This is a genomic window from Erwinia sp. 198 (assembly GCF_003937915.1).
In the GTDB taxonomy this organism is placed as follows: Bacteria; Pseudomonadota; Gammaproteobacteria; order Enterobacterales; family Enterobacteriaceae; genus Erwinia; species Erwinia aeris.
The window spans coordinates 1-57,671 of the sequence record NZ_RHUM01000002.1 but is presented as its reverse complement, the minus strand read 5'-3'; the positions used below and the strand labels follow the sequence as shown (position 1 = coordinate 57,671).

General features: G+C 55.9%; 51 protein-coding genes and 4 pseudogenes (1 of these 55 running past the window's edge). 36 read left to right on the top strand and 19 right to left on the bottom strand.

The window, feature by feature from the left end; translation table 11 throughout:
- Positions 1-421, top strand: the final stretch of a protein-coding gene (locus EGK14_RS02785; RefSeq protein ID WP_125287550.1) for an MFS transporter. Its footprint begins 812 nt before the window's first position; only the last 421 of its 1,233 coding nucleotides appear in the window; its start codon lies beyond the left edge, outside the window; it ends in the stop codon at positions 419-421.
- A gap of 686 nt (positions 422-1,107) precedes the next feature.
- On the opposite strand, the gene EGK14_RS02780 is transcribed toward EGK14_RS02785, so the two are convergent.
- Positions 1,108-1,467, bottom strand: a complete 360-nt coding sequence (locus EGK14_RS02780; RefSeq protein WP_125287549.1) for a DUF6404 family protein — start codon at positions 1,465-1,467, stop codon at positions 1,108-1,110.
- A 587-nt stretch (positions 1,468-2,054) separates the two neighbouring features.
- On the opposite strand from EGK14_RS02780, the gene EGK14_RS21720 reads away from it, so the two are divergent.
- Together EGK14_RS21720 and EGK14_RS02775 are read left to right on the top strand one after the other, a co-directional pair.
- The gene (locus tag EGK14_RS21720) at positions 2,055-2,177 is read left to right on the top strand and encodes a hypothetical protein (protein WP_255416503.1); all 123 of its coding nucleotides are present in this window, start codon (positions 2,055-2,057) and stop codon (positions 2,175-2,177) included.
- A gap of 182 nt (positions 2,178-2,359) precedes the next feature.
- A complete protein-coding gene (locus EGK14_RS02775) occupies positions 2,360-3,211 on the top strand; it encodes an N-acetylmuramoyl-L-alanine amidase (protein ID WP_125287976.1) in 852 nt (283 codons plus the stop codon).
- Here EGK14_RS02775 and EGK14_RS02770 read toward each other — a convergent pair.
- From EGK14_RS02770 to EGK14_RS02760, 3 genes are all read right to left on the bottom strand, one after another.
- Positions 3,208-4,146, bottom strand: coding sequence for an ABC transporter substrate-binding protein (locus EGK14_RS02770; protein ID WP_125287548.1), 939 nt, complete (start codon positions 4,144-4,146; stop codon positions 3,208-3,210). The two genes, EGK14_RS02775 and EGK14_RS02770, sit on opposite strands and share 4 nt — an antisense overlap.
- Positions 4,147-6,060: 1,914 nt before the next feature.
- Positions 6,061-7,083: an LLM class flavin-dependent oxidoreductase gene (locus tag EGK14_RS02765; protein WP_125287547.1), complete on the bottom strand. Its 1,023-nt coding sequence runs from the start codon at positions 7,081-7,083 to the stop codon at positions 6,061-6,063.
- Between the two features lie 86 nt (positions 7,084-7,169).
- A complete protein-coding gene (locus tag EGK14_RS02760) occupies positions 7,170-7,562 on the bottom strand; it encodes a cupin domain-containing protein (protein WP_233598432.1) in 393 nt (130 codons plus the stop codon).
- Positions 7,563-7,800: 238 nt separating this feature from the next.
- On the opposite strand from EGK14_RS02760, the gene EGK14_RS02755 reads away from it, so the two are divergent.
- Positions 7,801-8,586 (top strand): OBAP family protein, encoded by a 786-nt coding sequence (locus tag EGK14_RS02755; protein ID WP_125287546.1) that lies wholly within the window; start codon positions 7,801-7,803, stop codon positions 8,584-8,586.
- Positions 8,587-8,636: 50 nt separating this feature from the next.
- On the opposite strand, the gene EGK14_RS02750 is transcribed toward EGK14_RS02755, so the two are convergent.
- On the bottom strand, positions 8,637-9,605 hold the full coding sequence (locus EGK14_RS02750) for a UV damage endonuclease UvsE (RefSeq protein ID WP_125287545.1): 969 nt from the start codon (positions 9,603-9,605) through the stop codon (positions 8,637-8,639).
- Positions 9,606-9,656: 51 nt separating this feature from the next.
- On the opposite strand from EGK14_RS02750, the gene EGK14_RS02745 reads away from it, so the two are divergent.
- The 4 genes from EGK14_RS02745 to EGK14_RS02730 all read left to right on the top strand — a co-directional run bounded on the left by EGK14_RS02745 (position 9,657) and on the right by EGK14_RS02730 (position 13,931).
- Positions 9,657-9,869, top strand: a complete 213-nt coding sequence (locus EGK14_RS02745) for a hypothetical protein (RefSeq protein WP_125287544.1) — start codon at positions 9,657-9,659, stop codon at positions 9,867-9,869.
- Positions 9,870-10,023: 154 nt separating this feature from the next.
- Complete coding sequence (locus tag EGK14_RS02740) at positions 10,024-10,251, top strand: helix-turn-helix domain-containing protein (RefSeq protein ID WP_199746345.1); 228 nt, start codon at positions 10,024-10,026, stop codon at positions 10,249-10,251.
- Positions 10,252-10,461: 210 nt separating this feature from the next.
- On the top strand, positions 10,462-12,282 hold the full coding sequence (locus tag EGK14_RS02735) for a glycoside hydrolase family 15 protein (RefSeq protein ID WP_125287542.1): 1,821 nt from the start codon (positions 10,462-10,464) through the stop codon (positions 12,280-12,282).
- A gap of 695 nt (positions 12,283-12,977) precedes the next feature.
- Positions 12,978-13,931 (top strand): sulfonate ABC transporter substrate-binding protein, encoded by a 954-nt coding sequence (locus EGK14_RS02730; RefSeq protein ID WP_125287541.1) that lies wholly within the window; start codon positions 12,978-12,980, stop codon positions 13,929-13,931.
- Between the two features lie 43 nt (positions 13,932-13,974).
- Here EGK14_RS02730 and EGK14_RS02725 read toward each other — a convergent pair.
- Positions 13,975-14,253, bottom strand: a pseudogene (locus EGK14_RS02725) (LLM class flavin-dependent oxidoreductase); the annotation flags it as partial.
- Here EGK14_RS02725 and EGK14_RS02720 point away from each other — a divergent pair.
- Positions 14,253-14,411 (top strand): annotated as a pseudogene (locus EGK14_RS02720) (ectoine/hydroxyectoine ABC transporter ATP-binding protein EhuA); the annotation flags it as partial. The pseudogenes EGK14_RS02725 and EGK14_RS02720 overlap by 1 nt on opposite strands.
- Before the next feature lie 26 nt (positions 14,412-14,437).
- On the opposite strand, the gene EGK14_RS02715 reads toward EGK14_RS02720, so the two are convergent.
- Positions 14,438-15,043 (bottom strand): helix-turn-helix domain-containing protein, encoded by a 606-nt coding sequence (locus EGK14_RS02715; RefSeq protein WP_125287540.1) that lies wholly within the window; start codon positions 15,041-15,043, stop codon positions 14,438-14,440.
- 43 nt (positions 15,044-15,086) lie between these two features.
- Between EGK14_RS02715 and EGK14_RS02710 the strand changes: the two genes are divergently transcribed.
- The 3 genes from EGK14_RS02710 to EGK14_RS02700 all read left to right on the top strand — a co-directional run bounded on the left by EGK14_RS02710 (position 15,087) and on the right by EGK14_RS02700 (position 16,951).
- Positions 15,087-15,794 carry a B3/4 domain-containing protein gene (locus EGK14_RS02710; protein ID WP_125287539.1) on the top strand — a complete coding sequence of 236 codons (708 nt, stop codon included), beginning with the start codon at positions 15,087-15,089 and terminating at the stop codon, positions 15,792-15,794.
- Positions 15,795-15,998: 204 nt separating this feature from the next.
- The gene (locus EGK14_RS02705; protein WP_125287538.1) at positions 15,999-16,538 is read left to right on the top strand and encodes a hypothetical protein; all 540 of its coding nucleotides are present in this window, start codon (positions 15,999-16,001) and stop codon (positions 16,536-16,538) included.
- Positions 16,535-16,951 carry a putative T6SS immunity periplasmic lipoprotein gene (locus EGK14_RS02700; RefSeq protein ID WP_125287537.1) on the top strand — a complete coding sequence of 139 codons (417 nt, stop codon included), beginning with the start codon at positions 16,535-16,537 and terminating at the stop codon, positions 16,949-16,951. The genes EGK14_RS02705 and EGK14_RS02700 overlap by 4 nt, the downstream gene beginning before the upstream one ends.
- A 126-nt stretch (positions 16,952-17,077) precedes the next feature.
- On the opposite strand, the gene EGK14_RS02695 is transcribed toward EGK14_RS02700, so the two are convergent.
- From EGK14_RS02695 to EGK14_RS02685, 3 genes are read right to left on the bottom strand one after another with little or no spacing between them, the layout of a single operon-like run.
- On the bottom strand, positions 17,078-17,890 hold the full coding sequence (locus EGK14_RS02695) for a MetQ/NlpA family ABC transporter substrate-binding protein (RefSeq protein WP_125287536.1): 813 nt from the start codon (positions 17,888-17,890) through the stop codon (positions 17,078-17,080).
- Positions 17,891-17,908: 18 nt separating this feature from the next.
- Positions 17,909-18,577, bottom strand: coding sequence for a methionine ABC transporter permease (locus EGK14_RS02690; RefSeq protein ID WP_125287535.1), 669 nt, complete (start codon positions 18,575-18,577; stop codon positions 17,909-17,911).
- Positions 18,570-19,592: a methionine ABC transporter ATP-binding protein gene (locus EGK14_RS02685; RefSeq protein WP_125287534.1), complete on the bottom strand. Its 1,023-nt coding sequence runs from the start codon at positions 19,590-19,592 to the stop codon at positions 18,570-18,572. The genes EGK14_RS02690 and EGK14_RS02685 overlap by 8 nt, the downstream gene beginning before the upstream one ends.
- Before the next feature lie 565 nt (positions 19,593-20,157).
- On the opposite strand from EGK14_RS02685, the gene EGK14_RS02680 reads away from it, so the two are divergent.
- Positions 20,158-22,554 (top strand): membrane-bound PQQ-dependent dehydrogenase, glucose/quinate/shikimate family, encoded by a 2,397-nt coding sequence (locus EGK14_RS02680; RefSeq protein ID WP_125287533.1) that lies wholly within the window; start codon positions 20,158-20,160, stop codon positions 22,552-22,554.
- A 158-nt stretch (positions 22,555-22,712) separates the two neighbouring features.
- On the opposite strand, the pseudogene EGK14_RS02675 reads toward EGK14_RS02680, so the two are convergent.
- A pseudogene (locus EGK14_RS02675) lies at positions 22,713-22,901 on the bottom strand (hypothetical protein); the annotation flags it as partial.
- 220 nt (positions 22,902-23,121) lie between these two features.
- A complete protein-coding gene (locus tag EGK14_RS02670; protein ID WP_125287532.1) occupies positions 23,122-23,298 on the bottom strand; it encodes a general stress protein in 177 nt (58 codons plus the stop codon).
- A 619-nt stretch (positions 23,299-23,917) separates the two neighbouring features.
- On the opposite strand from EGK14_RS02670, the gene EGK14_RS02665 reads away from it, so the two are divergent.
- The 3 genes from EGK14_RS02665 (at position 23,918) to EGK14_RS02655 (ending at position 26,124) form a co-directional block, all read left to right on the top strand.
- Positions 23,918-24,274: a hypothetical protein gene (locus EGK14_RS02665; protein WP_125287531.1), complete on the top strand. Its 357-nt coding sequence runs from the start codon at positions 23,918-23,920 to the stop codon at positions 24,272-24,274.
- 91 nt (positions 24,275-24,365) lie between these two features.
- Positions 24,366-25,580, top strand: coding sequence for a zinc-dependent alcohol dehydrogenase (locus tag EGK14_RS02660; protein WP_125287530.1), 1,215 nt, complete (start codon positions 24,366-24,368; stop codon positions 25,578-25,580).
- A 49-nt stretch (positions 25,581-25,629) separates the two neighbouring features.
- The gene (locus EGK14_RS02655; protein WP_125287529.1) at positions 25,630-26,124 is read left to right on the top strand and encodes a CinA family protein; all 495 of its coding nucleotides are present in this window, start codon (positions 25,630-25,632) and stop codon (positions 26,122-26,124) included.
- Between the two features lie 39 nt (positions 26,125-26,163).
- Here EGK14_RS02655 and EGK14_RS02650 read toward each other — a convergent pair whose 3' ends face one another.
- From EGK14_RS02650 to EGK14_RS02640, 3 genes are all read right to left on the bottom strand, one after another.
- On the bottom strand, positions 26,164-26,559 hold the full coding sequence (locus EGK14_RS02650) for a YgiW/YdeI family stress tolerance OB fold protein (protein ID WP_125287528.1): 396 nt from the start codon (positions 26,557-26,559) through the stop codon (positions 26,164-26,166).
- 99 nt (positions 26,560-26,658) lie between these two features.
- Positions 26,659-26,868, bottom strand: a complete 210-nt coding sequence (locus EGK14_RS02645) for a DUF2767 family protein (protein ID WP_125287527.1) — start codon at positions 26,866-26,868, stop codon at positions 26,659-26,661.
- 153 nt (positions 26,869-27,021) lie between these two features.
- A complete protein-coding gene (locus tag EGK14_RS02640; RefSeq protein WP_125287526.1) occupies positions 27,022-28,335 on the bottom strand; it encodes a CitMHS family transporter in 1,314 nt (437 codons plus the stop codon).
- 768 nt (positions 28,336-29,103) lie between these two features.
- Between EGK14_RS02640 and EGK14_RS02635 the strand changes: the two genes are divergently transcribed.
- From EGK14_RS02635 to EGK14_RS02595, 9 genes are all read left to right on the top strand, one after another.
- Positions 29,104-30,651 (top strand): methyl-accepting chemotaxis protein, encoded by a 1,548-nt coding sequence (locus tag EGK14_RS02635; protein WP_125287525.1) that lies wholly within the window; start codon positions 29,104-29,106, stop codon positions 30,649-30,651.
- A gap of 89 nt (positions 30,652-30,740) precedes the next feature.
- Positions 30,741-32,702: a methyl-accepting chemotaxis protein gene (locus EGK14_RS02630; RefSeq protein ID WP_148101245.1), complete on the top strand. Its 1,962-nt coding sequence runs from the start codon at positions 30,741-30,743 to the stop codon at positions 32,700-32,702.
- A gap of 136 nt (positions 32,703-32,838) precedes the next feature.
- Complete coding sequence (gene kdpF, locus EGK14_RS02625) at positions 32,839-32,928, top strand: K(+)-transporting ATPase subunit F (protein ID WP_125287524.1); 90 nt, start codon at positions 32,839-32,841, stop codon at positions 32,926-32,928.
- Positions 32,928-34,610, top strand: a complete 1,683-nt coding sequence (gene kdpA / locus EGK14_RS02620; protein ID WP_125287523.1) for a potassium-transporting ATPase subunit KdpA — start codon at positions 32,928-32,930, stop codon at positions 34,608-34,610. The genes kdpF and kdpA overlap by 1 nt, the downstream gene beginning before the upstream one ends.
- A complete protein-coding gene (kdpB, locus tag EGK14_RS02615; protein WP_125287522.1) occupies positions 34,607-36,640 on the top strand; it encodes a potassium-transporting ATPase subunit KdpB in 2,034 nt (677 codons plus the stop codon). The genes kdpA and kdpB overlap by 4 nt, the downstream gene beginning before the upstream one ends.
- Positions 36,641-36,650: 10 nt before the next feature.
- The gene (kdpC, locus tag EGK14_RS02610; RefSeq protein ID WP_125287521.1) at positions 36,651-37,226 is read left to right on the top strand and encodes a potassium-transporting ATPase subunit KdpC; all 576 of its coding nucleotides are present in this window, start codon (positions 36,651-36,653) and stop codon (positions 37,224-37,226) included.
- A 9-nt stretch (positions 37,227-37,235) separates the two neighbouring features.
- The gene (gene kdpD / locus EGK14_RS02605; RefSeq protein WP_125287520.1) at positions 37,236-39,899 is read left to right on the top strand and encodes a two-component system sensor histidine kinase KdpD; all 2,664 of its coding nucleotides are present in this window, start codon (positions 37,236-37,238) and stop codon (positions 39,897-39,899) included.
- On the top strand, positions 39,896-40,573 hold the full coding sequence (kdpE, locus tag EGK14_RS02600; RefSeq protein ID WP_125287519.1) for a two-component system response regulator KdpE: 678 nt from the start codon (positions 39,896-39,898) through the stop codon (positions 40,571-40,573). The genes kdpD and kdpE overlap by 4 nt, the downstream gene beginning before the upstream one ends.
- A 149-nt stretch (positions 40,574-40,722) precedes the next feature.
- Positions 40,723-41,025 (top strand): hypothetical protein, encoded by a 303-nt coding sequence (locus EGK14_RS02595; protein WP_125287518.1) that lies wholly within the window; start codon positions 40,723-40,725, stop codon positions 41,023-41,025.
- A gap of 1,114 nt (positions 41,026-42,139) precedes the next feature.
- On the opposite strand, the gene EGK14_RS02590 is transcribed toward EGK14_RS02595, so the two are convergent.
- Entirely contained in the window at positions 42,140-42,451 is a 312-nt protein-coding gene (locus EGK14_RS02590) for a hypothetical protein (protein ID WP_125287517.1), read from the bottom strand.
- A 290-nt stretch (positions 42,452-42,741) separates the two neighbouring features.
- On the opposite strand from EGK14_RS02590, the gene EGK14_RS02585 reads away from it, so the two are divergent.
- Positions 42,742-43,635, top strand: coding sequence for an SDR family oxidoreductase (locus EGK14_RS02585; protein ID WP_125287516.1), 894 nt, complete (start codon positions 42,742-42,744; stop codon positions 43,633-43,635).
- A 149-nt stretch (positions 43,636-43,784) separates the two neighbouring features.
- Here EGK14_RS02585 and otnK read toward each other — a convergent pair whose 3' ends face one another.
- Both otnK and EGK14_RS02575 read right to left on the bottom strand, forming a co-directional pair.
- Positions 43,785-45,053 (bottom strand): 3-oxo-tetronate kinase, encoded by a 1,269-nt coding sequence (gene otnK / locus EGK14_RS02580; RefSeq protein ID WP_125287515.1) that lies wholly within the window; start codon positions 45,051-45,053, stop codon positions 43,785-43,787.
- Positions 45,054-45,056: 3 nt separating this feature from the next.
- Positions 45,057-45,722, bottom strand: coding sequence for an aspartate/glutamate racemase family protein (locus tag EGK14_RS02575; RefSeq protein ID WP_125287514.1), 666 nt, complete (start codon positions 45,720-45,722; stop codon positions 45,057-45,059).
- A 224-nt stretch (positions 45,723-45,946) separates the two neighbouring features.
- On the opposite strand from EGK14_RS02575, the gene EGK14_RS02570 reads away from it, so the two are divergent.
- Both EGK14_RS02570 and EGK14_RS02565 read left to right on the top strand, forming a co-directional pair.
- Positions 45,947-47,185 carry an alpha-hydroxy acid oxidase gene (locus EGK14_RS02570; RefSeq protein WP_125287513.1) on the top strand — a complete coding sequence of 413 codons (1,239 nt, stop codon included), beginning with the start codon at positions 45,947-45,949 and terminating at the stop codon, positions 47,183-47,185.
- 10 nt (positions 47,186-47,195) lie between these two features.
- Positions 47,196-47,891 carry a substrate-binding domain-containing protein gene (locus EGK14_RS02565; RefSeq protein WP_125287512.1) on the top strand — a complete coding sequence of 232 codons (696 nt, stop codon included), beginning with the start codon at positions 47,196-47,198 and terminating at the stop codon, positions 47,889-47,891.
- A 109-nt stretch (positions 47,892-48,000) separates the two neighbouring features.
- Here EGK14_RS02565 and EGK14_RS02560 read toward each other — a convergent pair whose 3' ends face one another.
- Positions 48,001-49,038 carry a LacI family DNA-binding transcriptional regulator gene (locus EGK14_RS02560; protein ID WP_125287511.1) on the bottom strand — a complete coding sequence of 346 codons (1,038 nt, stop codon included), beginning with the start codon at positions 49,036-49,038 and terminating at the stop codon, positions 48,001-48,003.
- A 214-nt stretch (positions 49,039-49,252) separates the two neighbouring features.
- Between EGK14_RS02560 and EGK14_RS02555 the strand changes: the two genes are divergently transcribed.
- The 8 genes and pseudogenes from EGK14_RS02555 to EGK14_RS02520 form a co-directional block, all read left to right on the top strand.
- A complete protein-coding gene (locus EGK14_RS02555) occupies positions 49,253-50,566 on the top strand; it encodes an MFS transporter (RefSeq protein WP_125287510.1) in 1,314 nt (437 codons plus the stop codon).
- 20 nt (positions 50,567-50,586) lie between these two features.
- A complete protein-coding gene (locus EGK14_RS02550; protein ID WP_125287509.1) occupies positions 50,587-51,225 on the top strand; it encodes an aldolase in 639 nt (212 codons plus the stop codon).
- A gap of 27 nt (positions 51,226-51,252) precedes the next feature.
- A complete protein-coding gene (locus EGK14_RS02545) occupies positions 51,253-52,398 on the top strand; it encodes a beta-propeller fold lactonase family protein (RefSeq protein ID WP_125287508.1) in 1,146 nt (381 codons plus the stop codon).
- Positions 52,399-52,447: 49 nt separating this feature from the next.
- Entirely contained in the window at positions 52,448-53,155 is a 708-nt protein-coding gene (locus tag EGK14_RS02540) for a hypothetical protein (protein ID WP_125287507.1), read from the top strand.
- A gap of 126 nt (positions 53,156-53,281) precedes the next feature.
- A complete protein-coding gene (locus EGK14_RS02535) occupies positions 53,282-54,640 on the top strand; it encodes a c-type cytochrome (protein WP_125287973.1) in 1,359 nt (452 codons plus the stop codon).
- Entirely contained in the window at positions 54,627-55,145 is a 519-nt protein-coding gene (locus tag EGK14_RS02530; RefSeq protein ID WP_125287506.1) for a sugar dehydrogenase complex small subunit, read from the top strand. Before EGK14_RS02535 ends, EGK14_RS02530 begins: the two co-directional genes overlap by 14 nt.
- On the top strand, positions 55,142-56,776 hold the full coding sequence (locus tag EGK14_RS02525) for a GMC family oxidoreductase (RefSeq protein ID WP_125287505.1): 1,635 nt from the start codon (positions 55,142-55,144) through the stop codon (positions 56,774-56,776). The genes EGK14_RS02530 and EGK14_RS02525 overlap by 4 nt, the downstream gene beginning before the upstream one ends.
- Positions 56,777-57,171: 395 nt before the next feature.
- Positions 57,172-57,671: pseudogene (locus tag EGK14_RS02520) on the top strand (hypothetical protein); the annotation flags it as partial.

The following is a 57,671-nucleotide window of genomic DNA, read 5'->3' as shown; positions in this document are numbered from 1 at the left end:
TTTCACGCTAAGTCGACTTGCCAGCCGTGTATCTATTACGCAGCCGCTGCGTCTGGGTGCCTGGCCTGTTGTCTGCGGGTTAGTTATGGCGGCAATTGCCACAACCTTTAACCAGCACAGCTACCTGTGGTTGACTACCGGGCTAAGCATTTACGGTTTCGGGACCGGCCTGGTCAGCGCCGGGCTTTACCGTATGACGCTGTTTTCCAGCCGTGCCAGAAAAGGAAGCGTGGCGGCCATGGTTGGCATGGTCACTATCCTGGTCTTTGCTCTGGGTATTGAAGCCGCGAAGGCCTCTTACTTCAGCATCGGTAGCCGGGGATTCAGTCTGGTAAACCTTACCTGCGGCCTGCTGTGGCTGGCGCTGGTTCTGGCTTTTCTTCGCGAAAATCAGCGTCGACAGTCGGTGGCTCACCCGTAATAAATGCTGGCAACAGGGCGGCTTTCCCAATCCTACCGCCGGTTGCCAAAACGAAACGATCGGCGTTTTTTTCCGGATCGACCTGGGAAAAATCCCGATCGCTTTCATTCTGCTCAACATCGGCACAAATCACTTTTCACGTGCACCCAAAGCGTAGCGATATTCGTTTACGGCGTCATTCTGAACACGGGCGCCACGATCTTATCTTGCTAAGTTAATATAATGGGCATTATATGAATTCAGAAAAAGCGGACGATCCGCCTGGATGAGAATAATAAGATCTGTGGCGAGCTATTATATGTACTCAGGATCGACAAAAACGATCGCGCTACGTGAATTTTGCAGCACATTACCCCTGCGCATTCTACAGAATTCACGTAGCGCAATCATTCCGAAGTAGCCTAAAAAACGGACGGTTCAGAACAGAATTCGCCATCGAAGCGCCAGGCGTTTTGGATAACAAAGCTCCCCAGCCGGTATCGTCCGACCGGGGCGGCCGCACCGGCGAAACGGAAAGTATTTCCAGGAAGGTGGTTTTTCGACGAGCCGCTCGCGAGTACGACGTAACAGCGGAAAATAAATGAGGCTCAGCCCGATCAACATGTGGGGGAAACTTGATGCGCCCTGCTGCCTTCCCGTCTGGTATTTGGCAGAAGGGTGCAATCACGATTTCCTCCCCCACACAGCTATATCTGCTCCCATTCAGGCAGGTGATTAGCTTTCTTTCGCCACAGCTGAAAAACGGACATCACGAGGTTAAACATCGTGCCCGCGATGAGTATGGCTATCGAGGCAGAGAGTAAATACACGTACTGTGCTTTCCAGAACACAAACCACATTACGATCCCCCAGAATGGCGTGTAAACAACCGTAAAGCTAGAAAAGTTAGTCATAAAAGAGGATAACGGCGGCGGCACTACATTGAAGCCCAGGTTCCACAATAGACAATGGCATGGCGGAGCGTAAGTGCTATGCCACATCCCTTTCGCCCTCATCATTGCAAAGGCACGCCTTTTTTTTCCATCGAAAATCGGGGAGCTGTTCATAATAATTCCCTGGGTTTTATGTTGTTATTTGAGTGTAACAGTTTCCTTAAGGAATGATTTCTTATTGGCACCGTTTAACGGAAACAGACAGTTAAACCATGCTAAAAGGTATAATGCCGGAGGATATCGCGTACTCAGCGGGCTGGAAAGCAGGTTAAAATATATCCTTCTGCGTTAAAGCCGCCTGCTTTACTAATCATCACCCCGCTATTAGCCACCCCCTAAAGCAAATGGGTGTTAAAATATACAGAAAATAGCAATTTTTTATTTACATTTAATCAGAAATAAAGCCACACCTGTTACCTGAGGAGGGGACGCCAGCTGTTTTAATTGAGGTGAAATTAAATAATAAACTATTTATGTAAAAGCATAACGGCGATCACAGTTTTATTATTTAAACAGAATAGTATCCCATCCAGCAGGTAACAGGAATAAACCACCTCATTGTCAACAGAGCCCAATATGGCTATTGTATAAGCGTTTCCCCCTCACGGAAATTTATACCCCTGCCATTATTAAAATATTCATCCAGAGAAGGTAATAATAACCAGTTATTTTTTCAGGCATTTTGCGCTCAGGGTTAAAAGATGAACAATGCCGAAATAACTGCGTTAACAATAGTTACGGAAATTGACATAAAAATCACCGTTATTCCGCTGAAAGAAAATAAGGCTTCGGCCCTGCTATTCTACAACGCTATTGCCGGATAGCTTTGTTCAGCATTTTTCTCGACCATTCCGGCAGCAAAAAACCAAGAAAATACGAATTATGAAAGCTTATTGCACAACCTGAAACTTAGTTTTGTTAAAAAATTATTTAACGTAGCGGAACAAAAGCAGCTGATTTTTACATGGAGTTAATATTTATGCAGGGACTTGCTTCTTCAAATAAGATGTCGGCAACGCAAAAATGTCTGGCGTTGTTCACCCTGGCAGCTGTGCTGTCAGGCTGTGCCGCCCGACACGAGGAAACCGAGGCGCGCGAAGGGTATTTTGTTAACCACACCTTCAGCGCTTCAGCACAAAATGAAAGAGTCCGCTTTCTTATCCTGCACTATACGGCACTGGATGATAGCCGCTCATTAAAGACGTTAACCAAGGATCAGGTAAGCGCCCATTACTTAATCCCTGCAGTACCCGCCTTTAAAGAAGGTAAGCCTGTGGTTCTGCAGTTGGTTGATGAGAATAAGCGGGCATGGCACGCTGGCGTCAGCAACTGGAACGGCAGAAACAACCTGAACGACTCCTCTGTTGGTATCGAAATCGTCAATCCCGGCTACACGGAAAATATGCTGGGAAAACGTACCTGGTACCCTTATGGGGAAAAACAGATCGAAGCTATTGCCGTTCTGGCAAAAGACATTATTCATCGCTACCAGATTACCCCCGATAATGTCATTGGGCACAGCGACATAGCTCCTCTTCGCAAACAGGATCCAGGAAAGCTGTTTCCCTGGGCGCATCTGGCTGCGCTGGGCATTGGCGCCTGGCCTGACCAGCCGACGGTAATAAAATATCTTGCCGGGCGTTCCCCTTACACCCCGGTAGAAACAAGCATCGTACAGGCCTTGCTGAAACAGTACGGTTACGATCAAATCCCACAAACCGGCACGCTGGATGAAAATACGCAAAAAACTATTGCTGCATTCCAGATGCATTTTAGGCCAGCGGATATCCGGGGTCTGGCTGATGCAGAAACTGAGGCCATCGCGCGAGCGCTGATTGAAAAATATCGACAAACTTAACGCTGACCGATGTCGATAGTTATACCGCGATAAAAGGTCGGCTCAACCTGTAGCGGCCTGGCGATCAGCCCCTGCTGCTGATAAAAATCGGCCGTTGCCTGCTGCTGAGCCACCGTTTGTGGATCGATAGCCTGCCAGTGCGCTTTTCTGCGGCTGAACGAGAGTTTTACCGCCTGCTGAGGAAAACCGATAATGTTGGCCAGCGTTGCCGAATAGCCGTCAATATTGGCGTAGGCCAGCTGCTCAGCACGAGCCAGCAGGGTTACATAATGTTGTAGCGCCTGGCGTTTTTCTGCATTGCCGAGGGCGCTGTTGGTCGCAGCCAGAAAACTATTACCTGCGATCAATTGCTGGCCATTAACCAGAACGCGACCACTGCCGGAGGTTTCCGCCAGCGCGGTATAAGGATCCCACGTTGCCCAGGCATCTATTGCGCCGCTGGCCAGGGCGATCTTCGCGTCACCAGGCGTAAGATAGCGAAAATGAACGTCTTCTGCCTTAATCCCCGCCTGCGCCAGCGCTTTCAACGCCACGAAATGACCAATAGAACCTCGCCCCGTCCCGATACTCTTTCCTTTAAGATCGACCACGCCATGCAGCGTGGAATCCTTATTAACCACGATGGCTGTTCCTATTGGGTCAGATTTATCGACGGCGATAGCCTTCACCTGCGAGCCAGCCGCTATGGAAAATAACAGCGGCGCGTCGCCGATAATACCTGCATCAACCGCGCCGGCATTAAGCGCTTCAGCCAGCGGCGCGGCGGAGGGGAATTCCGCCCATTCAATATTAAAAGGCAGATTTTTAAGCAAGCCGGAGGCCTCAAGCTGCGCACGCATATTGCCTTTCTGATCGGCGATTCTTAATGTTGTTACACCATCAGCACAGGCCGACCCGCTTATGGCCAATGCCATCAATATTATTAAATTTTTCATGCCGCCCTCCCCTGTCAGAAATAATTCTAAGTATTTGCTTAAACCAAAATAAGACCCAACCAGCAGAGTGCCAGCACGCCGCCTAAAAATCTTATTTTTGCTGCCAACTCCAGATAAAAATATCTTATTGTTTTTTACCTGATAAGTCCGACCGGAACTTATAACAATACTTCCATTACATTACTGAATAATAACTTTTAACGAAACGGAACTACGATAAGGCGCCGCCATACGCTCATCCTGGGCGTATGCACAAGCCTCAATGACGTCAGCCATAGCTATTTTATCCATATGCAGAGCGCCTGGAGATAAAAGAGCGGCCTCAGGAAGGATTTAAAATAATTTATCTATTAAATTCATAAAGATACTATAAAAAAGGCTATACTTATCAACTGGTCGATTTTTCGACCAGGTCATGCGCTTTCTGGCTACGGTTATCCACAGAAAATGGGGATTACCTGTGCATAAAAAAGTATAAATCGCGCTAAAAAGCGTTACCGTTGCGGTGAAACCCCTTAATTATGTTGATGATTTGCGCGGAATGCGGCTTCAGGCGTAAAAAACGAGCGCAGCCAGGCGGTATAAGCTCAGAAAGAAAAAAAGCGGGCATGCAGACGCTGTGCCTGACGCTCTGGCGGTTTACCTACAGCAATAAAAACGCTAAAGGCAGTGACCATCTGCTGGTTCGCCTCAAAGTTGCTTTTTACTCAGCTGGATAATAAGCGCAGCGTACGGCGAAAAAGAAAACCTTTTGCCGCAGGCTATAAAAGCCGCTTAATCACAATAAAAACCTACCTTTTTACGGGGTATTTTCCTGAAGCGATTATCTTCAAAAAAACTTTAGGGGGCTAATTTTACCGGGACAGGTTAGTGAAAAATAAAATCAAAAAACGCTTATAAACTCAGGCGGGATACGTGCAAAAGGAAGATGTTCAGGATTTTAACCAGCTGTAATGCCGGTACATATTTGTCATCTGCCTGACGATTATCATGCAGCGCCTTTAAATGCTACCTCCTTTATTAGTCAGCATATTTATGCATCGGGTAATATTTTGCTCACAATCAAAGCATTACCTTAAGTCGGGATTGTTTTACGGCGGCCGGCGCTCTTTTTAAAGACATTATTTCCGATGAATGATGCTAAAAATTATTTCGATGATTCACTCTTTTCTTACAAACAGCCTATTTGCTGCATGGCACCCCTCGGGTCACCATCCCACACCAGATGGTCATCCTGCGGGCGTACGCGTTCTCTCCCCTGCCCTGTCCTTCAGGATCTTTCAGGCTGGTCAGGCAGCAAGCCTTACGGGTAAGCAAAGGATGCCCATTAAATCTCTGCCAGGCGCCTGCTGCTCGGGGTTTATGTGAGGCTATAAGTATCGCAGATAATTGTATGTTGTAACTATTTAAAGTCGCTCAGCCAGCTCAAAAACCATAAAATGAAGCGGAAAAGCAGAAAGTCCCGCTCTTTGTAGCGGCCAAAAGCCGTACGGCGGGGTTGCCAGCATTCAATGAAAAAAAGAGGCATGCTTTAGCAGGACTAATGGCGACTGGGATGAAAGGGATGTGGCACCGCACTTAGCAATAAGGTTGTATTTTAGAGAGGTGCCACACAGGCGAGACAAAAGGGAAAACGTTACGGCCGATTTTTTTCTGAGAAAGTCAGGCATCTGGTTGATTTTTATTTCGCCCGGTTCATGCGCCACCGGGCTATTTAGCCTTCAGGTACTTTTTTGATTGCGCCTTCCCTGAAAGATTTAAGCGAAAATTATCATACAGCCGTTGGCATGGCGGGAATACGTTTAACGGCGTTGCTGACCGTCGCTACAGTCAGCACCTTTTTGTGCTTAATAATATTACTTTCTCGTCGCTAACAGCTCTGTCTTTAACCGGAAAGGCTGCTCCGGCTCAGCGCTACCGCCAACCCAGCTCCGGGGCGACATATTTAAGGATGGCTTCCAGCATATGTGTGCAATATGCCACGCCAAGCTGATTAGGGATGGTCAACAGCAGCGTATCGGCCTCGGCAATCGCTTCATCCTTTGCCAACTGGGCAATCAGCTTCTCCGGTTCGGCGGCATAGCTACGCCCGAAAATGGCACGCGTCTTTTCGTCCAGGTAGCCAATCTGATCGCCACCCTGCCCGCTGCTGCCAAACCAGGCGCGATCCTGTTCGGTAACCAACGCAAAAATACTGCGGCTGACCGAAACGCGTGGCTCGCGCTGATGACCCGCTTCCCGCCAGGCGGTGCGATAGGCACGGATCTGATTTGCCTGCTGGATATGGAAAGGCTCGCCGGTCTCGTCATCTTTCAGCGTCGAGCTTTGCAAATTCATCCCCAGCTTCGCCGCCCAAACCGCCGTCGCGTCCGATCCTGACCCCCACCAGATCCGTTCACGCAGCCCGAAGGAAAAGGGTTCAGGCCGCAGCAGCCCAGGCGGATTAGGAAACATCGGTTGCGGATTAGGTTTTGCAAACCCTTCCCCCTTCAACACGTCCAGCAACGCTTCGGTATGGCGCCGTCCCATATCAGCATCGCTTTCGCCCTCCTGCGGGCCATAGCCAAAGTAGCGCCAGCCTTCAATGACCTGTTCCGGCGAGCCGCGACTAAGGCCTAACTGTAAGCGTCCACCGCTGATTATATCGGCCACGCCGGCGTCTTCCGCCATATAAAGCGGGTTCTCATAGCGCATATCAATGACGCCGGTACCGATTTCAATTTTATGGGTACGGGCCGCAACCGCCGCCAGCAGCGGAAACGGTGCGCTAAGCTGGCGGGCAAAGTGGTGCACGCGAAAATAGGCGCCGTCGGCACCCAGCTCTTCTGCGGCTACCGCCAGATCGATAGATTGCAGCAGCGCATCTGCCGCCGATCGGGTGGCCGACTGTGCAGAGGGCGTCCAGTGACCGAAAGAGAGAAACCCAATTTTTTTCATAGCATAATGACCTTTAGCGGCGCGCATCTGGCGCGTTGAAACCGTCATACTAACGCTGAAGCCTGAGCTTGTCTGCCGTCAACCGGTTAAAACTCCGCAGGCTCGCCGGGCAACGGCTCCGACAACGGCAAGCCTTCAGCACCCGCATAGAAGATGACCAGCTCAGCGGCTTCGTCAGTGGTATAGCCGCGATGAATATCGCCCGTTGCCTCGTTCAGCGCTTCGCCTGCTTTTACTTGATGCGTTCTGCCGCTCTCTTTATCTTCGATGGTCAGCTGACCAGAGAGCAAATAAGCCATATTTGGCATTGGATGCGAATGCCAGGGCAGCGACGTATGCGGCGGAATAGTCATCTTCATTACCGTAAGCTGGGGTTTGCCGGCGGGATAAGCGGTATAGGGCGTACCGTTCCAGGCTTCGCTGGTTTGAAGCAGTTCGGTAGTCTGGATTGTTTCCGGATCGTTCTTTTGGTCAGTCAAGGCGGTCTCCTTTATAAAATAGCGTCCTCATGTTTAACTTAGTAGAAGATCGGCCGCCGTGTCACAAAGGAGATGCCGCTCGCCTCTTCCAGGCAGAAAAACAGCGCCCGGCCTCCCCCTTAAGAAGAAAAAATGCCGGAACAACCACGTTGCGAAATGACCGTTACCTGCCAGGCTTTTACTGACATTTTGTATCAGCATTAAACAATTTCAGACACTTTCAGTTTACGGAGACAAAATGAAAGGAACCCTGCCTTTGATCGCCCTGCTGCTGTGCGGCTGCGGCGCGCACAATTCGCCCTCGCAAGTTACCAGCCCAGGCGCCCCGACCTCGACGGAAAAAAAACTGCTGGATACCGGTGCGGCAGCAATGCAGTCCCGCCCGCCCATTGACGCTATTAACGCCTATCTGGACGGCTTTCATTTCTATAACGGCGATCGCAATGGTCAGATGGAGGCGCATCATTACGTCACTATTCTTAACGACGACGTGATGCAGGCGGTAATATACGACGGCAACACGCGCGATGCGAAGCTGATGGGCGTGGAATATATTATCAGCGAAAGACTGTTTAAAACGCTGCCGCCGGAAGAGAAAAAGTATTGGCACAGCCATCAGTATGAGGTGAAATCCGGCACGCTGATCGCACCTGGCCTGCCGCCGCTGGCTGAAAAAGCGCTGATGTCGCGTATTGTTAATACCTATGGCAAAACCTGGCATACATGGCATACCGATCGTGATAAAACGCTGCCGTTGGGCATTCCGGCGCTGATGATGGGCTTTACCGCCGACGGCCAGATGGATCCGCGTTTGCTGATCGATCGCGATAAGAGATTTGATGTGGACACGAAGAAAATCAGAGCGTCACGCAAAGATATCATTGCGCATCCGGCAGCGGCAGGCGCGAACGCCTGGGAACAGGGTGATACCGTTCAGCTGAAAAGCGTCAAAGGCGGCGGTGATATCGCGCATGGTGAAACCCATTTTACCACCTCAGAGCAGACCCGCAGCGGCAAGCTCTGAGCAAGGCGGGGAAACGGAACATGTGCGCCATCGCGCATGTTCCGCGTGCGCTAATCCTGTTGTTTGCCCTGCCCGGCATAGTTAAACAGCCGATCCCTCGCCAGGTTCTTCATTTTCACTTCGCACATGATATCGAAATCTTTGAACGATAAAGCCCAGTCATTCAGCGTATCGTTAAAATAATAGTCGGAGTGCGCCCGCAGTTTGGTTCTTGCTACGCCTAATTCTTCCTGATTTGGCCAGCCGTGTGGCGGAATGATACCTTCCTGTGAAATCGAATAGTGCAGCACCGGCCTGACGCCGCGCCAGGAAGCTTTTATCTGCGGGATACGCGGATCGTCTGGCCGGATAAATTCGTTCTCTTTTACCCAATGGTGATGAATATCCAGCACGATGGGACAGAGTTCTTGCGCCTGAAGCACATCATCCAGCGAGCAGGAAATCTCATCGTTTTCCACCGTCAGCATGTTTTTCGCTTCCGGGCTAAGGCGGTTAAACGCGGTTTTAAATCCCTCAAAACCGCCCTTGCCGTTCATATGGATATTGATTTTAAAATCCTGGAAGGTTTTGCCGTAGCCCATCAGCTTCGCGCACAGCGTATGATACTCTACGTCTTCAATGGCTCGTTCCACCACCAGTGGATTATCTGACGCCAGCACGGAATATTGTCCCGGATGGAAAGAGAGGCGGATATGATGGGCTCGGGCGAAATCGCCGCATTTGGCCAGCGCCGAATACAGTTCCGGCAAATAGTCCTGATACAGCTCGTTCGCTTCCGGCACCGTAAATAAAGGCAGCAGATCGCTCCCCAAACGCATCATACGGAGCGCTTCCGGCTCTTTCGCCAGCGCTTCCAGCGTCAGGTAAAGATTGCTGAGGTTATGCTGCGATATGTCGCTGATTAGCGCCAGTCGCGCTGCTTTATCCAGGCTTAAAAATCGGGTGCGCGTGGTGGCTCTTAATGGAAAAGGCTGTTTTGCCTCGGTATTAAAATATTTACAAGCAAAGCCCAGTTTCATGATTACTCCTGTTGAGACACCAGAACTGAGTGTAACAACTCAGGAAGAATTGTGGGGCGTCAGGCTGCCGGTCGCGCGGTTTTTCAACAATATTGGGAAAACGGCGACGCCCGCGTGACCACGCCCCGGCAGTTTGCCCCCTTCCTCAGCAACAGGCGCGACGGCCCGATGGCGATCGTTTCTGACTATCCGGCCATCTGTGACGCTCCGAATACTGAAACCGACTGTCAGCCGGATCTCTACCGCAACAGAAAGCAGCGTTAAAAATTATCGTGGCGTAAAGGGAATGGCATCGGTCAGGTCAGTCAGGCAATGATTACCAGGAATAGTCTTAAATGATATTTAACGCTGTTAAATCAGAATGTTGTTATATAAATTCAGGGTGAATCCCAGCCTGTGTTTGCCGGAGAAAAATACTTTGCATGACGGTCTGTTAATTAGCGTCGGCGAACGGATACGTCTGTTCCGCAAACGCAAGCAGCTAAGTCAGATTGCCCTGAGCAAGCGTAGCGGCATCGATCGTACTTATCTTAGCGATATCGAAAACGGCAAGCGTAATATCAGCTTGCTGACCCTGAATAATCTGGCTCTGGCGCTCGACGTGCCGATTGAAGTGCTGGTTTCTCGCCCGCCAGCGACGCTTTAATAACCAACACGTCTGCACCATGCTATTCGCGGCCGCGCTTATTACGCTATTACCCCCTATGGTGCGGCCCGGGCGCCATCATGCCGGGCGCTTTACCTGCGCAAGCTGAAAACTTATCTATACTTTTCAATCCAGAGCCTGATGTCATTCGGTGAGCCATCATGGTTTTATGGCTCAGGCCGCCTATATATTCTGAACAAGGGACGTCGAGTGAAAAATAAAACCTACCGCTCTCCCGTGCGCAAAGAGGGTTTTGCCGGTCTCGGCGACTATGCGGCCATCGGCGAGGGGCGCTCCGTGGCCCTGATCGCGCCCGATGGCGCCATCGACTGGTGGTGCGCACCCAATCTGGACTCGCCGCCGCTGTTCGATCGCATTCTCGATCCCGGCATCGGCGGTTTTTTCCAGCTGGAGCCCGAAGGCAGCTACCGCGTCGAGCGGCGCTATCGCGAGGACAGCAACGTCCTGGAAACGCTATACAGCACAGAAAGCGGCTCGGTTCGCCTCACCGAATCGCTGAACAGCTCGCTGGCGGGCCGTCTGCCGTGGAGCGAGCTGGCGCGACGTGTGGAAGGCGTTGAAGGCGAAGTTGTGCTGAACCTGCGCCTTAAGCTGGGCACGATGGCGGAAAGCCGCTCGCCGTGGGTAGCGGATACCCATCACGGCGCGGTTTTTCATATCGGCGATCTGATGGCCATGCTGCGCACCAGCGAAGACGTAACGATTAGCTGGCTGTGCGATGAAGCGGTCGAAGGACGCCTGGTTACCTCCCCCGGTTCGCATTCGCTGATAGCGCTGCTGGCGAGTGAAAAAGAGCCGTTAGCCGTGCCGGATCTCACGGCGATCGACGACAGGATTGAAACCAGTCATACCGCCTGGCGCGACTGGGTCAACCATCTTTCTTATCAAGGGCTGTTCTCGCCGCACGTTAAGCGCTCCGCGCTGTCGCTAAAATTTCTCTGGTATTCGCCAACCGGCGCGCTGGCGGCTGCGGCGACGTCATCCTTACCCGAAGGCTTTGGCGGCGAGAAGAACTACGACTATCGCTACGCCTGGGTGCGCGACGCCTGCCTGATCATCAAATCCTTCGTCTACCTGGGGGCGCTGGAAGATTGTAAGGCCGCTTTCTCCTGGCTGACGCACACCATTATCCGCCACGGCGTGAAGCTGCGCGCCTGCTATACCCTGGACGGTAGTCTGGTGCCGGAAGAGCGTTACCTGCCGCTCCGAGGCTATGAGGATTCGCAGCCGGTGCGCGTGGGTAATAATGCGCGCGATCAGGTGCAGCTCAGCATGTATGGCGATATGCTTGCTACCGCCCGGCTGTTTATCCAGGCGGGCCACGTGCTGGATATTGCCACCTCACGAATGCTTGGCGAACTGGCCAACTGCTGCGCTGACAGCTGGCGGCAAAAAGATTCGGGGATCTGGGAGCTGCCCGACGAACAGCACTACACCCACTCCAAAATGGCCTGCTGGCTGGCGCTGGATCAGGCCGTCGCGATGGCCGAAGGCAAACATATCGAACCTACCTGGGTTGCCCGCTGGGAGCGCGAGCGCGATCGCATCCGCGACTGGATCGAAGAGCACTGCTGGTCGGAGAGCCGCCAGGCCTATCTGTTTTATGTCGGCTGCGAAGACAAGCTGGACGCCTCGCTGGCACTGATGCACCAGTATGGCAACAGCGTCAATCCCGAACGCATGCTGAAAACTTATGACGCCATCCGCCGTGAGCTGGGCCACAACAGCGCTATGCTGTATCGCTACAGCGGCGTGGAGCAGGAAGAAAGCACCTTTGTGGCCTGCTCTTTCTGGCTGGTGGAAGCCTGCGCTTCAATGGGGGATACAAAACGCGCGGAAGCGTCCATGCATGAAATTCTGGAAAGCCTGTGCGACAGAGGCAACGTGGAAATCTTTAACGAGATGTTTGACGTCAGAACCGCCAGCTGGCGCGGCAACCTGCCGCAGGGGCTTAGCCATCTGGCGCTGGTCTGCGCGGCCCAGGCGTTAACCGAAGCCAAAGGCGAATGAAAAAAGGTTAAGACAGGGATGGCTCTCGCGTGGCCATTCTTGCCGCCAGGCGCTGGCTTATTGACGCAGCGCTAAGGCTTTTCTTTATAGCCAGGCCGCTGCCCGCGCATCGGCAAGGTACGCCTGGCCAGGCAAAGCATGGGTAACGGCGGCATCCGGCAGGTTTTCAGGCTTGAGCGCACAGGCGGCTTTTGCTTTCGTTTGCGCTTTTCCTAATACGGCAGCCCTGTCCTTTACGCCTGCCTGATAAACAGCCTGAAACCGGGCCGTGTCATGCGGATGGAGCCGGCCAGCTGCATGCGCATATCAGGGTTGGAATTGGCCTTCGCAATTTATGTACGCCATGGATAGTATGGCGTTCTATGCTGCCCTGAGGCGCGCAGGCAGAAAGCAACAGCGCCAGCGCGCTGATTATCTTTACGTCCTCGTCATCCCTGCTTTAACTGATTGCTATTCCCCTGGGTATGGTCGGGCAAATTTTGCACAACTCGTATCCGGCAAGCAAGTCACCATGACCGAAAGCCGTGAGCTGTGAGCTGTGAGCTGTGAGCTGTGAGCTGTGAGCTGTTGCCATTTTTTACCTCAGCCGCCTTCAATGCCAATATGTTTTTTCATGCTAAGGACAGCAGATTTACTCGTTAAGCGTCGCGCAACCGATTTGTTATGGTGCGCTGAAGACTTTTACGGGGAAAACCATGAAAAATTATCTTGTTAGCAGCGTTGCCGCGCTGGTTATGGCGGCAGCTTCACAGCAGGTGCTGGCAGCAAGCCAGCCGGAAACGGTCAATATTGGCTATCAGAAAGCGAATATTTTCGCGCTGCTGAAATATCGCGGCACGCTGGACGATGAATTTAAAAAACAGGGCATTCAGGTACGCTGGGTGGAATTTCCGGCCGGGCCACAAATGCTGGAAGGGTTGAACGTTGGCAGCATCGATCTGGCGGCGACCGGCGACGCGCCGCCGGTTTTTGCCCAGGCCGCGCAGGCCGAACTGGTCTATCTGGGCCACTCGCCCGCTAATCCTGAAACCGAAGCCATCGTGGTGCCGCAGGCTTCTCCCATTAAAAACGTCGCCGATCTGAAAGGCAAGCGCGTGGCGCTGAACAAGGGCTCGGACGTTAACTATCTGCTGATTACCGCGCTGGAAAAAGCCGGGCTGAGCTATAAGGATATCAAGCCGGTTTATCTGCCGCCTGCCGATGCCCGCGCCGCCTTTCAGCGTGGCGCGGTGGACGCCTGGGTTATCTGGGATCCTTACCTGGCGGAAGTAGAAACTCACGCCAGCGCCAGAATAATGAAAAACGCGGAAGGACTGGTGCCGCACTACACCTTCTATCTGGCCAGCCGTAAATTTGCGGAAGCGCACCCGCAAACGGCGGAAAAGGTGCTGGGCGAATTGGGCAAGCTCAGCGACTGGGCTAACGGCCATCCCGAAGAAACGGCGAAAATCCTCTCGTCCTCAACCGGCCTGCCGCAGCCGATCTGGCAGAAAGCCCTCGCCAGAATGCCTTTTGGCGCGCAAAGGATGACCCCGGAAGTGTTCAGGCAGCAGCAGGCGCTGGCCGATAAATTCACGCAGACTGGCCTGCTGCCGGTAAAGGTGGAAGTCAGCAGCGCCACCTGGACACTGGATAAGCAACCACACTGAGCCTGACCCGGCCTTGCTACGGGCGGCACGGCGCTGTCCGTCATCAATCTTGCTGGATTTCAGTCAGTTCCGGCACCGGCTCAGCGTAACGATTGACTTTAAACGGCAGCCCCAGCCTGCCGCGCAGCGTGGTTTCGTCAGAAGGCCGTCAGTAGCCGCATGCCGCCAGTATCGGCAGTACATCACGCGTGATATCGCGTAGCGACTCCACCAGCACCGGGCCGCTGAGGATAAAACCGCTCGCGCCGCCCTTTTCCACCCATGCAATCAGCGCGTCGGCCACCTGCTGCGGGGTACCGAAGAATTCGCCGCGCGGCAGCGTGGGTAGTGGTCACGCATGAGATAGGCTTCGCGCGGCAGGTCGCCGATCGCGTGGTGTTTATGGTGGACGGCAAAATTATTGAAAGCGGCAGCGCCGAGCGGGTGCTGAATCGCCCTGTTCATCAGCGTACCCGCCGCTTTCTGGAAAAAGTGCTGTAGGCGAAAGGCAAATATTCTGTCTCTTTTTAGCCCCGGTACAGCTCGGCCACGGTCATTGTAAAGACCAGCCGGCTGTTGGTCTCGTTAGCATAGCGGTGCGCCATATCCGTTCTGGCGACGGCCGAGCAGCCCGCGTTGACCGTCAGCGCGGCGTTTTCGGTTTGCAGGTTCAGCGTGCCTTCTTCAACATGCAGCAGCTCCAGCGTGCCCGCCGGATGACCCGTCGAGGAAAAGCTTTCGCCCGGATGCATTTCCCAGCGCCACAGCTCAATCATATCCGGCCCGCGCGTGCCGGCCAGCAGGCGCGCGGAACCGCCCTTTTCGCCCTGCCATAGCGTAGGGATCTCCTCGCGGGTGATAAGCCATGCGGCAGGCGAATCAGTAACGTTAACGATATCCGCCACCGACAGGCCAAGCGCGGCGGCAATTTTACATAAAATACCGATACTGGGGTTCGCCGTACCCTTTTCGGTTTCCACCAGCATCCCTTTACTGACGCCCGCGCGGCGGGCCAGCTCGTCCAGCGAAAGCTTTTGCGCCTTGCGATGGGTTTTAATAGTGCGCGAGACGGCAGCGCTGACGCTGTCGATATCGGCTCCCGCATCGGTCGCTTTATTGACTTTTTTGGTCATTGGTCATTAGTATAGGATAAATTAGTCACCGAAGGATTATGGAATGATTACAGTCACCCCGTCAATCGCCCCGGCTATTGCCGACCTTGCACCGGGCTTTCGCGCCCTGAGTATCGCCGTTAAAGCCGCGCCGCTGGCTGACCCCTCGATTGCGCAAGCGTTTCTTGCACAGGCCTGCGAGGCGGTGCTTGCCGATTCGCCCGCCTGGGCGGCAGCGCACCTGGCCGACTGGGCGGAAACCTTTAAAAAGTTCGGCGCCAAACCCAGGCGCACACCCTGTTCAGCGGAAGCGCTGCGGAAACGCGTGCAGCGCGACGGTACGCTGCCGGGCATCGATCCGGTGGTCGATCTGTACAACGCTATCAGCCTTCGCTACGCCATTCCGGTCGGCGGCGAGAATATTGCCGCCTATGTGGGCCAGCCGCGCCTGGTGATAGCCGACGGCAGCGAGCTGTTTGATACGGTTAAAGAAGGCAGCGCGGCCGTGGAGTCACCGGAGGTCGGTGAAGTTATCTGGTGTGACGACCAGGGCGTGACCTGTCGCCGCTGGAACTGGCGTCAGGGCGTGCGTACCCGGCTGGATGCTCAGGCCACGCAAATGTGGTTTGTACTGGAAAGCCTGCCGTCAATGCCGTATGAGGCGCTGCTGGAAGCGAGTGATGAGCTGATCCGCGGCCTGACGTTGATGATGCCGGGCGTGCAGACTGAGGTAAAAACGATTGGGTCGGGCTGTTTGAATAGCGGCATCTGATTTTGTTGCCCGCAGCGCCTGACTATTTTGGCGCTGCGCTTTTGTATAAAAACCGCCGACGATACGTTTCATAATTATCAAAACATAAGTCGTAAACCAGTGCATAAAAAAGAGAGATCGCCCTCCCGAAAAGAAAGATTCTGCTTTTGCTGTAAAAGCAGGGAATGATAGAGTTCTTCAGCTTATAAACGCAAGGAGAGCAGAATGAGCGGGCAGGAAACCAAATCACGACATTTAACGTCTGGAGAAATCAGGCTGGCAGAAAGTATTTTCAAAAACGCTATCAATTACTCCCGGGTTACAGTTCATAAGGGCAGCTACTTCCCATTTAATCTGCAGAATAAAGATACGGCCGTTACGCCTGACGGCGAGATATATTTTATGCCACAACGTTATTGTTCTGACTTTTCTCAGACTCTGCCGTATGAGCAGCACTGGTTTATTCACGAAATGTCTCATGTATGGCAATACCAGACAGGCCTTAACGTAAAGCTGCGAGGCACACTGAGCTGGGCAGTTTCTTATCGCTATTCACTGCCCAACTATAAGCTAATTTCTGACTACGGTATGGAAGCACAGGCCTGCATCATTGCCGACTATTTCTGGCCAATAACGTTTGGTCGATCGAATTTTGAAGCGGTAGCTAACTTCGAGGGTCTTATCGGGCCCGATCTTCTTGCTAAGTATGAATGGGTAATGCGGGGGTTTCTGAGCGATCCTTCAGCTAAAAGGGATTTACCATGATAAAAATAACGCTAGCCTGCGTGATGCTGGTGAGCGGCTGTCACCTTGAAAAGCCTTACTTTTACCCGCTGGACGTCGAGCTAAAAGAAAACATGCCTTGCTTTTCCGCGCCTTATAATATTCAAAAAAAAAGCCGCCTGCTCCAAAACAGAGGCGTATCCGTAACAAAAATCACCGGAAAAAAATGGCAAACCTTCTGGCAATCTGAACCTCAGTCTACCTTGCCTGTGATTCCGGTAGGCGAATGCGTTTCTTATCCTGACATTAACTGGCAGGAGGGGGATTACGCCATACTTATGGGAATATCCACGAATAACGATGCTGAAAGATACAGGTTAAGCAAGACTATCCGACTGCAAAAAGATAAAGCCGGCAATTTTATGCTGCAGGAGATCCGGCAGCCTGATTTATAATATCGTCGTTCCGTTAGCCATCGACAACAAAGGCACTGCCTGTTTTCTGTGCTGACTGATGGAGGTTCTGTAAGTGTGCGAGCGCCACTAAAGGCCGGTTTCCCGGCCTTTTTTATTAAACAGCAATCAGTTATTAACAGGAATAACCGCGCCTTTATATTTGGTGCGGATCCAGTCCTGGATTTGCTTAGAATGCAGCACCGTCACCAGCACTTTAATATCCGGCTTATTTTCGTCGCCGCGATGCACGGTGATAATATTGGCGTAAGGGTTATTTTCGCCGCTCTCAACTGCAATCGGATCTTTTACCGGATCCAGGCCTGCGTCGATAGCGTAGTTAGCGTTAATTACTACCGCATCGCCTTCGTCGTTATTATACATTTGCGGCAGCAGCGCGCCTTCCACGTTAGCCAGGAACTTCAGATGTTTCGGGTTTTCCACGATATCGCTGATGCGCGCGTCAACTTTGCTCACGCCCGGCTTCAGTTTGATGACGCCTTCTTTCTCAAAGATAGAAAGAATACGCCCTTCTTCCGATACTGCGTCGCGCATAATGACTTTGCCATTCTGCGGCAGATCTTTCAGCGATTTGTACTTTTTAGAGTAGATGCCGATCGGCTCGATATGGATTGCGCCCGCGCTGACAAAATCATAGCTCTTGTCGTCGGCATGATCTTTCAGCACGCTGTTCAGATAAGGTACGTGCTGGAAATAGTTCGCATCGATATCGCGGCTGGCCAGCGCGGTGTTCGGCAGGATGTAGTCCTGGAAAGGTTTGATTTCCAGATCGATGCCCTGCTTCGCCAGGATCGGTTTGGCCTGCTCCAGGATTTCCGCGTGCGGCACGTTGGATGCGCCGATGGTCAGGGTGTCTGCCCATGCGCTCAGGCTCAGCGCGCCCAGGGTTGCCGCAGCCAGCAGCGTCAGTGTCTTTTTCATTATTACTTCCTTCGTGAGTTAGCGTTTGTCGAGCCGTGTTGTGATGAAATCGCCAATAAACTGAATAATAAAAACGATAATCAGGATCATAACCGTCGCCACCAGCGTGACATCGCTGTGGTTACGCTGGAAGCCTTCCAGATAGGCCAGGTTACCCAACCCGCCCGCGCCGATTACCCCGGCCATCGCGCTGTAGCTGACCAGCGCAATCAGCGTTACCGTCATACCGGAAACCAGCGCCGGTGAAGATTCCGGCAGCAGTACGCGAAAGATCAGCGTGCTCAGCCGCGCGCCCATTGAGCGGGAAGCCTCAATGACGCCTTTATCCACTTCGCGCAGGCCAATTTCGACCAGGCGAGCATAGAACGGTGCCGCGCCGACAATCAGCGCGGGCAAAGCCGCATCCGCGCCCAGAATGGTGCCGATTAACGTTTTGGTGAACGGGATCAGCAAAACAATCAGGATAATAAAAGGAATGGAGCGGAAAACGTTAACCAGCACCGAAATCACCGAATAAACGGCGCGGTTCTGAAACAGGCCGCCGCGCGCGGTCAGAAACAGCGCCAGACCGAATAAAATGCCCAGCACAAAGGTCGCCAGACCGGACAGCGAGGTCATATAGAGGGTTTCACAGGTTGCCGCCCAAAGCCGCTCAAGCTTCAGATGGGGAAAAAGCGTCTCAGTCATGGACCACCTCGGTCATAATAGCGTGGGCGTGTAAATCGGCCAGGATGTTTTCCAGCGTGCTGCCGGTGGCGGCAACCTGTAACCACAGCTCGCCGAAAGTGCCGTTGGTGGTTTGCGTCATCTTGCCGTGCAGAATATTAAAAGGCATACCGTATTTCAGCGTCAGTTCGCCTACAATCGGCTGCTGCGTGTTTTGGCCGACAAAGGTCAGCTTCAGCACGCTACCCGCCGTGCGGTCAATCAGTTCAGGGTTAAACGGCGTCTCGGCACTGCTGTACTCTGCCGTTTGCTTGACGAACTGCCGGGTAATCGGCTGCTGCGGATGAGTAAATACCGACAGCACTTCGCCTTCTTCCACAATTCTGCCCGCTTCCATCACCGCCACGCGGTGACAGATTTTACGCACTACGTGCATTTCATGCGTAATCAGCACGATAGTCAGCTGTAGCTTGCGGTTGATATCCAGCAGCAAATCGAGGATGGCGTCAGTGGTCTGTGGATCCAGCGCCGAAGTCGCCTCATCGCACAGCAACACTTCCGGATTATTAGCCAGCGCGCGGGCAATACCTACGCGCTGCTTCTGCCCGCCGCTCAGCTGGGCAGGATAGGCGTGCTCTTTGCCCTTCAGGCCGACCAGTTCGATCAGTTCCTGCACGCGCGTTTTAATGGCGGCCTTGGGCGCGCCGGCGATTTGCAGTGAAAAGGCAATATTTTCGCTGACGGTACGCGACCACAGCAGGTTAAAGTGCTGAAATACCATGCTGATTTTCAGACGCGCCTGACGCAGCGCTTCGCCCTTCGCCTGTGCGATATCTTTACCGGCAATAGTGACGCTGCCGGAAGTCGGTTTTTCCAGTCCGTTCAGCAGGCGGATCAGCGTACTTTTCCCCGCGCCGCTGTAGCCGATAATGCCGTAAATCTGCCCCTGTTCGACGGTGAGGTTAACATCGTCAACCGCCGTCACCGGGCCAGCCGCAGCGTGAAAGGTTTTGGAAACATTACGCAAAACTATCATTTGTCGCCTGTTTTATCCCGTGTTGTGCAGCCCGCAGGCTGGTTAATAAACTGACTGTTTTTAATATGTTATTGGTGATGCTTATGATACGGGATAGCGTCAGGCCGGTCGCGGGTCAGCAAAGACCCAAATACCATGATATATAGCCAAAAGGCATAAGGTAGCTGGTGCTGGCGCGGCCTGTCCGCATCATAGCTGTGCTGTTTATAGCTGATTCACTATAGCGGTTTTTATCACTACTTCATTTCAGCAAAGCAGCCAAATATTAACAGTATTAACTGGAGCGCAATGTTACCAGCTATTAATGCGATTTGTCTTTCTTGCCGTCTGGATGGCTATTAATCGCGCAATAAATAACCATTTATTAACGTGTGTACTGCCATAAAATGCCGCCTCGCTGTTGCCGACAGCCCATAGTAAGATTTTGAGACAATAATCTTTACATAGTAATTTGTTGAAAAGTAACATTGTTACACCCAATCACGCCTTTCTCCGCACCGGCTATCTTTGCAAAACTTTGCATCCTCTATGCTTGCCTTACCTGTTACTCACTTATTAAAACCTTATGCAGAAAAAATTTTGGTTCACCCTACCTTCCATCACCGGGATTGTCGTCGGCCTGTTCGGCCTGGCTTTCCTGGTGCTCGGCGGCTGGCTGGCAACGCTGGGTGGCACGCCCTGGTACCTGATTTTTGGTGCCGGTTTCTTCCTTAGCGGCATTTTTATTGTTAAACGCCGTCCGGTCGGTCTCTGGCTTTACCTGCTCTCCTTTCTGATTTGCCTGGCCTGGTCGCTGTATGAAGTCGGTCTGGACGGCTGGAAGCTGATGCCGCGGCTTTTCGCGCTGGCCGTACTGGGCGTCTGGTGCAGCCTGCCGTGGATCGTCCGACCGGTGATGCACACGCAGCGCCGCGCAGGCACCCTGGCTGGCGTGGTCTATCTGGCCGCTATTGTGCTGGTGTTCTGGTCAGGCTGGCACGTAACGGCAACGCGCTTTGTGCATCATCAGCCGGTATCGGCAGCTCAGGCCGCGATCGCGACAGATAATGATAATGACTGGCAGCATTATGGCCGTACGCGCGATGGCCAGCGCTTTTCGCCACTGACGCAGATTACGCCCGCCAATGTCGGTCAGCTGCAGCCCGCCTGGCAGTTCCATACCGGCGATACCCTGCGTAAAGGGGAAGATAAAGCGGGACGCGAGTTCAGCTTTGAGGTGACGCCCATTAAGGTTGGCAACACGCTCTTTATCTGTACGCCGCATCGCCAGGTGATTGCGCTTGACGCCACCAGCGGCAAACAGCGCTGGAAGTTCGATCCTGAAGTGGATACCTCGGCCAATGAATATCTGGCCTGCCGCGGCGTGGCTTACAGCAAGGCTGTGGATGACAGCACCTGCCCGGAAAAAATCATCACCACCACCAGCGATGCCCGCATGGTGGCGCTGAATGCGCAAACTGGCAAACCCTGCACCTCGTTTGGCAACAAGGGCTACGTCAGCCTGACCGACCATATGGGCCAGGTGCCGCCGGGCTTTCATTTTATTACCTCGCAGCCGATGGTGATGGAAGGCCGCATCGTGCTGGGCGGCTGGATATATGATAACCAGACCACCGGCGAACCCTCCGGCGTGGTACGCGCTTATGACGTAAAAACCGGCCAGCTATCCTGGGCCTGGGATCTGGGCAGAACGCCGCAGAACGCGCCGCTGAAGCCTGGCGAAGAGTATACGCACGGTACGCCTAACGGCTGGGGAACCTATACGGCGGACGAAAAGCTGGGCCTGATTTACATTCCGCTGGGCAACGCGACGCCGGATTATTACGGCGGCAAACGGCGACCTTTTGACGAGAAGTATTCCAGCGCGCTGGTGGCACTGGATATTCATACCGGTGAAGAGCGCTGGCATTTCCAGACCGTGCATCATGATGTCTGGGATTTCGACGTGCCGGTTGGCCCAACGCTGGTCGACCTGCCGGGCAAAAATGGCGAAACCGTGCCTGCGCTGGTGCAGACCACCAAAATGGGCAAGCTGTTCCTGCTGGATCGCCGCAACGGCAAACCGCTGGCGCAGGTGGATGAGAAGCCGGTGCCGACCTCACCTTCGCTGCCGGGCGAGCATTTGTCGCCTACGCAGCCAGATCCGGTCGGCATGCCGAACCTTGCGCCGCCAAATCTGAAAGAAACCGATATGTGGGGCGCAACGCCGATCGATCAGCTGATCTGCCGTATTCAGCTCCACCGCTATCGCTATCAGGGCCAGTATACGCCGCCTGCGGAAGGCACCTCCATTGCCTATCCCGCCTTTGACGGCGTCATGGACTGGTACGGCGCTTCGGTGGATCCGCAGCGGCATTTACTGATAGCCAACACCAGCTATATTCCCTTTACCATGGAGCTGATGAAGCATGACGAGGCGATCAAACAGGGCCTGATGAAGCCGTGGGCAGGCTGGGCCAGCGGGCAATCCTATCCGAAACCCAAAGAGTTCGCCGTAGGGCCGCAGTATGGCACCGGCTGGGCGGCCGTGGTGAAACCCTGGCTGACGGCGCTGGGCGCACCTTGCAGCGCGCCGCCGTGGGGCAAGCTGATCGCCATCGATCTCAACACCCGGAAAATCGCCTGGGAAAGACCGGCGGGCACCACGCGCAATATGAATATTTTCGGCACCCATACCAACGCGCCGTTGCCAACCGGCATTTTTATGATGGGCGGCAACATCATTACCCGCAGCGGGCTGATATTTATGGGCGCTACGGCGGATAACTACCTGCGCGCTTTTGACGAAGCCACGGGCCACGAGCTGTGGAAAGCCAGGCTGCCTGCGGGTGGCCAGGCGACGCCGATGACCTATACCGGTAAGGACGGTCGTCAGTATGTGGTGATTGCGGCAGGTGGACACGGCGGGCTGGGTACCACTTCCGGCGACGCGCTGGTCGCGTACGCGCTGCCGAAAAAGTAAGCATAAAAAACCCCACGCGGCATCGTGGGGTTTCTTTTAGTTCGTCCCTGCTTCCGGGCGTTTTAACGGCTTAGCGTTCAGGATATCTCTTCCGGCAGCAGCACATGTCTTTGCTTTTTCTTGCGTTCTTCCTCGTCCGGCGGCGTTTTGCGCGTGTGCTTAAGCATGGCAACGTGGCGGGCGAAATCCTCATGAACTTCCTGGCTTTGTAAATTCACCGACGCCGCACCGTCCTCATCGATCAAAATACGTTCGCCGTCATTTTTAGCTTCCTGCATATCGTTGCGGGACATGGCGTTAAGCAACCTTTCCGGGCTGGTAAATACGCTGGCGATCATTTTTAACACGGGCTCTCCTTTTCTGAGCGGGCATCTTCAGATAGCTCATATTACAGGCTCTGCTGCCGATACCGGTTATTTCTCTGCTTCAACCAGTATAGAGGAATATTCAGCGCTGGGTCATCAGGAGACGGAAGTATCAGAGGGAGCGGAAGTGAAGGTAAGCGCAACCGCCACCGTCCGGAGGGCACGATGGCGGCAAGCCTGCGCACGGCAGGCGCATTACACTTTAGCTGCGGCGGCTCTTCTCGCCACCTTTTTTGCCGGCTTCAGAGGCTTTTTCACGGTCGTTTTTAAAGCTGCCGCTGCCGCTACTGCTCTGTCCGCCTTTTTTACCTGCTTCTGACGCCTTTTCACGATCTTCTGCGAAATTACCTGAATTTGAATTACCACGATGCTGAGTCATACAAATGTCCTCTTCGTGTTAAATAATACTCAATGGTTTTTTCTCAATTATTTAATTCCGGGGGGAATTAAAAATCAGTGAATGTGTTACGTAGTTAAATCTAGCAGCCACGCTTATAATTGCAAGGAAACGGCGGCATAAAAATAAGTAAAAATTATGACCTGATATCTTGTTGATTAACAAGATAAATCACAAAAAAAACCTAATCGATTTTAATTTTATATTTAAAAAATACTTATCCCGCCTCAGGAATTATTAGCTTATACACGGAGCAAATAAGAAAATATTAATCCTTCACCAATTTCTGCCGTTTCGTTATAACCTACTGCCGCTTCGTTCTTTTTTTACTTTCTTCTGCGTAACAGCGTTGCGGACGCCGCTGCCTGGATACTGGCCTGGCACCTTCCTGATAATGCCAATAACCACACAAATAGCTGGACTTAATTAACGAATTTTTACAAAATCGATTAAACCGCCAGTGGCTCCGCGCCAGCGAAGAGCGGACACCATTTTTTTCTTCGGCCACGGCCGGACGGCTTCAGGGAATAGCGATTCTGGTTCAGCGCGCAGCATGACTGCCGCACAATCAGCCCCTTAACTGTGCATAGTACGGTGGAGCATGGAAAAACAACATTTTCTGACCCGTTTGGGACAATGGCCGAAGATCCAGTTTTCCGAAGTTTGTATCACTGCCTGCGGCGGTAGCGTCCAGCCTGAACTCTACGTGCGCGACCGCGCCGAGCCGCCACGCTGGCTGTTTATCCGCCGCCTCGGCGACAGCGAGAACCACGACGGCTTACTGGCCCTTTACAGCCAGTGGCTGACGGAGTTTCATCAACAGCGCGGCACCGATTTCTGTTTGCTGCCGCCCTTTGACAGGGCTTTCAGGGACGAGCTGCCGGCACAGAATTCGGACAAGCCTCCAAAAACGCCGCCTGGCGCCGCATTGCGGCCATTACTTATCGCCGAACGTTAAACGCCCCCGGCCCCTTCTTCCCGTAAAAATTTATCTATACTTTTCAGCGGAAGCCTGACGCTCAGGCAAGATAGATAAAAAGGGAGAGCTTATGAAAGCTTTAGTCTGGCATGCTGTCGGCGACATTCGTCTTGATGATGTCCCGGAGCCAGCAATAGAAAAATCAACCGATGCGGTGATCCGCCTGACGGCTTCCGCTATCTGCGGCACCGATCTGCATTTTGTTCGCGGCACCTTCAGTAAAATGCAGCCCGGCACCATTCTGGGACACGAAGGCGTTGGCGTAATCGAAGCGCTCGGCGACGACGTCCGCAATTTCGCTGTCGGCGACCGGGTAGTGGTTTGCTCGACCGTTTCCTGCGGCACCTGTCCGCCCTGTCGGGAAGGCAATACCGCCCAGTGCGATAATGCCAACCCCAATGGGCCTGCCGCCGGTACCTGTTTCTTCGGCGGCCCGGCCGCGACAGGCCCGGTAAACGGGCTTCAGGCGGAAAAGGCGCGCATTCCCTATGCCGCCAATACGCTGGTAAAAATTCCCGATAACGTCAGCGACGAGCAGGCGCTGATGGTTAGCGATATTTTCCCCACAGCCTGGTTTGGCGCGGAAGCGGGCGAAATCAAAAAAGGCGATGTTGTCGCAGTCTTTGGCTGCGGTCCGGTCGGCCAGTTCGCTATCGCCAGTGCTTTCCTCAAGGGTGCCGCCCGCGTGATTGCGGTGGACGGCCATGCCGATCGCCTGGCTATGGCGCGTCGTCAGGGCGCATTCACGGTCAATTTTGAAGAAGAAGATCCGGTAGAAACCCTTAAGCGTCTGACGGGCGGCATCGGCGCGGACTGCGCTATTGATGCGGTCGGTGTAGACAGCCAACATGCGCACCACGGCCCGGCAGCGGAAGAGGCGCAGCAAAAAGCGGAAAAATTTGCGGCGGAAGTGGATCAGGTTGCGCCGGAAACGCATCCGCAGGCGGGCAGCTGGGTGCCGGGCGACGCGCCCACTCAGGCATTGGAATGGGCTATCGCCACGCTGAAAAAGGCCGGCCGTTTAAGCATTATCGGTGTTTATCCGCCGGAAGCGGAAACTTTCCCTATCGGCAAGGCGATGAATAAAAATCTGACCCTTAAGATGGGCAACTGCAACCATCACACTATTATACCGGGCCTGCTGGAACTGGTACGCACCGGTGCCATCGATCCGGTTAAGGTATTAACGAAAGTAGAACCGCTTAGCGACGTACTTGAAGCTTATAAAGCCTTTGACAAGCGTCAGCCAGGCTGGATTAAAACCGAACTCGTGCCACAAAGCTGACAACTCTGCCCCGTCATCGCGGCGGGGCCACTAGCAACGGGGTCTCTCAATGGATAAGGAATTACTTAATACTGCCGAAAGACTCGGCAAAATTTTACTACAGGCCGGGGCCAAAGTGGCCGCCGCCGAATCCTGCACGTCAGGTCTGGTCAGCTCCGCACTGGGCGCGGCAAGCGACAGCAGCAGCTATTTCACCAGCGGTTTTGTAACTTATACCGACAGCGCCAAACACCGCATTCTGCACGTCAGCGAAAAAACGCTCCAGAAATACACGGCGGTAAGCGAGGCGACCGCGCGCGAAATGGCGGCCGGCGCAAAAGAAGTGTCGGGCGAAAAAGCCAGCATTGCGGTAACCGGCTATGCCGGGCCGGACGGCGGCGAAGATGGCACGCCTGCGGGTACGGTGTGGTTTGGCTGGGGCTTGCCGAATGGCGAGGTGCATGCGCTAAAACAGCATTTTTCCGGGGATTGCGAAGAGGTGGTAAGGAAAGCCGCCCTGTTTGCTCTGCAACATCTTACTGAACTGCTACAAAACCAACGCTGAACGGCACTGGGCGAACCTTAGCGTTCGCCCTTAAGCGTGTTACGGATCGCCAATCTGTTTTACCGCGATTTCCGTTTGCTTATTTTTATGTTTTACAAAACCGCTCACCCGTACCAGATCTTTGGCATCGTACTTTTCTCCCCCCCAGGCAGATTCGGGAATAACCAGATTAATATTGCCTGATTTATCCTGGAAGGTATAAATATTACCAGAAACCTTTTTGATGATGTTCCCTTCCATCGTCACCCAGGAGCCTTCCTTCAGCGTGCGGACCGACTTCACCAAACTCTCGTTAGTATCTTCCGAGCCTTTATAGCCTGCATCCTGCTTGTGCGGCGGTGGCGGCGTTTCTCCCGCTTTAAATCCCCCTTTGTCCTCGGCCATAACGTTCAGGCTAAGGGCAAGCAGCGCGGCCAGCGTAAGCACTTTTTTCATAAACACTCCTTTCGTTTAAAAAGTCCGATCTTGTTTCTGCATCACTTAAGCCTGGCAGAAAGCCGCTACTTTTCAGGTACAAAGTGTAAAAAACCTGAATTAATCAGGTTTTATCAGACGAATCGCGTGTTCCAGCACCTTCTGCTCGTCCCGATCTGCATCTGTTCGCTCATGGCGCGTTCTGACCAGCAGGTTTGCCAGGATATCCCGGCTGGTATTGTGTCCGCTTTCAGCCAGCACGATGGCCGCATCGCCAATCACCCGACAGACTTCGTCATAATATTCTTCGCTCAATACATCACGTTTCATAAGACCTCGCTTTTTAAACCAGCATCTTTTCCGCCTTGAAGGAAAAGCCGACCAAAAGTATTAATCCTGAAACGTCGTATCGCCATTGGGCCACCCGGCCCGGGCGACTTATTGTGATGGCAATCACAATAAATCGCCGACGCATCCGGAGGGTCAGCGGCTATAGAACGGGAAGGCGCCAAACAGCAGGCCGCCTGCCAGCAGAGCCATACTGACCAGGATCCCCCACTTAATGGCAAAGCGCTGATGGTCGCCAATATCCACTTTCGCCAGTCCAACCAGCAGATATACCGAAGGCACTAACGGGCTGAGCAGATGGAAAGGCTGGCCGATGATTGAGGCCCTGGCGATTTCTTCTGCGCTGATACCATAGTTCAGCGCCGTCTGGGCAATCACCGGCAGGATGCCGAAATAGAACGCATCGTTAGACATAAAGAAAGTGAATGGCAGGCTGACCAGCGCGGTGAAGATCGCCAGATAAGGCCCGAAGCTATGTGGGATCACCGCCAGCAGGCTTTTCGCCATCGCGTCGACCATGCCGGTGCCGGACAGAATGCCGGTAAACACGCCGGCGGCGAAAATCAGCGAGGTGACCGCCAGCACGTTGCCTGCATGGGTATTGATACGTGCTTTCTGCTGTTCCAGCGATGGGTAATTCAGCATTACCGCGATAGCAAAAGCCAGCATAAACAGGATCTGGATAGGCATCAGTCCGGTAACCAGCAGCACCAGCAGCACGGTGGTCAGGATAAAGTTAGGCCAGAACATTTTTGGCCGCCGGTTCGCTTCGCATTCCTGCGCGTCGCCCAGACCCAGCTCGATATTATCCAGATGATCGTTATCAAGTTTCATTACCCCCAGCCTTCTGCGCTCGCGGATGCCGAACAGCACCGCCATCCCGACAAGCGTGACGCAGCCCAGAAACATGGCGGGCAGCATAGGGATAAAGATGTCCAGCGCATCAATATGTAAGGCCGCCGCCGCGCGCGCCGTTGGGCCGCCCCACGGCGACAAATTCATAATGCCGCTGGCAAGGTTGACCAGACAGGTCATCGCCAGCACATTCATGCCCAGCTTGCGATAGAGCGGCAGAAACGCCGCCACGGCAATCATATAGGTAGTGGAGCTGTCGCCGTCCAGCGAGACCAGCAGCGTCAGAACCGCCGTGCCTACCAGTACCTTAAGCGGATCGCCGCGCACGATTTTCAGGATAAAGCGTACCAGCGGGTCAAACAGCCCGGCGTCGATCATCAGGCCGAAGTAGAGAATGGAAAAGGTCAGCATCACGCCCGTCGGCGCCAGCGCTTTTACGCCATTCAACATCATTTCGCCAAGTCCATGATAATAACCTGCCGCCAGCGCGAAGACCGTCGGCACGATAATCAGCGCGATCAGCGCCGACATCCTTTTGGTCATGATCAGGTACATGAAACAGGTCACCATCGAAAAACCCAGTATGGTCAGCACATTACTTCCCCTCTTTCGAATGCTTATCGCGGGCTGCGGCACGACGGCCATCAGCAAAAGTTATCGTTCAAATCCGGGCAGGTATAAAAAGTAAGACGGGCGTTTCCGCCTGTCGCGTTAAGCTATTGTTTTATGGCTGTACCACCCGAATGTTGATAATAATATGTAATAAAAAATCATCATTTTTTTAACAAAGAACAGTGACGACGATCGGCTTTACCGGCCGTAAAAGCGGGTTATTGTGATTGCGATCAAACTACCTGTGGCCCTGAAAGAGGGAAGAGAAGAAAGGGTAAAACGTGGGCCCTGTGTAGCGCTCGGATGCGTTTTCGACTGCAGTAAAGGTGATACATTACGACACCGGACAGCGAGATGCGGCAGCCCGGCACTCTTTTTACAGGGATCAGTACTGCTTTTATGTGACAGCGTCACTTATAAAGGACCATTGTTTCCTGTCAGCATCTCTTATTTTGTGACAGCGTAACAAATAAAGGTGAACATATCTTTTTATCCCGTTAATATAAGTGACACCGTCACGCAAATCGTTAGCACCCTCCTTTTAATTATGTTCTTTAATAATCCTGCTTTTCATAAGCTATGGATGCATTCGTACCAACACGAAAGCATTGCGTTACCGTGTCACCTCTGTACAACCCTTTGATTTTGCCTGACAGCCGATATATTCCTCTGCCCCACCGGCCATAAGACTAAATCTTTAGCGCAATTTGCCGATAGAGAAAGCATCCTATTTTCTTTAAGGCTAATCAGATGTCCCTGAAAAGATCGTCGCTTTTAGTTCTGCTATTCCTGTTTATCATTTTTTTTACCAGCATGATCGCTAACGTCTGGCTGCTAACCCGCAGCAATACGTCACTGGATGCCGTGAATAAAGAGATCCGCGTAGTGCTGTCTATTATCGATCCTATTAACCACAGCCGTACCCTGCGCGTACGCCTGATGGAAAATATGAAAACGATGGAAAACAGCGGCAATCTGCAGTCTGAGCAGACGATTAGCGGGCTGAACGAGGTGCTGGGCAAAGCGGATAAAGCTTTCCAGGCCTATCTGGCCGCGCCGAAGCTGGATGGCGAAGCCAGCCTGGCCGATGAGTATCGCACCACCTATGAAACCTACCGCCGTCAGGGTATCGATCCGCTGCTGGACGCGGCTAAAACCAACGATCAGGCGCGCTTTAAAGCGCAGCTGCCGACCGTAATCAGCCTGGATCACCAGTATGAAGTCGTGCTGGATAAAGTGCTTGCGCTGCACGAGCAGTACGCGAAGCGCCTGAACAGCGACGCGCAGGATCACTTCACCTTTGGTATCGGCCTGATCGTCGCCTTCGGCGTGCTGTTCCTGGTGGTTATCGCAGGCGTACTGATGTTTCTGAAGCGCTACGTGCTCAGCCCGCTGGACAGCGCTAAAACGCACTGCAGCCAGATTGCTCAGGGTATCCTGGATACACCGGTGCCGGTGGTGGCCTCTTCCCGCAGCGAAATTCAGGATCTGATGGGCACCATGGAGCAAATGCGCCGCTCGCTGACCGATATCATCAGCCAGGTGCGTAACTCCACGCAGACCGTGTCGCACGCCTCGCAGGAAATTGCCGCCGGTAACGTCGATCTGGCTTCGCGTACCGAGCAGCAGGCCGCTGCGCTGACGCAGACCGCCGCCAGCATGGAAGAGCTGGGCGCGACGGTAAAACAGAATACCGAAAACGTCTTTGAAGCCAGCCGCCTGACCAGCGAAGCGGTGAAGAACGCGAAAACCGGCGAAAAAGTCTCGCAGGAAGTCATCGTCACCATGGGCAAAATCAACAGTAGCTCTAGGAAGATTGAAGACATTACCGGCGTGATTAACAGTATCGCTTTCCAGACCAATATCCTGGCGCTGAACGCGGCAGTGGAAGCGGCGCGCGCGGGTGAACAGGGCCGCGGCTTCGCGGTAGTGGCGGGCGAAGTTCGCAACCTGGCGCAGCGCAGCGCGGTAGCGGCAAAAGAAATTGAAAGCCTGATTGCCGAATCGGTCGCCAATATCAAAGCCGGCTCCGATCAGGTCAGCCGTACCGGCGACGCTATCGGCGCGATTATCGCCTCGGTAAGTCAGGTCGATGTACTGATGGATCATATTTCGACCGCGTCTGACGAGCAGAGCCGCGGTATCAGCCAGATTGAACAGGCGGTAACCGAGATGGACAGCGTGACCCAGCAGAACTCCGCGCTGGTGCAGGAGTCGGCAGCGGCTTCCGCCTCGCTGGAAGAGCAGGTGCACTTCCTTAACCACTCTGTTTCCACCTTCCGTCTGTCCGAAGTGTAATTTCCTTACCCCCGGCATCCCGCCGGGGTTTCACTATAACAATAAGCCTTAATGCGCCCACGCAGGCGCTCTACTTTTGTGAGAACACCATGGCAAAATTATCTGCATTCTGGAACGCACTGATTCCAAAAAAACTTAATCCGCTGGCCGGTCGTCCGGTCAGCAACACCTACGACTGTCGCGCCCTGCCGACCGCTTTCGGCAGCCTGGGCACCGGCGGCGGCAAAGGCCTGCTGATGGTCTTTGTCCCGCCGGAAGCCGATTTTGCCCGCGTGAACGACGCGTGGCAAAAGATGAGCGCGCCGGGCCGTACCGTTTTCGCTATCTCCTCTACCGGCGCGCTGTGCGCGCAGAAAGGCCGCTCCGCCTACTGCGCCACCAACGGGCCTCAGGGAAGCTGGCTGTGGCTGCCCGAGCAGACGGTCGCTCGTCATGAGGTGCACACTATCGATCTGCAGGTGCCACGCGGCGCTACCGTTGCCGATCGTATCGACAGCATTCGCGCTCAGCTTGACCGCCTTCAGGTCAATATGTCGCTCTCTGCCGAAGAAACCTTCGCTATGATCTACTGTGATGGCCTCTCCTCTGCCGAAGGCTTTATGATGCAGGCCTGGTATGACAGCGCACGCTTCCCCTGCCTGGCTATCGGCGGCTCGGCGGGCGGCCGCACCGATTTCCAGAATACCTGGATGGCCACCAGCGGCCAGCTGCTGCAAAACAAAGCGGTGATCGTGTTCTGTCGCATGGCGAAAGGGAAATCCTTTGCGCCGTTTAAAAGCCAGAACTTCGAGCCCACGCAGCAAAGCTGGCTGGTGGCAGAAGCCGATCCCGTCGCGCGCACCGTGAGTTCGCTGTTTGACGCAACGGGTCGCCAGCAACCTGCGGTAAAAGTGCTGGCCGACGCGCTGCGCTGTAAGCCTGAGCAGCTGGAGCAAAAGCTGAAAGGCAAAACCTTCGGCGTGAAGGTGGCGGATGAGTACTTTATCCGCTCCGTAGCGAAAATCGACGCGGAAAGCCTGACGTTCTTCTGCGATCTGGAGTTTGGCGACCGTCTTTATCTGCTGGAGGCGGGCGATTTCGTTGCCGCCACGCGTAAGGACTGGGACAGATTCGTCGCCGCGCATGGCAAACCGGCCGGACTGCTGCTGAACGACTGCCTGCTGCGCCGCCTTAATAACCCGGAAAGCCTGCCTGCGGCGGAGCTGTTCGACGGCGTGCCGGCCGCCGGCTTCTCCAGCTTTGGTGAAATTTTCGGCGTGCCGATCAACCAGACGCTGTCCGCCCTCGCCTTTTTCGATCGCGACGTCAAAGCCATGAGCCGCTTCCCGATTGAATACGCCGACTACGCCGGGCACTATGCCCAGCGCTCGCTGCGTCGTTGGGAAGCGCTGCATACGCTGCAAACGGACGTTATCGATAAAGTAATCGACTATCAGCAGCAGATCGGACCGGTGGTGCAAACTTTCCCGCTGCTGGAAAAAGCCACCAGCCGTCAAAGCGCAGCGCTGGATGTGGCCGGCACGAATATCGGCGAGATCGGCGAGGCGGCAACCGTCACGCTGCAGGCGCAGGATGAGCTGGGCCTTGAAATCGGCGAGCTGGAAAGAATTTCGCAGGGCATTACGCAAATCACCAGCGGCATCAGCACCATTGCCGACCAGACCAACCTGCTGGCGCTGAATGCGGCGGTGGAAGCCGCCCGCGCCGGATCCGCCGGTCGCGGCTTTGCCGTAGTGGCGGAAGAGGTACGCCGCCTGGCTCGTTCTTCTAAAGAACAGGCCGACGCCACGCGTGAAAGCATCAACGAAACGGTGGCGACCATCGCACGTATTAAAAAGACGGCCTCTAAAACCGTTACCACCACCGAAGATATGGCGCAAAAAAGCCACGCGGCACGGGGGCAGATTGCCAGCCTCAGCGAGCAAAACAGCGCCGAGCGCAGTGGTATGGTCGAAAATATCGACCGGCTGAAAAACGCCGCCGACGGTCTGGACGCCATGCATAAAGCGGTGGCGCAGCTGACGGTGCTCCAGGAACTGGTGCGTTCCTGATCCCCGGATGCGCGAGGTGCAATGCGATCTCGCGCATTTTTATACTTTTTTTATATTTTTCCGCCGCATTTTTGCAAAATCTTTGCGGCCCGCTTTTTACACTCATGGCGAAATGACTCTCTTAATGAGGTGAACCGTGAGTGTTGCAGTAATAACCGGCGTGCTGCTGGTAGCGTTGTTGCTGGGCTATCTGATTTATGCCCTGATTAACGCGGAGGCCTTCTGATGGCGGCTTCCGCATTATTAATAGCGAGCTATCTGGCGGTGCTGCTGCTGCTGGCCTGGCCGCTGGGTCGGCTGATAGCCCGCCTGATCGATCCCCGCCCCTTACCTTTTGTCGGCCATATTGAAACCGCACTCTGGCACCTGGCCGGTCTGCGCGGCGAAATGCGCTGGCACACTTATCTGCTGGCTATATTGCTGTTTAATGCAATGGGCTTTGCCCTGCTGCTGGCGATCCTGCTGTTGCAGGGGGCGCTGCCTTTAAATCCGCAGCATTTTGCCGGCCTGAGCTGGGATTTGGCGTTAAACACCGCCATCTCTTTCGTCACCAATACCGACTGGCAGGCCTACGCCGGCGAATCGTCGCTGAGCTATTTCAGCCAGATGGCCGGACTGGCGGTACAGAACTTCTTCTCCGCGGCCAGCGGCCTGGCCGTGGCTTTCGCTCTTATCCGCGCGTTTGCACGTCGCTCCTCGACCACGTTGGGCAACGCCTGGCAGGATCTCGGCCGTATCGTCCTCTGGCTGCTGCTGCCGCTTTCGCTGCTGTTTGCGCTGCTGCTGATCCAACAGGGCGTGGTGCAAAGCTTTTCCGCCTATCTGCCTTTCACCAGCCTTGAAGGCGCGAAGCAGCTGCTGCCGATGGGGCCGGTCGCCTCGCAGGAAGCGATCAAGCTGCTGGGAACCAACGGCGGCGGTTTCTTTAACGCCAACTCGGCACATCCGTTTGAAAACCCTACCGATATCAGCAATTTTTTGCAGATGCTGGCTATTTTCCTGATCCCGGCGGCGCTCTGTTTCGCCTTTGGCGAAGCGGTCGGCGACGCCCGCCAGGGACGGGTGATCCTGGCGGCCATGACGCTGATTTTTGTGCTCTGTGCCGCCGCAATGTTCTGGGCGGAACTGCAGGGCAACCCGACGCTGCGGGCGCTGGGCGTTGACGGAACCAACCTGGAAGGTAAAGAGAGCCGCTTCGGCGTGCTGGCAAGCGGCCTGTATGCGGTGGTCACCACGGCAGCCTCGTGCGGCGCGGTCAACGCCATGCACGACTCTTTCACCGCGCTGGGCGGCATGATCCCGATGTGGCTGATGCAGATTGGCGAGGTGATCTTCGGTGGCGTGGGTTCAGGTCTGTACGGGATGTTGCTGTTCGTGCTGTTGGCGGTGTTTATCGCCGGGCTGATGATTGGCCGCACGCCGGAATACCTGGGCAAAAAGATCGACGTGCGCGAAATGAAAATGACGGCATTGGCGATCCTGGTAACGCCCGCGCTGGTACTGACTGGCAGCGCGCTGGCGATGATGAGCGACGCCGGACGCGCGGCGATGCTGAACCCCGGTGCGCACGGCTTCAGCGAAGTGCTTTACGCCCTCTCGTCTGCCGCCAACAACAACGGCAGCGCCTTTGCCGGTCTGTCAGCCAACACGCCGTTCTGGAACCTGCTGCTGGCCTTCTGCATGTTGGCGGGCCGCTTTCTGGTGATTGTGCCGGTAATGGCCATTGCCGGATCGCTGGTGGCTAAAAAAATCCAGCCGGTCAGCAACGGCACCCTCCCCACGCACGGCCCGCTGTTTGTCGGCCTGCTGATCGGCACCGTGCTGCTGACCGGCGCGCTTACCTTTATCCCCGCTCTGGCTTCCGGCCCGATAGCGGATCACCTGATGCACATGGAGCGTACCCGATGAACCGTAAACAATTGGCTCTGTTTGAGCCTTCGCTGCTGCGCCAGGCGCTGGTTGACGCAGTGAAAAAACTGTCGCCGCAGGCTCAGTGGCGCAATCCGGTAATGTTTGTGGTCTGGATCGGCAGCGTGCTGACCACGCTGCTGGCGATAGCGATGGCCTGCGGCCTGGCGGGTGACGCCAGGTTTACCGCCGCCGTCAGCCTGTGGCTTTGGTTTACCGTGCTGTTCGCCTGTTTTGCCGAGGCGCTGGCGGAAGGCCGCAGCAAAGCGCAGGCCAGCAGCCTGAAAAGCGTCCAGAAAACCGCATTTGCCGTGCGGCTGAAAGAGGCGCGCCACGATGCGCCAACGGAAAAAATCGCCGCCAGCGAGCTGCGCAAAGGCGACATCGTGCTGGCCAGCGCGGGCGACATCATTCCCTGCGATGGCGAAGTTATCGAGGGCGGCGCGTCGGTGGATGAAAGCGCCATTACCGGCGAGTCGGCGCCGGTTATTCGTGAATCGGGCGGCGACTTCGCTTCGGTCACCGGCGGCACCCGTCTTCTTTCAGACTGGCTGGTGATCCGCTGTACCGCTAATCCCGGCGAAACCTTTCTCGACAGTATGATTGCCATGGTCGAAGGCGCCAGCCGCCGTAAAACGCCTAACGAGGTCGCGCTGACCATTCTGCTGATTGCGCTGACGCTGGTCTTTCTGCTGGCGACCGCTACCCTTTGGCCCTTCTCGGCCTGGAGCGGCACGCCGGTCAGCGTGACCGTGCTGATTGCGCTGCTGGTCTGTCTGATCCCGACCACCATCGGCGGCCTGCTATCCGCAATTGGCGTTGCCGGTATGAGCCGAATGCTGGCGGCCAACGTGATTGCCACCAGCGGCCGCGCCGTAGAGGCGGCGGGCGACGTCGATATCCTGCTGCTGGACAAAACCGGCACCATTACGCTAGGCAACCGTCAGGCCTCCGACTTTTTGCCCGCCAGCGGCATTGCGGAGCAGCGGCTGGCGGATGCGGCGCAGCTGGCTTCGCTGGCCGATGAAACGCCGGAAGGCCGCAGCATCGTCGTGCTCGCCAAGCAGCGTTTTAACTTGCGCGAACGCGACCTGCAGCAGCTGCAGGCGACGTTTATCCCCTTTACCGCCCAGACGCGAATGAGCGGTATTAACCTGCCGCAGCGTAGCATTCGTAAAGGCTCGGCCGACGCGATCCGTCACCACGTGGTCGCCAGCGGCGGTCAGTTCCCGGCGGAGATGGATGAAAAGGTCAACGAAGTCGCGCGCCAGGGCGGCACGCCGCTGGTGGTGGCGGAAAACCTTGAGGTGCTGGGCGTGATCGCGCTGCGGGATATCGTTAAAGGCGGCATCAAAGAGCGCTTCGGCGAGCTACGCAAAATGGGCATCCGCACCGTGATGATTACCGGCGATAACCCGCTGACCGCCGCCGCTATCGCCGCTGAGGCAGGCGTGGACGACTTTCTTGCCGAAGCGACGCCGGAAGCGAAGCTGGCGCTGATCCGCCAGTATCAGGCCGAGGGCAGACTGGTGGCGATGACCGGCGACGGCACCAACGACGCGCCCGCGCTGGCGCAGGCCGACGTGGCGGTGGCGATGAACTCCGGCACCCAGGCCGCAAAAGAGGCAGGCAACATGGTGGATCTGGACTCCAGCCCAACCAAACTGATTGAGGTCGTGCATATCGGCAAACAGATGCTGATGACGCGCGGCTCGCTGACCACCTTCAGCCTCGCCAACGACGTGGCGAAATACTTTGCCATTATCCCGGCGGCGTTTGCAGCCAGCTACCCGCAGTTCGGCGCGCTGAACGTGATGCATCTGCATTCGCCTTCGTCGGCCATTTTAAGCGCGGTGATCTTCAACGCGCTGATCATTATCTTCCTGATCCCGCTGGCCCTGCGCGGCGTCAGCTATAAGCCGCTCAGCGCCGCCGCGCTGCTGCGCCGCAACCTGGGGCTGTATGGACTGGGCGGGCTGGCTCTGCCGTTTATCGGCATCAAACTTATCGATTTGCTTCTTCAGCTGTAGGAGGTTTACCGTGTCGCAACTGCGTCCCGCGCTTTTTATGATGGTTTTTTTACTGCTGCTGACCGGCGGCGTTTACCCGATGGTCACCACCCTGCTGGGCCAGTGGCTTTTTCCGCAGCAGGCTGGCGGCTCGCTGCTGTTGCTTGACGGCGAGGTTCGCGGCTCACGACTGCTGGGCCAGGCGTTCAGCCAGGCAAAATATTTTCAGGGACGACCGTCGGCCACGGCGGAAACCCCTTATAATCCGCTGGCGAGCGGCGGCAGCAACCTGGCGCCCGGTAATCCCGCGCTGGATAAGCTGTTCGCCGATCGGCTGACGGCCGCCCGCGCTGACAACCCGAACGCCAGCGGTCGGGTGCCGGTCGATCTGCTGACCGCCTCCGCCAGCGGGCTGGACAACGGCATCTCACCGGAGGCGGCGCGCTGGCAGACGCCGCGCGTAGCGAAAGCGCGCCAGCTGTCGCCCGAAACGATTAGCCGCCTTATCGCCTCGCACACCCGCTATCCGCTGTTCAGTTTCAGCGGCCAGCCGTATGTTAACGTGCCTGAACTGAATCTTGCTCTGGATGCGCTTCGCGCAAAATAAGGAACCGGCATGGCCGATATGCTTCGCCCCGATCCCGATCGCTTACTGCAACAGACCCGCGAGCGGCCGCGCGGCAAACTGAAAATTTTCTTCGGCGCCTGCGCAGGCGTAGGCAAAACCTGGGCGATGCTTCAGGAGGCGCGGCGGCTGCATGCCCGTCAGCTGGACGTGCTGATCGGCGTGGTGGAAACGCACGGCAGGCAGGAAACGGCGGCGCTGTTACAGGGCCTGCCGCGCCTGCCGCCGCAGCAGCGCCAGCATCGGGGCCGTCAGGTTGAAGAGTTCGATCTGGATGCCGCGCTTGCGCGTCATCCCGCCGTGATTTTGATTGACGAGCTGGCGCACAGTAACGCGCCCGGCTCGCGCCATCCCAAACGCTGGCAGGATGTGAAAGAGCTGCTGGCGGCCGGGATCGACGTGCTGACCACCGTCAACGTGCAGCATCTGGAAAGCCTGAACGACGTGGTCAACGGTGTTACCGGTATTCAGGTGCGCGAGACGCTACCCGACCCGTTTTTCGACGCCGCCGATGAGATAATCCTGGTGGATTTGCCGCCTGACGATCTGCTGCTGCGCCTGAAACAGGGCAAGGTTTATACCGGCGACCGCGCTGAGCGGGCGGCCGAGCACTTTTTCCGCAAGGGCAATTTAATTGCTTTACGCGAGCTGGCGCTGCGGCGCACTGCCGATCGGGTCGACAACCAGATGCAGGCCTGGCGCAACGGACGCGGGCGGGACAAAGTATGGCACACGCGGGATGCGGTGCTGCTTTGCGTGGGCTACGACGAAGGCAGCGAAAAGCTGGTGCGCACCGCCGCGCGCCTGGCGGCCAGGCTGGGTAGCGAATGGCATGCGGTCTGCGTGGAAACGCCCGGCTGGCTGCGACTGACGCAGCAGCAGCGCCGTACCGCGCTGGCTTCGCTGCGCCTGGCGCGTCAGCTCGGTGCGGAAAGCGCCGTGCTGGCCGACGCCTCTGCGGATAAGGCGATTGCGCGCTATGCTCGCGATCACGACCTTGGCAAAGTGGTGCTGGGCCGCGGCAGGGGCCGTCATTTGTTCCGCTCGTCTTCGCTGGCCGATCGCCTTGCCGCCCGCGCGCCAGAACTCGACCTGGTGATCGTTGCGCCCGGCGACAGGCCAGCCGCCGCCGCGCCGCCGCAAAGACAGCCTCGACGCTGGCGTCAGGGCATACGCGGTTGTCTGCTCGCCACGGCGCTCTGCGCGCTGATCACTTTTATCGCCAGCCACTGGCTGTTGGCTTTCGATCCCGCCAACCTGGTGATGCTCTATCTGCTGGGCGTAGTGGTGGTGGCGCTGCAGGCCGGACGCTGGCCCTCGGTGTTCGCCACGATCGTCAACGTCGTCAGCTTCGATCTCTTTTTTGTCGCGCCGCGCGGTACGCTGGCGGTTTCTGACGCGCAATATCTGTTAACCTTTGGGGTGATGCTCAGCGTCGGGCTGCTGGTTGGCAATCTGACGGCAGGCGTACGCTATCAGGCGCGCATCGCTCGCTATCGTGAAAGACGCACCGGTCAGCTTTACGCCCTTTCCAGCACGCTGGCGAAGGCCCGCAGCGCGCAGGAAGTGGCGGCGGCAGGCCAGCACGCCGTTTATACTATTTTTCATGCCGACAGCGCGCTGCTGCTGCCTGACGAAAACGACAGGCTGGTCCGACAGCTGCCCGCACCAAACGTGATGAACTGGGACGAAGGCATCGCCCGCTGGAGTTTCGTGCAGGGCGAACCGGCGGGCGCAGGCACGGACACGCTGCCCGGCGTGCCCTACCAGATCCTGCCGCTGCGCGCCGCGGAGAAAAGCCTGGGCGTGATGGTAATCGCGCAGCAAACGCCGCCCGCGCTGCCTGAACAGCAGCAGCTGCTGGAAACGGTGCTGCTGCTGACCGCCAGCGCGCTGGAGCGTTTACAGCTGACGGCCAGCGAAGAGCAGGCGCGGGTTATCGGCGAGCGTGAACAGCTGCGCCATTCGCTGCTGGCCGCCCTTTCTCACGATCTGCGCACGCCGCTGACCGTGCTTTTTGGCCAGGTGGAGATCCTGACGCTGGATCTGGCCTCGGCCAAACTGCCTCAGGCTCGCCAGGCAAGCGAAATCCGCCAGCATGTGCTGCGGCTGACGCGGCTGGTGAACAATCTGCTGGATATGGCTCGTTTACAGACCGGCGGCTTTCATCTGAAACGTGAATGGCTGACGCTGGAAGAGGTGGTCGGCAGCGCGCTGGCCACGCTGGATCCTGGCGGCAGGCAGCCCGTTACGCTGGAGATGGCCGATCCGCTGGCGCTGGTTCACGTTGACGGCCCGCTGTTTGAACGGGTGCTGATCAACCTGTTGGAAAACGCCATGAAATATGCAGGCGCAGCGGCGCAAATCGGCATCACGGCGCAGACCCGTCCCGGCGAGCTGACAATCGAAGTCTGGGACAGCGGCCCCGGCTTGCCCGCTGGTCAGGAGCAGGCGCTTTTTGCTAAATTCACCCGTGGCGATCGGGAATCGGCTATTCCCGGCGTGGGCCTCGGCCTGGCGATATGCCAGGCGATTGTGGAAGTACATAACGGCGTGATTACCGCCCATCAACGTCCACAGGGCGGCGCGAGCTTCAGGATTAGCCTGCCGCAGGCGCCGCTGCCGGACATAGCAGAAACAGGTGAAGCGCTGTGACTACCGTACTGATTATTGAAGATGAAAAAGAGATAAGCCGCTTTCTGCGCATCGCGCTGGAAGGCAGCGCCCTGCGCGTCTTCGATGCCGGCACGCTGCAGCGCGGCCTGCTGGAAGCCGCCACCCGCAAACCGGATCTGGTGATCCTGGATTTAGGGCTGCCGGACGGCGACGGCCTGACCTTTCTTCAGGAGTTCCGCCAGTGGAGTCAGAAGCCGGTAATTGTGCTCTCAGCCCGCAGCGAAGAGGAAGATAAAATTGCCGCGTTGGATGCGGGAGCCGATGACTATCTCACCAAGCCTTTCGGCATCGGCGAGCTGGAGGCGCGCCTGCGGGTAGCGCTGCGCCGCACGATGCACGACACGCAAAGCGATCCGATTTTCGCCTTTTCCGATGTGCAGGTCGACCTGGCTGCAAGGCGCATTACGCGCGCGGGCGAGGAGCTGCACCTGACGCCAACCGAATTCAGGCTGCTTGCCGTACTGCTGAACAATCACGGCAAGGTGATGACGCAGCGGCAGCTGCTGGTGCAAGTTTGGGGGCCTAACGCCTCTGAGCACAGTCACTATCTGCGCATCTATATGGGCCACCTTCGGCAGAAACTGGAAGAAGATCCGGCCCGGCCTCGCCATCTGCGCACGGAAACCGGCGTCGGCTACCGATTTATGCTCTGAGCATAATTTTTTACATTACTTAATGCGGCGGAAAATTAATATTCGTCCTGCTTCACGTTTTATTATCTGAGGGAAGAGTAGCCTGCGAAAGCAATTCGCTGAAATGATGTAATGCCTTGTTAAGGATAATGATGGAAAAGGTAATTATTATGGAAAATTCCCTCGCCGCATGGCTGACTGCTTTTATGCTTCCGGCTGACGCTACACCTTCCGTGACCCACTGCACCGGTATCAGGCCCGCAAAAATCAAACCCACCCGCATTATTTCTAACGGCGATATTATGGCAAATAAATCGCTGGAGTTTATCGACGTGCCGGACAAGCTGCCTTACGCCTCGCCAGAGCTGAAAGAAATTACGCGGTATATTGACAGCTATGACGGTAAGATGGACAGCGGCTATCTGCTTTATCTCGTCAATAAAAAATGCGGTTATGCTCATTACGGTCTTTAATATTTAGATAACCGCTTCTTCGGCTACGCTGATGCATTGCGCAGCAAAAGCTGGTTATGCCTTTAGCGACTTTTCTGTTACATCCGGCTGCGGCAGACAACCTGAATCGCCAGTATATCAGGCCTGTCCATCGGGTATAGTTAAAAAATTAAGTAAAAAGTTCGGTGTTATTTTCGAACAAACTTATCGTCATCGTACAAACCTAAACGATGACGAAATAGTTTCTTCGCTGGTCAGTGGATCTCAAGGCTGCTACTGAATGCCAGCCAGGCGATCGAGCGCAAAACGGCGGCAGGCACAAGCGAAGAACTGGCTCGGACCGATATTTCAGTAATCGTCACTGATGACAAAGCGTAAAATTGAACAGGGAACGGTGAATGAGAAAGCAATTAATGTCGTTGACGCTGGTTACTCTTTTTATTTCTGGCTGTGCCATCGAAAACTTAAATCCTGACAGGGTAACCCCCTCGTCTGCACCGACTATGCCTTCATCACTGGCAAAACCGACTAAACAACAGCGTGGCGCGATTATGTCGGGCGAAAACCCGGACTGGCGTGATGCAACCGGCCCGGTTGTACCCCGCAGGCACAAAAGCAGGCCGGCTTTTTAGCCGTATAAAGAAGCTCAGGCTTGCTGGTTTACTTGCTTTTCATCGGTTTTATCCGCAATTTCCTCTTCGGACAGGATATCAGCTCTCGCCACGCTGCTGGCCGTCAGGGCACATCAGGGACACTGGCCTCAGCGTCGCTGCCTTGCTTGTGACCATTGGCCAGGCTGACGCTGCGCGGGGTGTTTTCGATGGTCTGGCATCTTTGTTGCGCAAACTGCTGCCATCGGTTTATCTGTTTTTGTTGCAAGGGTCATTGCCGCTGGCCCGATGGCTGGCGTTGAACGGGCCATTAACCGCTGGTTTTATATCACGCCCTGCTCTTACCACTATGTAAATTCTTTAATTCTGAAAATTAGCGCAACGCCAGCCAATGACTCCAAAGCTTCAGCGCCGCTAAAGATAATTCGATATTTATCGTTCAGCGCCCTGAGATAATATAAACGCACACAAAACTAACAAATCATCACCCTGAAAAACAAACCCACCTGCTGCAGCCGGTATTGTTAAATAAAATACAACATCATATTGACACCATGGTGCGTGATAAAATAAATAAACATAGCCATTACCAGCACGGAAGGCATGGCTGCAAGAATAATGCCCCACGGCTTTATCGGCCGCTGTAGATCGGTCAGGCAAAACACCAGTAGCGTTAGCGCAACAGCGGCGGTAATGTTAATGATGGCAAATGGCAGGATGAAGTAGTCGGTTTCCCTGTAATCTTTGTAAAAATTAAATGCAACAAGAATAAAAACCCCGAAATTAGCCCACCCTATTGCAATATTCAGCCAACAAGCCGAAGCAATATTAAACATATAATTATAACCTTTATTAAACGATAAATCTGTCGCTTGCCGTCAGGCGTACCCCTGGCAATGGCCTGACAAACAGCCTCCGCAAATTTCAAGGCAATATTAAATATACAGCTGGATTTTATATTAAATAAGAACACAACTTACCAGAAAAGATTACTTACTGTCATAAACCATCTTAATCAAACCCGAAAATCGCGCGCTTTTACCATTATTTTTGCCGCCGAACGTGACAACCATCACATTTGTGCCAGGCTTATGTTTTCGAATCAACACCGATGAAGGAGTACATCATGAGCGAACAAACTAAAAAGTCCTTGCTGACCGTTGACTATCCGACCCCGCCGTTTCCGGATCAGCCGCAGCAGGCGCCGGGCCTTGCCAGCAAAATGATCCCTCAACCCGATCACGGTGAAAAAACCTATCGCGGCTCCGGTCGTTTGCAGGGACGTAAAGCGCTTATTACCGGCGGTGATTCCGGTATCGGTCGTGCCGTTGCTATCGCCTATGCCCGTGAAGGCGCAGATGTCGCCATCGGTTACCTGCCGGAAGAAGAATCGGACGCAGCGGAAGTGATTAAGCTTATCGAGGCGGAAGGCCGTAAAGCGGTTGCGCTGCCGGGCGACATTCGTTCCGAAGAGTTTTGTAAAAAGCTGGTCAGCGATGCGGTAAGCCAGCTGGGCGGCCTGGATATTCTGGTGAACAATGCCGGACGCCAGCAGTATAATGAGTCTATCCGTACGCTGAGCACCGAAGATTTTGATGCGACGTTCAAAACCAACGTCTACGCCATGTTCTGGATCACCAAAGCGGCGGTGGATCATATTCCACGTGGCGGCGCCATCATCAACACCTCTTCCGTGCAGGCCTATAGCCCAAGTGCTATCCTGCTGGACTATGCGCAGACCAAAGCTTCTATCGCCGCCTTTACCAAAGCGCTGGCGCAGCAGCTGGGCGAAGAAGGCATCCGCGTTAATGCGGTTGCGCCTGGCCCATACTGGACGCCGCTGCAGTCCAGCGGCGGTCAGCCGCAGGAAAAAGTGAAACAGTTCGGCGGCAGCGCGCCGCTGGGCCGTCCGGGACAGCCTGCGGAGATCGCCCCGCTTTACGTGTCGCTGGCCTCAACGGAAACCAGCTATACGTCCGGCCAGGTCTGGTGCTCCGACGGCGGCACCGGCACGCTGTAATAGTCATAGCTGATATAATTGCCGCCTGCGGGCGGCTTTTTTGTGCGCGGCAGCTGAGCATAAAATCAGTCACTCCCACGCGCAGATGCCATGACAGGCCTCTTCCGGCGCCAGCATTATCCGCCGATATTTACATAGCAAATCTGCTGTTAGCCATCGCCCCGCAGAGCATTGACGGCTCGGGCAAAGAAGTCCCTGCCGCCAAAATTGCCCGACTTCAGCGCCAGCGCTACAGGCTGCCTGCCACGCGACACCATCGACGGAACGCCGGTATCTATTTCTGCACCGATAGTCAGCGCACCCAGTCCTAAGGCACTGACCACCGCCCCGGACGTCTCGCCGCCGCCGACCACAATCCGTCGCGTACCGGCCGCCACCAGCTGACGCGCGGTCTCGCCGAACAGGTTGTCCAGCGCGGCGGCTACCCGCTCGCGACCATACTGCTGCTGCACGCGTTTTACGGCCTCGGGATCGTCAGAGGAGCAGACCAACGGCGCGCGGCCCTGATGCCCGGTGATAAAAGCCACCAGCTGCGCCGGCCCCGTTTCGCCGCTCAGCACGTCTTTGACCTCTATCATCATTACAGGATGGTTTTTCTGATGCTCGGCTATCTGTAAACGCGTCGCGCCGGAACAGCTGCCGACCAGGATAGCTTCCGGCCCGTCGATAAGGGGAGCCTGTGCCTGTTTCCCTTTTGCCCGTCCCTGAGCGATAAAGTTATGCGGCAAAGCCAGCGCAATCCCCGATCCGCCCGTAACGAGCTTCGCGCCCAGGCAGGCGCGGCCAAGCGTAGTCAGATCGTGCTCGCTAATCGCGTCCACAATCAGCAGGGTGCGCGTCTGTGGCGCCTTGATGGCCTGCTGTAAAACCTGGCTGCCCTGCACCACGGTCTGCCACGCAATATGTGCAACCGGGTTGACGCTTTGCCGCCGCAGCACGCGCCGCAGATCCGCATCCGTCATCGGCGTCAGCGGATGATGCTCCATGCCGGACTCGTTCAGCAGCTTATCGTGCACGAAAAGATGCCCCTGATAAACGGTACGTCCCAGCGCCGGGAAAGCCGGGCACATTACCACGCTGCCAACGTCCAGCAGCGCCGCCAGCGCGTCCGTTACCGGCCCGATGTTGCCGCTCTCCGTGGAATCGAAAGTAGAACAATATTTAAAGACGATCTGCTCGCAGCCCTGATCCAGCAGCCAGCGGCAGGCCGCCAGCGACTGCTCCACGGCCTCGCTGGCGGCAACGGAGCGGCTTTTTAGCGCCACCACGCCCGCTTCTACGTCCGCCTCGGCCGGCATCGTCGGCACGCCGGAATATTGCGTGGTGTTAAGGCCTCCCTCGCCAACCAGGCCTTTCGCCAGCGTTACCGCGATATCGCTGGCGCCGGTAAAATCATCTGCAATTACGCCAATCAGCATCCGTTACCCCTTAGCCGCAGCAAGCACGCTGGCCTTCATGCGTTTAACGGCGGCGTGCGGCGCGGTCAGCACCGGGATCGTAACCTGCTGACGTACGCTCCCGGCCGCGCGGGAAGTGGAAAAATGCGCCAGCATTATTACGTCGCAGTGCGCCAGCTCTTTTGCCCGTGCCGCCACCAGGCGGTTATGGCTCTCCGCGTCGCCTCTTTTCAGCAGATCAATGGCGTCCTCCACCAGCACCGTGGTCAGCTTCGCTTTCGATCCCTGCTGTGCCACGTAGTCGTTAAATTCATCGGTCATGGTTTCCACCGCCGGGCCAAAAGTCGCCAGCATGCCGATATGGTTACCCTGCGCCACCGCCTCCATAAACATTGCTTCATTAGGTTTATGCACCGGCACCGGCAGCGCTTCGCTTAAGCGGTCGATGGCCGGGCCAAACGCAGAACAGGTAATTAAAATGCCCTGCGCCTGCTGGGCAAAGCCATATTGTCCCAGCTGCACAAAGCGGTCGATCATCCCGGCGGAAAGCACATTTTCTCTGGCGCGATCGAGAGAAAGCCCGTCATCAAGCAGATTGACCGTTTCGGCTTCCGGCCAGACCTCGCTGAATGCGGTATGAATGGGCGCCATTGCTACCGGCGTGGCGTGCAGTAAAACAATTCTGTTCATGAGCTTCTCCTGGAAGGCGTCGGCCGAGCGCACGGCGATGACTTAATGTAAGGGCTTACAAATGTCGCTGTAAAGTGAACTCCGTCACATAAATCGGCGATAATGCAGCCAGACTGTTATTGAAATGTTAGAGATGATTAGCCAGAATTGAAAGCGCTTACAAAATAAATTGCCTTAACCCGTTTATGACGCTGTGCGTTTAACCCCTGGATCAGAGAACGCTTATGACTTCATCTGCTAATACCCCTTCTGCCGCCGTCGTCCCGCCAGGTGCGGCGCCTACCGTCGGCAATCCGGCGCTGAAGAAAGTGCCCCGTCATTTTCGCGATTTGCTGGCGCTGGAGGATTTTGAACGACACGCTCGCCGCCGCCTGCCGGATATGATTTATCAATACGTGGCGGGCGGGGTCGAAACCGGACGTGGAATTGCCGGTAATTTCGAGGCCTACCGTCAATACACTTTTGTGCCGCGCATGTTCCGCGATGTTTCCGGCCGCGATCAGCGCACTACCCTGTTTGGCCACACCTACCACCATCCTTTCGGCGTTGCGCCCCTTGGCGGCGCCTCTTTTGTTGCTTACCAGGCGGATATCGCGCTGGCGAAAGCGGCCAGAGCAATGAACGTGCCGATGATCCTTAGCGCCTCCTCGCTCATCAAGCTTGAGGATGTCCATGCCGCCAACCCGGACGCCTGGTTTCAGGCTTATCTGGCGGGCGATCAGCCGCGTATCGACAGACTGCTGGATCGCGTGGCCGCGGCGGGCTACCAGACGCTGGTGGTCACCGGCGATACGCCGATGCTGGGCAATCGCGAGCACAACACGCGCAGCGGCTTCAGTATGCCGATCAAAATTACGCCGAAGGTCGCGCTGCAAAGCGCCATGAACCCACGCTGGCTACTGGGCACGGTTGCGCAAACCTTTCTGCGTCACGGCGCACCGCATTTTGAAAATACCGATGCCGAGCGCGGGCCGCCGATGATGTCTAGCAAGGTACGCAATACCCACGCCCGCGACAAACTCAACTGGAAAAACGTCGAGGCGATACGCAAAAAATGGCGCGGCAACCTGGTGATCAAAGGCCTGATGTCGCCGGAAGACGCCTTTATCGCCCGCGATCTGGGCGCGGATGCGGTGATCCTGTCCAATCACGGCGGCCGCCAGCTGGATCATACCGTGCCGCCGCTGCTGACCCTGCCGGAGATTGCGGCGAAAAAAGGTGCGATGAAGGTCATTATCGACAGCGGTATCCGACGCGGCACCGACGTAATGAAAGCGATGGCGCTGGGCGCGGATTTTGTCTTCCTGGGCAGACCCTTCCTTTACGGTGCCGTCGTCGGCGGTCAGGCGGGCGTGGAGCACGCCATGCATATTCTTCGTGATGAAATTGATCGCGATCTGGCGCTGATCGGCGTGCGCACGCCAGGCGAACTGAACAGCAGCTATTTGCGTAAAACTGGTTAAGGAGCAGGTCATGAGCAACGAAACACTCCGCCTTTTTAGCGTGCTGGCTATCCGCGCGCCCTTTGTCGCCGTGGAACAGGCCTGGCTGCGTAGCCACGGCGACCCGCTGACGATTGACTGGAAGCCAACCTCGGTTATTGAAAAAAATATTGCCGACGGCGCGACGGCGGATGCGGTCATCGTGACCGCAGAGGCGATGGACAGGCTCATCGACCAGGGCGTGGTGGAGGCCAATAGCCGGGTGGAGCTGGTGGATTCGCCGCTGGGCCTGGCGATGCTGCCGGATGCTGCCGCGCCCGATATCAGCAGCGTGGCGTCGTTTACCCAAGCGCTGCTGGCGGCGAAATCGGTGGCCTGGTCGCTGGGCGGCGCAAGCGGCATCTATTTTCAGGCGCTGTTAAAGCAATTAGGGATCGAAGAGGCGATCAACGCACGCGCCACGACTATCACAGAAGGTTTTACCGCCGAGCAGCTGCTGGCGGGTAAGGCAGATATCGCCGTTCAGCAAATCAGCGAGCTGCTGATGGTGAAAGGGATCAGGGTGATTGGCCCACTGCCGCCGGGCGCGCAGAAGGTGCTCTCTTTCTCCGGCGGCGTGTTCACCCGGGCGGCCAGGCCGGAAGCCGCCGCCGCCCTGCTCCATTTTTTACGAGAAAAAGAGGCAATGCTGGCCTTTGCGGACTACGGGCTGACGGCGCGAGGCTGAACGACGCCTGGCAGACTTTTCTCCCCTCCGCACTAACGGTACGAGGCTAAGTGGCGCCCGGCAGACTTTTGCGGCGCACGCACCGATGGCGCGGGGCTAAGCGCACGATTTAGCCTCTGGCGGTGCGCGGTGCGGAGCCGGTGCTGCCGCGCACGATCAGCTCGGGTTTCAGCAGGGTCTGTACCGGGGCGGTTTCGCCATTCAGCGTGGCCAGCAGATAATCTGCCGCGACCTCACCTATGCGATCCAACTCCACGCGCATGGTGGTCAGCGGATGCTCAAGATGCTCGGCATATTCATAGTCATTGAAGCCGGTAATCGAAATATCGTTCGGAATACGCAGATAGCGCTCGCTGGCCGCCCGCATCGCGCCAAAGGCCAGCAGATCGTTGCCGCAGATCACCGCCGTCGGCGGATTTGGCCCGTCCAACAGGCGGAACATCGCCTCGCGCGCTTCGTTCATGGTAAAGGCGCTGTTAATCAGATTGGCCTCGTCCAGCGTCAGCCCCGCCGCCGCCAGCGCCTGCCGCGTGCCGGTAATACGATCGGAAACGCGATCGTTGGACGGCGGCGTCCCGACGATCACCCCAAAGACTCTATGCCCCAGCGCCAGCAGATGCGCGGTCAGCTCGCCTGCGGCCTGCTCGTTGTCGTAGCCCACGCTGGGATAGCGCGTGTCCACGGAAAAGGTCTGGATACAGGGAATATTCTGCTGGGCGATGCGTTCCCACAGGCGCGGATGGTGGCTGTTGCCCACCAGCATCAGCGCGTCGATGCCGTACTCCACCAGCTTGTTGACCTCTTTCAGCTCGGTATCGGGATCGAAATCTGAGCTGGCCAGCAGCATGGTATAGCCGGACTGGTGGATCTGCTGCTGGAAAGCCGCCAGCGGCCGGGAAAAGGTTTCTGTCGCCAGCGTCGGCACCACCGCCCCAATGGTCATGCTACGGCGAGAAGCCAGCGTGCGGGCGGCGCGGTTAATGACATAGCCCAGCTCTTCGCAGGCACGCTCAACCGCCTCCCGGCGCGACTGCCGGACGGAGGCGCTGCCGTTCAGCACTCTTGAAACGGTAGCGGTGGATACCCCCGCACGCAGGGCGACATCGTCCAGCGAAACGCGGGCGGATGGCGATGGCTTATCGGACATCTTCAGACTCCAGAGCGAAATTAGTGACGTTGCCCACAAAATTTACAGACAACCAATATCTCTATTTGAAAGCGCTTACTTTTTGCTTGACTGAATTTTGTAATCGCTTACTTTTAACATCATAGTATCAAATACTGAAATAACTTTACCAAACCATAACATTCAGGCGGGCGCGCTCGTTCATTACGGCCCCGAAATCATAAAGGAATTCACCATGCGTAGATACCCGCGGATCCGCTGGCTGATGATCGCGTTCTGCTTTTTCGCCATCGCCATCAACTACATAGATCGCATTAATTTAGCCATCGCCGCTCCACATATTAAAAGGGATCTCGGGCTGGACGACACCAGCATGGGGCTGATCCTCGGCGCTTTTTTCTGGACCTATGCGCTGATGCAGATCCCGGCTGGCCGACTGATTGACCGCCTGGGCGCGCGCGCCGGGCTGGCTATCGCCGTAGGCTGGTGGTCGCTGTTTACCGTGTTTACCGCTTTTGGCCGCGGCTTTACCTCAATTTTTGCCTCGCGCCTGATGCTGGGCCTGGGCGAATCGGGCGGCTATCCGGGCTGCGCCAAGGTGGTTTACTCCTGGTTCGCCAAAAAGGAGCGCGCCACCGCCAGCGGCATTTTTGACGCCGGACCGCGCGCGGGCAGCGCCATCGCCCTGCCGCTGGTCGCCTGGCTGATCGGCACCTGGGACTGGGAGACCTCGTTTATCGTCACCGGCGCGCTGGGTCTGATTTGGGTAGCCGTCTGGCTGGTTTTCTACCGAGAACCCGAGGAGATGAAGGGCCTGAAGGAGCAGGAGCGCCAGAACCTGCTGGCAGACCGCAGCGTACAGACGCTGGGGAAAAACGAAAAAGTGCATATCGCCGGTCTGTTCCGCTACCGCACCGTCTGGGGAATGATGATCGGCTTCTTCTGCATGAACTTTGCTACCTACTTCTTCGTCACCTGGTTTCCGACCTACCTGACCATGGCGCACGGCTTTTCGCTGAAGGAGCTGGGCACGCTGGGGGCGATCCCGGCGCTGATGGGCATCCCCGGCAGCCTGCTGGGCGGCCTGACTTCCGACTGGCTCTATCGTCGGGGCTTTTCGCTGACCACCGCCCGTAAATCCTGCCTGATCGGCGGTATGCTGCTCTCTTCGGTGATCGCCTTCGCCGCCTTCACCAACAGCATTCCGCTGATCCTGACGCTGTTTTCTCTGACCTACGCAGGCCTGGCCTTCACCGCCGCCAATATCTGGACCCTGCCCGCCGACGTCGCGCCCAGCGCGGGCTATGTCGGTACCCTGGGCGGCATTCAAAACTTTGCCGGCAATCTGGCCGGCATCGTTACCGCCTCCTTTACCGGCGTAATGCTGACCCTCAGCCACGGCTCTTTCGTGGTGCCGCTGCTGGTGGCTGGCGGTATCTGCCTGTTCGGCGCGCTTAACTTTATGTTCATCATGGGCAAAGTGGAGCCGCTGGCGATCAAACAAGACGAAACCGCCGCTAAAGCGATCGCGGCCGATCACAAAATTTAACCCGGATGCGGAGAAAAGCAATGACTACTGAACAACAGCTGCGCGAAGAGATCTGCCAGGCAGGCAGAAGCCTTTACGAGCGTGGCTATACCGTCGGCACCGCAGGAAATATCAGCGCTCGTCTGGAAGATGGCTGGCTGATCACCCCTACCGATGCCTGTCTGGGCCGCCTGGTACCGCAGCAGATCGCTAAGGTCAGCCGTGAAGGGGAATGGCTGTCGGGCGAGAAGCCCTCGAAAACGCTGCTGCTGCACCGTCAGGTTTACGACCGTAGCCCGGAGGTACAGGGCGTGGTGCATACGCATTCCACTAACCTGGTCGGGCTGACGCTGGAAGGAGTATGGCAGTCGGAAAGCATTCTGCCCCCGATCACGCCTTACCAGGTGATGAAGGTTGGCCGTATTCCGCTGATCCGCTACTGCCGTCCCGGCGCGCCGCAGGTGGCGGAACAGGTGGCGCAACTTGCCTGCGAAGTGCGTGGCGTGATGCTGGAACGGCTTGGCCCGGTCGTCTGGGGCCGTTCGGTGCTCTCCGCCTGTTTCGCGCTGGAAGAGCTGGAAGAAACCGCCCGCCTGTGGCGGCAGGCAGCGGTTAAACCACAGCCACTCGGCGATAACGACGTCGCGGAACTGTGCGAAGTTTTCGCCACGCGCTGGTAAGGCTTTTTACCCTACAAGGAAATAATAATGAAAAAAATTTACGCGGGCGTGCTGCTTTCCCTGGCGGCACTGACGGGCGCGGCTCAGGCGCAGAGCCTGGTGTATGTCTCCAATGCCGAAAGCGGCACCGTTACCGGCTATCAGCTGGATAAAACCAAAAAAGCGCTGGTACCGATCGGCAGCTTTCCGGCGGGCGCAAAGGCGATGTCTTCCGTTGTCTCACCCGATAAGAAAATGCTTTATGTCTCGGTACGCAGCAAGCCTTACAGCGTGGTGGCTTATCATATCCAGCCCGATGGTCAGCTGGTTAAGGCCAGTCAGTCGCCGCTGCCGGAGAGCATGGCCTATATTTCGCTGGATAAGCAGGGGCGCTTTTTGCTGAGCGCCTCTTACGGCGGCGATTTGTTCAGTATTAATCGTATAGACAGCAACGGTCAGGTGGAGGCGCAGCCGGTACAGGTCGTGCATACCGGCAAGCGCGCGCATGCCATTCAGGTCGATCCCAGCAACCATTTCCTGTTCGTCACGCTGCTGGGGGCCGATCAGCTGTTGCAATACCGCTTTGACGCTGCCAGCGGCAAGGTAACGCCCAACGATCCGCCCTTCGTCAATATTCAGAGCGAGGCGGCGACCGGCCCAAGGCATTTTGTCGTTGCGCCCAACGTGGATAAACAGGGCAAGCGCAGCCTCTACGTGCTGACCGAAATGGCGGGCAATATCAGCCAGCTGACGCTGAACGCCGACGGCACCACGACGCAGGTCGCGACGGTAAATTCCGTCTCGCCCAAAGAGGATATGCAGCGCGGCGAAGCGCGACCGCTAACGGGTGACGACGATTTGCCGCCCTCGCATAAGCCACGCATCTGGCAGGCGGATATCCATATCACGCCGGACGGTCGCTTTCTTTATTCAACCGAGCGGACCAGCAGCACCCTTTCCTCTTTTGCCGTCGATCCTCATGACGGGCATCTGACTTACCTCACCAGCATTAAAACCGAGCAGCAGCCGCGCGGCTTCACTATCGACAGCAGCGGGCGCTTTCTGATCGAGTCCGGACAAAAATCGACCCAGCTTTCGCTCTACTCTATCGATCCGACCTCTGGCGCGCTGACGCTGAATGGCCGTTATGCCACGGGTAAAGGCGCCAACTGGGTATCGCTGGTCGAAGAGTAATTACTACGGGCCCGGACGGGCCTGAACAGCAGTCATAACAGGAGAGAGTATGAAACGCAGACATCCCTTCCTTTCCGCCCTGTGCGCTACGGGCCTGTTCGCCCTGACGGTACCAGCCGGACACGCCGCGGAAAAAGTGGTCGCCACCGATCTGGAGCCGCTGCATCACGTGATCCTGGAAAATCAGTACGTCACCGTGATGCGCGTCATGATCCGCCCCGGCCAGTCCACGCTGTTTCATGAACAGCACCTGGATTATGTGAACACCCATATCAACGGCAGCCTGGTGCATATTTCCTATCCCAACGAGCCGGCTAAAGATACCGAGATGAAAACCGGCAATGTGAAGTTCGGCGCGCATCAGGGCAAATCCGATACCGATAAGGTGACTAACACCGGCACCACGCTGAACCATCAGGTGGCTTTTGAGATTAAACAGAACGGCCCGCAAAACTTTGGCGGCGCGACCCGGCCTGAGCTGCCCGAATTCCAGCAGGTGCTGGATAAAAAAACGGTCAAGGGCTGGAAAGTCACTCTGCAACCGGGCGAAAGCACCACGCTCTATAGCCAACACGGGCCGGGCGTCCGCGTCTTTTTTACCGAAGGCCGCCTGCTGGAGTCGGTGCCCGGTCAGCCTAACCACAATAAAGAGGTCTGGCTGCATCGCGGCGACGCCATGCTGACCCAGCCGGGCCAGATAGAGCTGACCAACGGCGGAGAAACGCCGCTGACCTTTAACGATTACGAGCTGCTTTAACCCGATTGAGGGCACGCGGCGCGGCCGTTTGCCCTGTCCATGATGACGAACCGCCCGGCTACAGGGCGGCAGCATTTTTCTTTTACAGGAGCATGTCAGGTGAGACGATTAAGTCTGCCTTTGGCGATGAGCCTGATCCTTTTCACCGGGATAACGTCTGCCGCCGTGCAGCCTTCGGGTGATCATGATCTTATCGCTAAGGGAAAATATCTTGCGCTGGCCGCCGACTGCGGCGCCTGCCATACGTCACCGCAGCAGGGCGCGCCGATGGCGGGTGGCTATGCGATCCACTCACCGCTGGGTGATATCTATGCCAGTAATATTACGCCTTCAACCCGTTACGGCATCGGCGAATACAGCGAGGCGGAGTTTGCGCGGGCAGTGCGTGAAGGCATCGATAAACAGGGGCGCCATCTCTATCCCGCTATGCCTTATACCGCCTACAACAAAATCAGCGACGAGGATATCCACGCGCTGTATCACTATTTTATGCACGGCGTTGCGCCGGTAGATCGCGCCGCGCCGCAGACGCACCTGCCTTTTCCCTTCAGCATCCGCGCGTCAATGCTGGTCTGGAACTGGCTGTTTGCGGAGAACCAACGCTTTGTGCCGCAGCCGGATAAGTCGCCGGAGATCAATCGCGGCGACTATCTGGTCAACGCGCTGGCCCACTGCGATACCTGCCATACGCCGCGTAATTTTTTGCTGGCGCAGGACAACGATCGCGCCTTTTCCGGCAGCAGCCTGGGTAGCTGGTATGCGCCCAATATCACGCCTGATGCGCAGTCCGGCATCGGCAGCTGGAGCCACGACGAGCTGGCGCGCTACCTGAAAACCGGCCATATCGCCAAAGCCCAGGCCGCCGGGCCAATGGCGGAAGCGGTTGAGCACGGTCTGGCGCATCTTAGCGATGGGGACATCCAGGCGATTACCGCCTGGTTGCGCCAGGTTCCGGCGGTCAACAGCGGCACCGGCCGCGCGCGCGACAGCTATGGTCAGGCTTCGGATGCCGAACAGCGGCTGCGCGGCCAGAGCGGGCAAAGTGATGCCGGCTGGCAGGTTTTCAGCGGCAGCTGTGCCAACTGTCATCAGGCCCAGGGTCAGGGTAACGATCGCTACCCTTCCCTGTTTCACAACACGGCCACCGGCGCGCCTCAGCCCGATAATCTGGTTTCCGCCATCCTGTTTGGCGTTCGGCGGGATGATATCGCTATGCCCGCTTTCGGCCCTGACGCCGACTTTACCAATCGCCTCAGCGATCGGCAGATTGCCGACGTCAGCAACTACGTGCTGAAAAACTTCGGTAATCCGACGGTAGTCGTTACGCCTGAACAGGTGAAGCAGCTGCGTGAAGGTGGCGATACGCCTTTGCTGGTCAAATTAACCCGTCCCGCCGCGCTGCTGGGGCTACTGCTTGTGGTGGTACTTATCGTCGCGGGCCTTGTATTACGTCGTCGAAACAGGAGGCGCCATGCAGCCCACTAATCCCACCCGCCGCCGATTGCTGAAAGGCATGGCTGCGCTTTCTCTCGGCGCCTGCTGCGCCGCCATCTTTCCCCGACAGCTTGCCGCGCGGCCTGCTGCCGCTGCCGCTGCCGATTTTAACGCACTGTCCACTTTTCTGGTCAGCCGCCCGGTCAGCGCCATTCTCAGCCAGCGTTATTTTGCCGCGTTGGGCCGTCACTATGCGGATTTTCCGTCCCGCTTCGTTGCGCTGGCGGATTATCTGGCCGAACGGCGCTTTGCTCACGTCGATGACTTTTTGCAGGCCACTGCCAGCGATACGCCGCTTTTCCGCACCGCCTCGCTGATTATTGGCAGCTGGTACACCGGCGTGGTCGGCGAAGGCGCGAAAAGCGAACTTATCGCCTACGCCGACGCCATGATGTATCAGCCAACGCGGGGCATTCTGGTGGTGCCGACCTATGGCAGCGGCCCAAATTCCTGGGGTCGCCATCCCGAAATGGTTAAAATGGAAGGTCAGCAATGAAAAATATCGATGCCGATGTGATCGTCATTGGCTCCGGCGTCATGGGCGGCCTGGTTGCGACCCGGCTGGCAAAGGCGGGAAAATCGGTGATTATCGTCGAAGCCGGCCCGCGCGTTAAGCGTCAGGAGATCGTCGAGCGCTTTCGCAATTCGCCCTTTAAAATGTCCCTGACCAATATGAAACTCCAGGGCGTGGGTTCACCCTATCCCGATTTGCCCCACGTCCCTTCAACCTATGGTGACTACCTACAGCAGGCCGGCCCGGTAAAATACCCGACCAAATACCTGCGCGTTGTTGGCGGCACCACCTGGCATTTTGGCTCCGCGCTGTGGCGCATGATCCCGAACGATTTCAAACTGCAAAGCCTGTATGGCCGCGGCCGCGACTGGCCTGTCGCCTATCAGGATCTGGAACCCTGGTATGGCGAGGCCGAACGGGAGCTGGGCGTGTCGGGCATGGACGGTCAGGATGAGAGCGGACACGGCGGCGAAGCCTGGCCGCCGCGCTCCACGCCTTTTCCAATGAAGGGGCTGGAGCCAAGCTATCTTTTTAAACGGCTTTCCGTCCTGCTGGGCAAAGGTGGCTATCATCCGGTGATGGAGCCGAACGGTCGCGCCACCCGGCCTTATGGTCAGCGCCCGGCCTGCGCGGGCAACAATAACTGCAATCCGGTTTGCCCCATCGCTGCGAAATATGACGGCTCAATGCATATTGATGAAGCAGAGCGTCACGGCGCAAAGCTGCTGGATAACTCAGTCGTGTATAAAATAGAAGCCGATGAGCAAGGTAACATCAGCGGTATCTGGTATCGCCGTCCCGATGGCAGCAACCATCATCTGACCGCTAACTACTTTGTGCTGGCAGCCTACGGGATTGAGTCGCCCAAGCTGCTGCTTATGTCCGCTTCCGAACGCTATCCGCACGGCATTGCCAATAGCTCCGATCAGGTGGGTCGCAATCTGATGGGCCACACCGGCATCAGCATGAACCTGATGATGAATGAGGATGTCTGGCCGGGCCAGGGCCCAACGGAACTGCTGGTTTATCTCAATAGTCGCGATGGCGATTTCCGCAAAGATTTCCCCAGCTATAAAATAAAGGTGCGTAATACGGTGCCAACGGCAGACTATGCGGCCTCGCTGATTAAGAAAGGCGTGCTTGGCTCAAAGCTGGATGAGGAATTAAAAAGGATGTCGGCACGCTCGCTTAATTTCGCTATCGACTTTGAGACGCTGCCGCTGGCGGAAAATCGTATCGTCCCCAGCAAAACTAAAAAGGATGCAATAGGGATACCCGTACCAGAAATATATTACAGCGTCACCGACTACTGGCACGCAGGAAAAGAGCAGGGCCTGAAGGACTTTGATAAGTTCGCCCGGCTGCTAAATGCTGATATATCAAAAATTGATACGGGTTATCAGGATAGACAGCATATTATGGGCACCACAATTATGGGCGACAACCCCGTAAACTCTGTCGTCAACAACCAGTGCCAGAGCCATGACCACCCTAACCTGTTTATCGCCGGAACCAGCGTAATGCCTTCTGCCTCGTGCATGAATCCGACGCTAACCGGCGCCGCGCTGAGTTTGCGCCTGGCTGATTATTTGCTCAATACCGTTAAGGTTTAAATTAACGGGTTAGCGTTATAAGACGGGCAGCATTAATACCGACTGCCCGTTATTTTCTGTTCGGAGCATCCTTGTATTCGGGCATTCGGGCATTCGGGCATTCGGGCATTCGGGCATTCGGGCATTCGGGCATTAATATGAATCCGCTTCAGAAAAAAATGTAAATTTCATGATTGCATTGCAAAAAGCTGAAGCCGTCTCAAATATCCAGTGTTAAACTCCTCAGCAGCAGTAAATTCCTTTTTTATTCTCATCACGCCGCAATAATATAGCGGCGGGCCAGAGAAAGGAGTTCTGCTATGTTTTACGATCGCGTTGCGTTAAGGAAATCGCCGCTCGTGTCCGCAAAGGAAAAACGAGCGCGCGCAAGGGCGAAACCACAGGGAGGAGAGCCGATGAGCAGGCAGGTTAACCGTTTTGACCGGCTGGAACAGGATACGCATCAGATAAAGCTCAATTTAGCAATATTAACCGAGCGGGCCGAAACTTTCGTTACTAAAAACGATTTCAACGCGCTGGCTTCGCGCGCTGACACCTTCGCCACCAAGAGCGATATTCGCGAGCTGGCTACGCGAGCCGAAATACACGCTGTCAAAAGCGATCTTCAGGTGCTGACTGAACGCGCCGATACCTTCGCTACCAAAAGCGATCTTCAGGTGCTGACTGAACGCGCCGACACCTTCGCTACCAAAAGCGATCTACAGGTGCTGACTGAACGCGCTGACACCTTCGCCACCAAAAGCGATCTTCAGGTGCTGACTGAACGCGCCGACACCTTCGCTACCAAAAGCGATCTTCAGGTGCTGACTGAACGCGCCGACACCTTCGCCACCAAAAGCGATCTACAGGTGCTGAATGAGCGTATGGAGACCTTTGCCACTAAAAGCGATATACA

Coding starts and splice junctions, on each gene's coding strand:
- EGK14_RS02545 (WP_125287508.1), top strand. CDS start 51,253: ATGAAAAAAATTTACGCGGGCGTGCTGCTTTCCCTGGCGGCACTGACG.
- EGK14_RS02660 (WP_125287530.1), top strand. CDS start 24,366: ATGAAAGCTTTAGTCTGGCATGCTGTCGGCGACATTCGTCTTGATGAT.
- EGK14_RS02775 (WP_125287976.1), top strand. CDS start 2,360: ATGTCGGCAACGCAAAAATGTCTGGCGTTGTTCACCCTGGCAGCTGTG.
- EGK14_RS02655 (WP_125287529.1), top strand. CDS start 25,630: ATGGATAAGGAATTACTTAATACTGCCGAAAGACTCGGCAAAATTTTA.
- EGK14_RS02590 (WP_125287517.1), bottom strand. CDS start 42,451: ATGTTTAATATTGCTTCGGCTTGTTGGCTGAATATTGCAATAGGGTGG.
- EGK14_RS02550 (WP_125287509.1), top strand. CDS start 50,587: ATGACTACTGAACAACAGCTGCGCGAAGAGATCTGCCAGGCAGGCAGA.
- EGK14_RS02695 (WP_125287536.1), bottom strand. CDS start 17,890: ATGAAAAAGACACTGACGCTGCTGGCTGCGGCAACCCTGGGCGCGCTG.
- otnK (WP_125287515.1), bottom strand. CDS start 45,053: ATGCTGATTGGCGTAATTGCAGATGATTTTACCGGCGCCAGCGATATC.
- kdpA (WP_125287523.1), top strand. CDS start 32,928: ATGGCGGCTTCCGCATTATTAATAGCGAGCTATCTGGCGGTGCTGCTG.
- EGK14_RS02575 (WP_125287514.1), bottom strand. CDS start 45,722: ATGAACAGAATTGTTTTACTGCACGCCACGCCGGTAGCAATGGCGCCC.
- EGK14_RS02780 (WP_125287549.1), bottom strand. CDS start 1,467: ATGAACAGCTCCCCGATTTTCGATGGAAAAAAAAGGCGTGCCTTTGCA.
- EGK14_RS02645 (WP_125287527.1), bottom strand. CDS start 26,868: ATGAAACGTGATGTATTGAGCGAAGAATATTATGACGAAGTCTGTCGG.
- EGK14_RS02630 (WP_148101245.1), top strand. CDS start 30,741: ATGGCAAAATTATCTGCATTCTGGAACGCACTGATTCCAAAAAAACTT.
- EGK14_RS02765 (WP_125287547.1), bottom strand. CDS start 7,083: ATGAAAAAAATTGGGTTTCTCTCTTTCGGTCACTGGACGCCCTCTGCA.
- EGK14_RS02540 (WP_125287507.1), top strand. CDS start 52,448: ATGAAACGCAGACATCCCTTCCTTTCCGCCCTGTGCGCTACGGGCCTG.
- EGK14_RS02570 (WP_125287513.1), top strand. CDS start 45,947: ATGACTTCATCTGCTAATACCCCTTCTGCCGCCGTCGTCCCGCCAGGT.
- EGK14_RS02710 (WP_125287539.1), top strand. CDS start 15,087: ATGATTACAGTCACCCCGTCAATCGCCCCGGCTATTGCCGACCTTGCA.
- EGK14_RS02555 (WP_125287510.1), top strand. CDS start 49,253: ATGCGTAGATACCCGCGGATCCGCTGGCTGATGATCGCGTTCTGCTTT.
- EGK14_RS02525 (WP_125287505.1), top strand. CDS start 55,142: ATGAAAAATATCGATGCCGATGTGATCGTCATTGGCTCCGGCGTCATG.
- EGK14_RS02700 (WP_125287537.1), top strand. CDS start 16,535: ATGATAAAAATAACGCTAGCCTGCGTGATGCTGGTGAGCGGCTGTCAC.
- EGK14_RS02535 (WP_125287973.1), top strand. CDS start 53,282: ATGAGCCTGATCCTTTTCACCGGGATAACGTCTGCCGCCGTGCAGCCT.
- EGK14_RS02690 (WP_125287535.1), bottom strand. CDS start 18,577: ATGACTGAGACGCTTTTTCCCCATCTGAAGCTTGAGCGGCTTTGGGCG.
- EGK14_RS21720 (WP_255416503.1), top strand. CDS start 2,055: ATGAACAATGCCGAAATAACTGCGTTAACAATAGTTACGGAAATTGAC.
- EGK14_RS02715 (WP_125287540.1), bottom strand. CDS start 15,043: ATGACCAAAAAAGTCAATAAAGCGACCGATGCGGGAGCCGATATCGAC.
- EGK14_RS02585 (WP_125287516.1), top strand. CDS start 42,742: ATGAGCGAACAAACTAAAAAGTCCTTGCTGACCGTTGACTATCCGACC.
- EGK14_RS02755 (WP_125287546.1), top strand. CDS start 7,801: ATGAAAGGAACCCTGCCTTTGATCGCCCTGCTGCTGTGCGGCTGCGGC.
- EGK14_RS02705 (WP_125287538.1), top strand. CDS start 15,999: ATGAGCGGGCAGGAAACCAAATCACGACATTTAACGTCTGGAGAAATC.
- EGK14_RS02670 (WP_125287532.1), bottom strand. CDS start 23,298: ATGACTCAGCATCGTGGTAATTCAAATTCAGGTAATTTCGCAGAAGAT.
- EGK14_RS02750 (WP_125287545.1), bottom strand. CDS start 9,605: ATGAAACTGGGCTTTGCTTGTAAATATTTTAATACCGAGGCAAAACAG.
- EGK14_RS02770 (WP_125287548.1), bottom strand. CDS start 4,146: ATGAAAAATTTAATAATATTGATGGCATTGGCCATAAGCGGGTCGGCC.
- EGK14_RS02565 (WP_125287512.1), top strand. CDS start 47,196: ATGAGCAACGAAACACTCCGCCTTTTTAGCGTGCTGGCTATCCGCGCG.
- EGK14_RS02595 (WP_125287518.1), top strand. CDS start 40,723: ATGGAAAATTCCCTCGCCGCATGGCTGACTGCTTTTATGCTTCCGGCT.
- EGK14_RS02635 (WP_125287525.1), top strand. CDS start 29,104: ATGTCCCTGAAAAGATCGTCGCTTTTAGTTCTGCTATTCCTGTTTATC.
- EGK14_RS02685 (WP_125287534.1), bottom strand. CDS start 19,592: ATGATAGTTTTGCGTAATGTTTCCAAAACCTTTCACGCTGCGGCTGGC.
- EGK14_RS02560 (WP_125287511.1), bottom strand. CDS start 49,038: ATGTCCGATAAGCCATCGCCATCCGCCCGCGTTTCGCTGGACGATGTC.
- EGK14_RS02650 (WP_125287528.1), bottom strand. CDS start 26,559: ATGAAAAAAGTGCTTACGCTGGCCGCGCTGCTTGCCCTTAGCCTGAAC.
- EGK14_RS02530 (WP_125287506.1), top strand. CDS start 54,627: ATGCAGCCCACTAATCCCACCCGCCGCCGATTGCTGAAAGGCATGGCT.
- kdpD (WP_125287520.1), top strand. CDS start 37,236: ATGGCCGATATGCTTCGCCCCGATCCCGATCGCTTACTGCAACAGACC.
- EGK14_RS02730 (WP_125287541.1), top strand. CDS start 12,978: ATGAAAAATTATCTTGTTAGCAGCGTTGCCGCGCTGGTTATGGCGGCA.
- kdpB (WP_125287522.1), top strand. CDS start 34,607: ATGAACCGTAAACAATTGGCTCTGTTTGAGCCTTCGCTGCTGCGCCAG.
- EGK14_RS02665 (WP_125287531.1), top strand. CDS start 23,918: ATGGAAAAACAACATTTTCTGACCCGTTTGGGACAATGGCCGAAGATC.
- EGK14_RS02680 (WP_125287533.1), top strand. CDS start 20,158: ATGCAGAAAAAATTTTGGTTCACCCTACCTTCCATCACCGGGATTGTC.